Below are 57,671 nucleotides of genomic sequence, written 5' to 3' on the forward strand. Positions count from 1 at the left end.
GGAAGTTACGTCCATACGGCGGAAGAGCTTGAACACGGGGCGAAAATGGCGTGGCGCAACAGCAACCGCTGTATCGGGCGTCTGTTCTGGCAATCGCTGAACGTCATTGACCGGCGCGGTGTGAACACGAAAGAAGAGGTGCGCGACGCATTATTTGAACATATTGAAATCGCCACGAACGGCGGAAAAATTAAACCGACGATTACGATTTTCCCTCCTGAGAAGAATGGGGAGAAACAAGTGGAAATCTGGAATCACCAGCTCATTCGCTATGCGGGATATGAGACTGAAAAAGGAAGAGTCGGTGATCCGGCATCATATGAGCTGACGGCTGTCTGCGAAAAACTCGGCTGGCGCGGGAAGCGGACCGATTTTGATATTCTGCCGCTGCTTTTCCGGATGAAAGGGGACGGGCAGCCGGTCTGGTATGACCTGCCTCAGACGCTCGTGAAAGAAGTGCCGATCACCCATCCGGATATTGAAGAGTTTGCCGATTTAAATCTCAGATGGTACGGGGTTCCGATTATCGCCGATATGAGGCTTGAAATCGGCGGGCTGTCGTACAACGCGGCGCCTTTTAACGGATGGTATATGGGAACCGAAATCGGCGCAAGGAACCTTGCTGACGAAAAACGGTATGATATGCTCAAAAAAGCCGCTGCGGTCATGGGGATTTCCGCCAGCCTGAATACCGACCTATGGAAAGATCAGGTGTTGGTGGAACTGAATAAGGCAGTGCTCTATTCATACAAAAAACACGGTGTCAGCATTGTCGATCACCATACGGCGGCGAATCAATTTAAACGCTTTGAAGAACAGGAACAAGACGCGGGCAGAAAGCTGACGGGCGACTGGACCTGGCTGATTCCGCCGATCTCGCCGGCTTCCACCCACATTTTCCATAAATCATATGACAATACGATTGTGAAGCCGAATTATTATTATCAGGACAAACCTTATCAGTAACTGATGGTAAAGGTGCGGTACCCTTTCAGACGGTGTGATTCTTCGATGGTTACGCCTGTAACATTTGAGAAGGGGCTGCCTTTTCTGACTGCTTCGGCAAATTGTTTTAACGACTCTTCAGGACCTTCGGCAAGGATTTCCACCCGGCCGTCATCACGGTTTTTTACCCAGCCGGCTATCTTATGTCTGTCGGCTTCCATCTGGACGAAGTAGCGAAAACCTACGCCCTGAACCCGGCCGTCTGCAATCATATGATATTGAAGCATGGAAAAACCACCTTTTTCTTACTATGATAAAGGAAAGATATGATATTTCGCAAAGGATGTGAACGAGGTGACGCAAGACTATTCTGTCTTATCTATCAATCTCGGAAAGCCCGCAATTCATGAATTTGCCGGCAGACAAATCAATTCCGGCATCATAAAGCGGCCCGCTGATTCTCCCGTCATGCTGTATAAAACCCATTTTGACGGGGACGGGCAGGCTGATCTGAAGAATCACGGAGGCCCCGATAAAGCGGTGTGCGTGTATCCCGCCGAGCATTATTCATATTGGGAAACAACGCTCGCGAGAAAACTTCCCGCCGCTGCGTTCGGGGAGAATGTAACGGTCAAAGGACTGGCCGAACAAGACGTGTGGATCGGAGACGTCTTTCAGCTGGGGGAAGCCGTCGTTCAAGTAAGCCAGCCGCGCCAGCCCTGCGTCAAACTCGCGCTCAAATATGGCATCAAAGATATGGTGCTCCGTGTACAGCAGACGGGATTTACCGGCTTTTATTTCAGGGTGCTTGAAGAAGGATATGTCGATCCGCGCCCCGTCCTCAAGCGTCTGTCGAGAGGCAAAGAAAGCATTTCCGTCTGGTATGCGAATGAAGTGAAATATCGTGATTCCGGCAATCTGTCAGCGATTGAAGAAATACTGCGGGAAGAAGCGCTGTCAGAAAGCTGGAGGGAGTCCTTCCTTAAAAAAAGAGACAGGCTCACTAATGTATAGAAAAAAGCCGTGCTGTACTGACAGCACGGCTGATTTACGTTATGCTTGTTTTTTTGTTTCCAGCAGATTGGCAAGGAAGTACTTTTTGAAGCTTTGAAGCTTTCTTCCTTCATAGTGGGTAATTCCTTTTTTCTTTAACTCTTCTACATACCAGCCTTTACTGCCATAATGCATGTCAGAAAACTCCTTTCTCCGTTCTCCCGCTGGGGAGGTTTCTTCAGTTTTTGCCAAACTTTTGGCATTGTAACATCTATAAAAAGACGCTGAAAAGGGATAACGCAAAAACTGAGACTTTCGATTCAGAGATGTAAAGCTTTCTTACATATATATGTAAAGGGCGGTCTTTTCATGCTTAATGGCCGGTTAATTTTAACAGCACCGTTCCGAGTGTCATGATTCCGAAAACGACGCCGAAATAAATCAGCATCCCCTTCTTTTTCTTCACTCCGTAAACGGTGAGAACGATGCTTTCAATAAAGAAAATAAACCCGAAGATAATAAACCACATGTTGAAAAATGGCTCCTTTCACAGACATATGTCCAGTGTAGCACAACTCTTATAACGGAGCATAAAAAAGCCGGGCACTGTATCAGTGTCCGGCAAGTTTGACGAGAAGCTGGGCCAAATGCTGTTTTTCATTGTCATCCGCAATGTCCCACAGTTCTTGTAAGAGTTTTTCTTCCGCATTGCGGGGCTCCTCGTGTTTGGCGAGATAGTCCCCGAGGATGGCGGCGCTTTTAATGATTTTGCTGTCATCCAGACCCAGTTTTTTTCCGGCGGAAATTTTCTGATGAAGGTACGCCTTAAATTCCTCGAAATCCTCTAAAATCTGCTGTTTCGTTACGCCGTGCATGGCGTGTATTTCGTTTTCGATTTTGATTTTTTCTTTATCTTTTTTCATGCGTCTCCCTCCTTCGGGTTAGTTGTTGTATACCTGTTTGGAAGGGAGATGAAACATTACAATGCAGTTAAAATAATCGGTTTGTCTTTTGTGATCACGATGGTGTGTTCCACTTGGGCGACAAGGCTTTTATCCGGCGTTTTATACGTCCAGCCGTCTCCCGTTTCAACAATCGTTTCCGCTTTCGTGGAAATAAACGGCTCAAGCGCGATCACGGTTCCGTTTTTAAGAAGCGCGTTATCAAACGGATCGTAGTAATTCATGATGTGGTTCGGCGCTTCATGGAGGTTTCTGCCGATTCCGTGGCCCGTCAGCGTTTTAATGACGGTAAATCCGTTGGAGCGGGCTTCATGGTAGACGGCTCTGCCGATCTGGTTTTGGCGTTTGCCGGCTTTTGCCTGATCCAATCCTTTCTGAAATGCGGATGCTGCGCAGTTACAAAGCTTTTGCAGACGTTCATCGCCTTCTCCGAGTACAAATGAAATTCCCGTATCGGAATAAAAACCGCCGAACTCCGCCGAAATATCGATATTTACAAGATCTCCGGCTTTTAAGATTTTAGAGGCGCTCGGAATGCCGTGAGCGACTTCGTCATTTACGCTGATACATGTCACGCCCGGGAAATCGTATTCCTTCTCCGGAGCGGAAGCGGCTCCGTGCTCGTCAAGCACCGCCTTTCCGATCAGGTCAAGATCTTTCGTGCTCATGCCGGGCTCGGCTTTTTTCTTCATTTCTTCACGCGCCAGCGCGACGATTCTGCCGATTTTTTTAAGGCCTTCTAATTCTTGATCGTTCGTTACAATCATTGTCATTCCCGCTTTCTATTTTTAATCATCTGATTCAAGCTTACCACAACTGGTTTATAAATAGAAAACCAACAAGCCTTATGTGAATAAATGAAGGAAAATTGGTATAGATCACTAGATAACTTATGTGGTATATTTAAGAAAAAAGAAGGGGGATGGGTAAAATGCTTCAATTTTTGCAAAAACTCGGAAAATCATTTATGCTTCCGATTGCCGTTCTGCCCGCCGTTGGTATTATTTTGGCCATCGGCAGAGAGGACTTATTAAATATTCCGTTCATTTACGCGGCGGGGACCGCGGTATTTGATCATCTGCCGCTGATTTTCGCGATCGGAATCGCGATCGGGATTTCCAAAGACAGCAACGGGGCCGCCGCTCTGTCGGGAGCAATTTCTTATATCATGCTGGACGCGGCTGTAAAATCAATCAATTCGACAAATAATATGGCCGTTTTCGGAGGGATTATCGCGGGGTTAATTGCGGGATACACGTATAATCGCTTTAAGGATACGAAGCTGCCCGAATATCTCGGTTTTTTCAGCGGGCGCAGGCTCGTTCCGATTGTAACGGCGCTGATTACCATTATTTTGGCGGGGATCTTCGGATTTGTGTGGCCGCCGATTCAGTCGGTGATTACGTCTTTCGGGGAATGGATGATCGGGCTTGGCGGAATCGGCGCGGGGATTTACGGGATTTTTAACCGGCTTTTGATTCCGTTCGGTCTTCATCATGTGCTGAATAATATTTTTTGGTTCCAATTTGGCGATTTTCACGGAAAAACGGGAGATCTGGCCCGCTTCTTTGCGAAGGATCCGACGGCGGGAACTTATATGACGGGATTTTTCCCGATTATGATGTTCGGGCTTCCGGCCGCATGTCTGGCAATGATTGCCGCGGCTAAGCCAAGTAAGCGCAAAGCGACGGCCGGAATGATGATCGGTCTCGCGCTGACGGCATTTATTACCGGAATTACAGAGCCGATTGAATTTGCATTTATGTTTTTATCACCGCTTTTGTACGGGGTTCATGCTATATTAACCGGGTTCTCTTTATTTATCGTGAATGTTCTCGGAATCAGGTCAGGTTTTTCATTCTCGGCGGGGGCGATCGATTATCTCCTCAGCTACGGGATTGCCGAAAAACCGCTTTTGCTGCTCGTTGTCGGGCTTTGTTATGCGGTGATCTATTTTGTCGTCTTCTATATGCTCATCAAAACGTTAAACTTGAAAACGCCGGGACGGGAAGATGATGAGGAAGAGGAAGAAGTGCTTAGTGAAGATACGGCCGGTTCCGTCGAAGAACATGCCATGCTCAAGGGGCTCGGCGGCAGGCAAAACCTCGAAACGATTGATCACTGTGCGACCCGCCTCAGGCTGACCGTGCAGGATACGTCTCTCATTAATGAGGCGGCGCTTAAAAAAGCGGGAGCAAAAGGGGTTATCAAAACGGGGAATAAAACGGCGCAGGTCATTATCGGGCCGAACGTCGAATTTGTCGCGGAAGAGCTGAGAGAAGCCGTCCGCCGTGACGACCAGAAGCAGACTTGAAAAATCCGGATCACCTAGGTGATCCGGATTTTTTTTGAACATATATCAAGTTTCACATAATGTACAAAAAACAACGTTTTCTTCTATGTTAAGATTCATGTAGAACAAGTATGGAGATGATGTAAGGTGACATGGATTGCAGTTGTTTCAATTGTTGTCATAAGCCTGATTAAGATTGTGCTGACATGCCTTCCTACCGGAGCGGTGGAATGGATCCTCCGCAAGTTTGAAACCCATTCAAAGCTCAGTGACGCGTCCGCTGCCGTTTCCCTCGGCGGAAAACGTCTGGAAGGCGAAGACAAACGCCGGGTGATTGATGATTTTAACGAAGCCGTGTTTATCGAACGGCATTATATATACCCAGGGGATGAAGAGCGTTATCTTCATCCGCAAAACGGAGCCGATCCGCTTGTCATTAAGACGAGAAAAGGAAAAAAAGATGTGACGGTGTTTGTATACAGCTACGAAGACCATGTAGATGTCGTCAAACAGCAGAAAAAGAAAGTCGTCGCTTATTCAGTTCTTTCCGACAGCCTGCAAAAGCGCTCTATGGCCGCCGCCGGGAGCTGAACATAAAAAAGCCAGATCATTGATATGATCTGGCTTTTGTTTATTCTTTTTGATCATCTGCTGAGGAATCTTCACGCTTCGTATAATCGAATTGTGAAGGGTCCACTTTCTTAAAGCCTTTCGGCTGATAGAAACGAAGCAGATCGCCGTTGATGATCTTATCAGACATTTCAAGCTCAGTCTTGACGAGAGAGTCTTCTTTTTTGTCGACTTCTGAATCATCTAAAAGTCTTCCGGTTTTCGTATCGTAATACTTGCCGGACACTTTCGTATAGTTCGGCGAGATGAAGTCTCCGTTACGGAACGGAATGACTTCTCTGTGCTCTTTCGATAAGATATCTGAACCTGACATGAGATAATCTTTCGTATCGACGCCGAGCAGATGAAGAACGGTCGGCGCGACATCGACTTCACCGGCAAATTTATGATTGCGGCCGCCTTTCACGCCGGGAGCGTGGATAAAGAGCGGCACCCGCTGAAGCTGGGCATTGTCGTATTCATTGATCTCATCTTTGCCGAGCACTTTCGCCATCGCTTTATTATGGTTTTCGGAGATGCCGTAGTGGTCTCCGTACATCACGATAATCGACTTATCGTACAGGCCGTCTTTTTTCAGGTCATGAAAGAACTGTTCGATTGATTCATCCAGATAGTTCGCGGACTGGAAGTAATTATTAACGACTGAATCGCCAAAGTCTCCCGCCGGGAAGTCCGTGTCTTCTTTATCCATTCCGAACGGGAAGTGGTTTGACAGCGTAATGAACTTCGTATAGAACGGCTGCGGCAGGCTCTTTAAGAGCGGCATGGATTCTTTGAAATACGGTTTGTCTTTCATGCCGTAGTTTTTCGTGTTTTCTTCGCTCATGTCATAATAAGCGGAATCGAAAAACTTATCGATGCCTTCCGCTTTGTACATTTCGTTACGGTTCCAGAAAGTCTGCGTATTTCCGTGGAAAGCGGCAGACGTGTACTTTTTGCCTTTTAGGATCGCAGGAACGGACTGCAGCGTGTTTTGCGCTTTATTGACGAAAACCGAACCTTGCGAAAGCGGGTACAGAGAGTTCTCCATCATAAATTCCGCATCAGATGTTTTACCTTGTCCCGTTTGGTGGAAAAAGTTATCAAAGTAGAATGTTTGATTATCGTGCGCCAGTTTGTTTAAAAACGGCGTCACTTCCTTGCCGTTAATTTTATAATCAATGATAAAGGATTGCAGAGACTCTAATGAGACGTAGATGACGTTTTTTCCTTCGGCTTTTCCGAAGTAGACGTTGTTCGGCACGTCATAGTTGGCCTTCATATAGTTTTCCACATCCGTTACATCGCTTGAATCGGCAAGCGCGCGCTGGCTGTTTGATTTCACATTCTGCACGGCATCGTAAATCGTAAAGTTGTACGTGCCCAAGTATTTCACCAGATAGTTTCTGTCAAATGAGCGTGTCAAAAGCTCAGGACGGTCGGATTCCGCGACGGCGAGGTTGATCAGGAACACAAGCACGGCGGAAGCCAAAACGATTCTGAATGATTTCTTCGCCGGTTTTTCAGCCGGTTTTTTCATCTTAAGGGCCAAGATAATCAAAATGACGGTATCCAGGAAGTAGAAGGCGTCTGTCCATCTCATTAACGAGAACGCGCTGTCTCCGAGCTGGCCGCCGTTTGTCTTTGCCTGCATCATGACCGGGATGGTAATGAAATCATTAAAGAATCTATAATAGACGATGTTTGCAAAAAGCAAAAAAGACAATAAAAAATGAATCACAATAATGGCTGTCTGCTGTAATTTTTTCTTGAAAAGAAGCCCAAGTCCAAGAAAGAACAAGCTGGAGCTCAGCGGATTCACAAAAAGCAATATTTTCTGGATCGTGTTGTCTATGCCGAGGTTAAAGTTTAAAATATAAGCGACATATGTTTTCACCCACAATAACACGACCGCTATCAAGAAGAAGGCAAGTCCTCTTTCTTTTATAAATGTTTTCATTGTTACACTCCTTTTTTCCGATCACGGTTTACACGGAACGATAGAAAAAACGAACGTAATCAATATACCATGAAACCAGCAAATAGAAAAGGTGGAAAAGGCTCATCGGAAAAAGGGCGAAAAACGCTGTCGCAACGACGGTTGATCTGTTGAATGACAGCTTTAAAACATATAAATGGAACAAACTGGGTCCTGTGTTTCCGTATGATCACACCCGGTTCTATTGAAAAAAGAGGTGAACAGTGATGGATATTGCCCATATCGTGGCTGAAGATAAAATCAAGCGCGCCATTAAGGATGGAGAGTTCGCCGGCATCAAAGGAATGGGAAAGCCCCTGCCGAAAGACGATGCCGCACATCTTCCGGAATCGCTCAGAATGGGCTACCGCATATTAAAAAACGCCGGGATCGCCGAGGATGAGGGCGCGCTGAAGAAAGAGCTGATGACGCTCGATTATTTGATCGCCAAGTGCCGCAATGAACAGGAGCGGGATCACTTGCGGAACAAACGGACGGAAAAACAAGTCAGACTCGACAAACTGACGGAGGAGAAAGCCATGTTCTCAAAACCCGCATCTTCTCATTATAAGGAGAAAGTGTACAGACGGCTGGGCCGCCCGTAAGCCGGCTCTTTAGATTTTTTTCTGAAAAGGAATGTGCTCCATAAGGCGCGGGTAGGAAATGTGGAGCAGGCCGTTTACGCACTGCGCCTGTAACAGGTGGGGCTCAGCCGGTTCAGGAAGCTCAATCGTCTCATCGATTTCCCCGTAATACCGGTTTTGGCAGACGCCCATGTTCTTTGGAAAAAGGGGTGTGATGTTTCCTCTTATATGCAGCCGTGTTCTTGACAGCAGCCTCAATGTCAATTCTTCTTCGTAAACGCCGGGCATTTCCACAATGACGAATGTGTGCTGTTCATCCTGATAAATATCATAAGTCAGGGTGTTTTTTTGTAAGGAGAAAAAATCTTCGGGAGATTTCCGTTTCAGGACATTGGTCCAAAAGTCGCTGGGCTTGTGCTCGTTCGTAATCTCAAGCCACTTTCTCATTTTTTCGATATCCACTTCGGCAGAACCTCCCTATATTTGATTTGCGATCGGCATTGACGGGTTGGCGATCTGATCCTGATCGCTCACGTCAGGGTCAAGATGGCCCGAATTCAAACATCCGGCGGCCGGCGAAAAATCCCCTAAAGAAAAGTTCGCGCCGACAAATTTGCTGTTGGCGGTGTGGCTGTTTTGTACGGTCTGACCGATATCGACGTTTCCGTTTTGCGTTGCTCCGTTTACTTTTATATTGACGACGTTAATTTGGTAAGGCATTCATAAAAACCCCTTTAATCTATAATGGGCGGCACCGGCGTAATATTTGCGGTATCTGCGGTTCCGATGGCTGTCTGGTCGTTGACATCAGGATCATTTAACAAGTTCTCCATCATCGATTCTATAGGTGACGTATCGCCGAATGAAGAGTTCAGTCCTTGTGATTTGTTATTTGTGGTGGGACTGTTGTATGCCGCTTCCCCAATCGTAATAGATCCGTTGCCAGAAATACTGTTAATCTTCAAATAGTACAGGTTGATAACAGTGGATGGCATCTCTTCACACCTCTTTAACTTAGTTGTACAGTACTGTATGCTTTTTGTGCTCCTGTTGTGAATTCCGCCCGGACATGTTCCCGATAAAACAAGAAGTCAAGGCCCGGTTCCGGCGGGGCTTTTTTTGTTTCAGGGTCTTTCGCAGTATATTTGTGATGAAAGCGCTATAAAAATAGATTGACGACATGTATATACATCATTACAATAGAGTCATAAACATGTATATACAAGTTTGTGAGACAAAATGAAAACGGTTACGGAGGGGTTGGCATGGGTGAGTTTAACCGGGCTGCGCGGCAGATCGCTGAAGCTGTCGGCGGAATCGAAAATATTGAGGCGGCGACTCATTGTGTGACGCGTTTGCGGTTTGCATTAATAGATGAAACCAAAGTAAACCAAAAAATGCTTGATGCAATAGACATTGTCAAAGGATCTTTTGCGGTAAACGGGCAGTTTCAAGTCGTGATCGGGCAGGGGACGGTCAACAAAGTATATGCGGAATTAGTGAAGGAAACGGGGATGGGTGAAGCGTCCAAGGATGACGTGAAGAAGGCGGCAGCGCAAAACATGAATCCTTTACAGCGTGCTGTGAAAACGCTTGCGGACATCTTTATTCCGATCTTGCCGGCGATCGTCACGGCCGGGCTTTTAATGGGTCTGAACAATATCTTAACGGCGGAAGGCATTTTCTACAGCGCCAAATCGATTGTCCAAGTGTATCCGCAATGGGCGGATCTCGCCAATATGATTAATCTGATCGCGGGGACGGCTTTCGCTTTTCTGCCGGCTTTAATCGGCTGGTCGGCAGTGAAGCGGTTCGGAGGAAGCCCGCTTTTAGGCATCGTGCTCGGGCTGATGCTGGTGCATCCTGATCTGTTAAACGCATGGGGCTACGGGGCTGCCGAGCAGAGCGGCGATATTCCGGTGTGGAACCTGTTCGGCCTTGAGGTGCAGAAAGTTGGGTATCAAGGTCAGGTGCTCCCGATTCTGCTGGCGTCTTATTTACTTGCCAGGCTTGAGCTCTTTTTGACGAAACGGACGCCGGAGGGTATTCAGCTGTTGGTCGTCGCGCCGGTGACGCTTTTGGTCATCGGTTTTCTATCCTTTGTCATCATCGGTCCGATTACCTTTGCGATCGGTAACGCGCTGACGGCGGGATTGATTGCCGTTTTCGGCCAATTCTCCGCCATCGGAGGCCTGCTGTACGGAGGGCTGTATTCGGCGCTTGTGATCACGGGGATGCACCATACGTTTCTCGCGGTCGATCTTCAATTAATCGGATCAAAGCTCGGCGGCACATTTTTATGGCCGATGCTCGCATTGTCAAATATCGCTCAAGGATCGGCGGCTTTGGCCATGATGCTGATCACAAAAGATAAAAAACAGCGGGGGCTTTCACTGACGGCCGGCATTTCCGCATATTTGGGCATTACCGAACCGGCGATTTTCGGCGTGAATCTGCGTTACAAATTTCCGTTTGTGATCGCCATGATCAGTTCGGGAATCGCGGGGATGTTCATCTCCGTCAAAGGCGTTCTCGCAAGCTCGGTCGGAGTCGGCGGCGTGCCGGGGATCTTCTCCATTATGAGTCGGTACTGGGGTCCGTTTGCGATCGGAATGCTGATCGTGCTGATTCTCCCGTTTGCGGGAACATACGGGTATGCGCGGCTGAAACGGCAAAAATAGAAAACCTGCGGGGCGCCTTCTATCAGGCTGTCCCTTTTCCCTTTCAATTCAAAACATTACAGGCGGTGAAGAAAAATGAAAACAGACAGCACACCATGGTGGAAAAAGGCAGCGGTATATCAAATTTATCCGAAGAGCTTTAATGATACGACGGGAAACGGGATCGGTGATCTGAACGGTATTATCGAGAAGCTTGATTATTTGCAGAAGCTTTTGATTGATGTCATTTGGCTTACGCCGATTTACGATTCGCCGCAGAATGACAACGGTTATGACATTCGCGATTACTGCACCATTTATGAAGAATACGGAACGATGGAGGATTTTGAACGCCTTCTCGATGAAGCGCACAAAAGAGGAATCAAGGTCGTCATGGATCTTGTCGTAAACCATACATCAGTCGAGCATCGGTGGTTCAAAGAAGCGGTCTCGTCACCCGACAGTCCGTATCGGGATTTTTACATTTGGAAAGACGGAAAGGAAGACGGCCGGGCGCCGAACAACTGGGAATCAAAATTCGGCGGTTCCGCTTGGGAGCTCGACCCGGCGTCAGGCCAGCACTATCTGCATTTATTTGATGTGTCGCAGGCCGATTTGAACTGGGAAAATGAAAAGATGAGAAAAAAGGTCTACGACATGATGCATTTTTGGTTCCGGAAAGGGATCGACGGCTTCCGGCTGGATGTGATCAACCTCATTTCTAAAGACCAATCGTTTCCTGATGCCGAGGATGGGCGTGACGGCCGCCCTTATTATACGGACGGGCCGCGCGTGCACGAATTTCTCCATGAGATGAACCGGGAAGTGTTTTCGAAATATGACAGTATGACGGTCGGGGAAATGTCCTCGACAACGGCTGACCACTGCATCCGGTACACAAACCCTGAGAATAAAGAACTCGATATGACCTTTAACTTTCATCATTTAAAAGTGGATTATCCGAATGGTGAAAAATGGGCGCTCGCTCCGTTTGATTTTCTGAAGCTGAAACGGATTTTAGCGTTTTGGCAGACGGAGATGCAAAAAGGCGGAGGCTGGAACGCATTATTCTGGTGCAACCATGACCAGCCGCGGGCCGTATCCAGATACGGAGACGACGGCGTTTACCGGACGAAATCAGCCAAAATGCTGGCGGCGGCCATTCATATGATGCAGGGCACGCCTTACATTTATCAAGGTGAGGAGATCGGCATGGGCAATCCGAAGTTCGATGACATCGGCTCATACCGCGATGTCGAATCATTGAACATGTACAAAAAGATGAAGGAAGAGGGCGTGCCCGAAAAAGACATTATTGCCATTTTAAAAGAGAAATCAAGAGACAATGCAAGAACCCCCATTCAGTGGAACAGCGGGCCGCACGGCGGTTTCACGACGGGCACGCCTTGGATTCCGTCGGCGGATGATTATCGGGACATTAACGCGGAAGCGGCTTTGCGGGACCCGGATTCAATTTTCTATCATTATCAGAAGCTCATCAAGCTCAGAAAGGAATATGACATCGTGACTGAAGGAACGTTTGAGCTGCTTGCTGAAGACGATCCGGCGGTTCTGGCGTACGTCAGACACGGCAAGGATGAAAAACTGCTGTGCATCAACAACTTCTACGGGAAAGAAGCGGACTTTACGGTTCCGCTTAAAGACACGGACGGCTGGCGGTTTACGGTGCTGCTGACGAATGATGAACCGAGGGAAGGGCGGCCGGAACGATTGACGCTCCGTCCGTATGAATCGATCGTTTATCATCTGACAAAAGCGTGATACACTAATCTGGGTGGTCAAATGAAAGTGAATAAATACATCATAATCTATAAAGATATGGTGCGGCAGATCGAAAGCGGCCAGCGGAAGGCTGAAGACGTTCTTCCGTCTGAAAATGATTTGTGCGATCAATACGGCACATCACGAGAAACCGTCCGCAAAGCGCTCAATATGCTGGCGCAAAACGGCTACATCCAGAAAATCAAAGGCAAAGGCTCCGTCATATTAGACAGAGAAAAAATGCGTTTTCCCGTCTCAGGCCTGATCAGCTTCAAAGAGCTTTCGGAAACGCTCGGAAAAGAGACGAGAACGACGGTTCACCGTCTCGGGCTGATCCTGCCTCCCTCAGAAGCCGCAAAAGAGCTTGGTACAGAAGCGGATGAAAAGGTGTGGGAAGTCGTCAGATCAAGACGGATTGACGGAGAACATATTATTTTGGACAAGGATTACTTTGTGAAAAAACACGTGCCTCTATTGACGAAGGCGATTTGTGAAGATTCGATCTATGAGTATCTCGAAGGAGAGCTCGGCTTGTCCATCAGCTACGCGCAAAAGGAAATTGTCGTGGAGCCGGCGGGGGAAGAGGACCGGAAGTATTTGGATCTCGGCGGATTCAGCCATATGGCGGTCGTGAAAAACCGCGTCTTTTTGGAGGATACCAGCCTCTTTCAGTACACGGAAAGCCGGCACAGGCTCGATAAATTCCGTTTCGTCGACTTTGCGAGAAGAGAAAAATAAAAACGGACTGCCGCGGCAGCCCGTTTTTTTGTCAGTATCAAAATGAATACTATCCAACAAAAATGTGCGTACTGGTACTTTCAAAAATAATGGCTACAATAGTACATAACGATTGAAAAGGAGAGATCACCAATGTCAGATAAAAAACAGCAGATCATCGAAGCGTATCAATTCAGACACGCCACAAAGGAATTTGATCCTGAGAAAAAAATTTCAGAAAGCGATTTTGAATTCATTTTAGAAACGGGAAGATTATCCCCAAGCTCACTCGGTTTGGAGCCTTGGAAATTTGTCGTCGTTCAAAATCCGGAGTTTCGTGAAAAACTCCGCGAGTTCACATGGGGCGCGCAAAAGCAGCTGCCGACCGCAAGCCATTTCGTACTTCTGCTTGCCCGGACGGCAAAGGATATCCGTTTTGACGCCGACTATGTCAAAAACCACCTGCGGGAAGTCAAAAAAATGCCGGAAGATATGTATGAAGGCTATATCAGCAAAACGGAAGACTTCCAGAAAAATGATTTCAATCTGCTTGAATCAGATCGCGCACTGTTTGACTGGGCATCCAAACAGACTTACATCGCCCTCGGCAATATGATGACAGCCGCTGCGCAGATCGGAATCGACTCCTGCCCTGTAGAAGGCTTCAACTACAAAGAAATTCACCGGATTCTTGAAGAAGAAGGGCTTCTGGAAAACGGAAGTTTCGACATCTCTGTTATGGCCGCATTCGGCTACCGTGTCAGAGACCCGCGCCCGAAAACAAGATCTGCCTCAAAAGACGTTGTAAAGTGGGTATAAGATAAAAAAAGGCTGCCGGGCGTGTCCCGGCAGCTTTTAACGTTTATTTGGTTTTGCTAAAAAACAGGCGGTGATCCAGGACGTAACGGGAATGATGATGCCGATCCCGATTCCGGCACAAAGAATGGTGACGGCTTCCGCACTGAACACTTTTGAGTTCACTATTTTTTCAGCTGAGTATGATAAGTCTTTAAACCAGATAATTAAAGCCAAATAGCTGCCGAAAAAAGCAAAGAATAACGTATTCGTATTCGTTCCTAAAATATCTCTCCCGATGCTTAATCCGAATGCGTACAGATCTTTTCTGCTTATGGACGGATTATGACTGTAAATTTCCCGCATGGGTGAAGTAATGGAAATCGCGACATCGGTAATCGCCCCTATCGTGCCCATGATGATCATGGCTGCGGTAACCTTCACAAAATCCACCCCGACAAACAGTGTGAATATGCCGATATCACCCAATTCTTCTTCACCGAATCCCTGAATCGAAGTATGTTTTGTTACAGACATAATAAAAAACAGCAGCAATGCAATCGTCAGCATTGCAGAAATAAAGGCGGTTACGGTTTTGACGTTTCCCCCGTTAATATAAAAAAGTGTAATGCTGCAAATCGCGGCTGAAGAGAGCAATGTTAAAACAATCGGATTGATATGCGGGTCTGTCATGAAAATGATGGTGAGAAAGAGAACGCCGAAATTTAAGAATAACGCAATAAAAGACCTCGCTCCTTTTTTTCCGCCGATGATGACCATCAATAGAAATAAAATCGCCGCGAGAATTACGATGACATTCATGAGCTTGCCTTCTTTCGTTTAATAAAAAAGATAGAAGCATACAGACTGGCGGGTATGGCTAATACGATTCCGATCCCTCCGGCCAATGCTCTGGCTATTTCCAAGGAAATGTTCATAGAAAGAGTGAATCCTATCGGGGAATCATTTTTCAAATACAAAAGCATCATCGGAATAGAGCCGCTTATATAAGCAAAAAACAGAATATTGGTCATCGCCCCCATGATGTCTTTTCCGATCTCCATCCCTGAACGTCTGAGAGCTTGTAATGAGATACCCTTGTTTTCTTCATATAATCCGAAGACAGATGACGTCATGGTAATGGCTACATCCATGACCGCTCCCAGTGATCCGATAAATACCCCGGCCATAAACACCGTGTGATAAGGGCGGGTTAAATACTGCATTTCCTCATATCTGAGGCCTTTCTCTCCGGTTGCCAGCATCACCAGATACGTAATCAGCAGGGAAACGAAAGTGCCTGCGAGCGTCGCGGCAATGGCGGCGTATGTTTTCGCGTGAAAACCGCTGACAAGCAGCAATGATATAACAGTAAAGATGAGAATACAGATACCGCAGATGAAAATTAACCCTATATTAGGATGCTTCCTGTACAAATCTAATGCAAACGACAGTAAAACGGCGTTAAACATCAGGCTGACGATCGAAAAGAAGCCTTGTTTTTTGCCGACGATAAGCAAGGTGAAGATGAAAACCCAAGCGATCAGCAAAAGCTGTTTATCCCGTTTTTTATCTATAATGCTTCCCGATATATCCTTGTTTGATGGTTTCCCTTTATCAATAGAAACGAATACTTCATCGCCAATCGAATATTTCTGATCATTCGCTCCGGATGATGAATACTGATTGGACAAATGAATGAGCTGTCCTTTCTGACTGCCGTTTTCAAGTCTGGCAGTGATCGTCTGACTGAAAATCTTATCTTTGTTTTTATGCATGTCCTGTACGTCAGACTGATGTTCCAATGTTGTTTTCGTCACTTTGGCAATCGGCCGCTCATAAAAAGAAGCGTTGTGAGTGACGAAAATGAGCGAGCTGATAAAACAGAGCGCTGTTATCACGTAAAACAGCTTTTTCTTGTAAGACATGCGGTTTCGTTTGTTTCCTGTTATCTTCAAAAAAAGTCCTCCAAACAGGCGGCGCCGTGAGAAAGAGAGGCCCTGCCGTGAAGTGTTAAACGATGCGGATGCAGTCTTTCGCGAATAACGGTCATATTTTATCATTCGGCCGTACGGCTGTCGACTCAGAAGGGGACCGAGAGAAAAAGCTCCCCTGATTTCAGATCAGGAGAGCTCTTGGGATGAACCGCCCGATAAAAAGCGGTCTTTTATGCTTCGTTCACTTTTTTTGCTTTTCTTCTTTGATGCAGATACAGTGCCGTTCCGAGCGCGCTGATGAGAAACCCGGCAAGAAGGATGGAATACATCGTCGTGGCCGTATCAGGAAGCAGGCCGCCCGGCGATACTCCGTCCTGTGCAGGGCCGGATGACGGTTTTTGTCCGCTTGGCTGCTTTCCGGAGCCGTGGTCTCCGCTTGTCGGCGGCGCGCTCTTCGTGTTTGCGTTTAATATGGTGTATTCACTGAAATGATTTGTATAGCCCGTGACGAGATCGTGTGAAACCGAACCGTTGTCTGTTTTTGTATAGACGTTCTTTTTCCGGTCTACATGGTAAATGCCGGGCTGTTCCGCCTTTTTCATATTCTCAATGCGCAGGGTGAGCTTTACCGGCGCTTTGAATGTTTTGATGTCTTTGTTTTTCTGCTTCATTGTAAAGTCGTATACATTTGAAAGCGCCCCGCTAACTTTTCCTTTCGGCGTCACGCCGAATCGTGTATCAGCTGAAGCAGCGTTTGCCATCGGCATTTTCATGCTGAACTTGTCATGCAGGATCGTAAGGGAAGAATCCGATGTTCTGTCCTTTAACAGGCCGATTTGTTTTTTGGTCACGCTGAGATCAATCGGCTTTTTGGCGCCGTCATTCTTATCGTAATACACGATCGGCGTGTTGGCGTTTTTGGCATAGACGGCAAATGCGCTGTCATCTTCAAGTGTCCAGGAGCCGTTTTTTTGTTTCGTCGGCAGGTACACTTCCTGCGCGCGGCCGTCAACTTTCGGTTCAACCGCTTTTCCCGCTTTTTCAAGCTGCTCGGTGAAGACCTCATAGTCGACAAAGCCAAGGTCTTCTTTATGGGACGCTTCGTTAAAGACGGAATATCCGTCTCCGCCTTCACCGACAAAGTTACTGGTGGCGACTCTGTATGTCTTCTTATCAGAAATCGGCTTTACGCTGCCGTCATCCTGTACGGCCGCAGCTTGAAGAACGCGGTGTCCCGGCTTTTTATTCAGTGTAAACGTGTATGTTAAACCGGCAACTTGAGGGAAGGCGCCGCCTTGAGCCTCAATTCCGCTTAACCCTTGTTCCAAGGCTTGTTTGATCTGTTTGCCGGTTAAATCCGCGACGTAAAGCGTGTTGCCGAACGGCATTACATTCAGCACATCGCCGAGTGTGATGTCTCCTTTATCAATGCCCGCGCGGATGCCGCCCCCGTTTGTGATCGCGATTTGGGCGCCGGCCGCTTCCTTCGCTTTTTGCAGCATGCCGTCCGCGATGAAGTTTCCGAGATTGGTTTCTTTGGAGCGGACATGCTCACGCTGGCCGTCAAGTGCGACCTTCGTTGAGCCGACTTTTTCATTTTTGACTGAGACGAGCTCTTTTTTAAACGGATCAAGCTCTTTTTTCAGATCCGGGTCTTCTTTCGTCTGCTCGTTCACCGGAATCGCCTGAAGAGAGGATTGTTCCGGCAGGACGATGCCGTTTTTGTCAAATGCGACATCGACACGGCCTAAATATTCGCCGTATTCTTTTGCCTGGGCGACGATGGTCGGCTCTTCGTTTTTAACAATTTCCATTTTATCTACAAGCGTATGCGTATGTCCGCCGACGATTAAGTCGATGCCTTTTACTTTTTTGGCAAGATCGAGATCACGCTGATGCCCGATATGGGTCAGGGCGATAATTTTATTGACATGTTCCTTGTTCTGTATTTCTTTTACCGTATTTTGTGCGGATTGGAAGGCATCATGAAAGACAATGCTTTTTCCCGGGCTTGATGTGACGGACGTATCTTCTGTCGTTAAGCCGAATACGGCGACTTTTTCTCCGTTCACATCAAGCAGAATGTATGGATAGATGCCTGCTTTTTTCTTTTTCCCTGCCGTAAATGTGTCTGCTTTTTTCATGAATGGTCTGAGTTTTGACTCTTTGGACACATCGACATTTGAGCTGACGAGAGGGAAGTCAGGCGCTTGAAAATTGTATTTTCCGGACGGGTCAGCCGCGCTCCCGTTACCGCTCAGGAAGCTGGCGAGAGCACCCGGGCCTTTATCAAACTCATGATTTCCGAAGGTCATGGCGTCGTAGCCCATGCTGTTCATCAATTTTAAATCAGCCAGCCCCTGCCACTTTGTGAAATAGAGATCGCCCGAGAAAACGTCTCCCGCATCCAGTAAAATGCTGCGGTCGGTTTCGCTTCTGATTTCTTTGATTTTCGTCATCCGCCTCGCCGCGTTATCAAGGTGGGCGTGCGTGTCGTTTGTATGCATAACGGTGAGTTTCCATGCATCATCTTTCGGCGGATCTGTGCCCGGTTCATCATCTTTGAATTGGAGCTTGTACTGTCCGTAGCCCGCGTTTTGTGATTCACCGATATAGGCGACGTCATCTGCGCGGTCGGCAAACGGCTTTGCGGCCAAGGAAGATTCAAATGTCAGGTTTGTCCCTTTGACCGGAAGGATGGACCAGTTATGATCAGCCTGCGGATTAATCGTTTTCTGCTGGATGATGTAATCCATTAAGACCTGCCTGTTCTCATCGGCAGAAGAGTATACGATTTTATCATTGCTTAAGTGAGGGAATCCTCCGCCGCCTGAAGCGCGGTAATTATTTGTGACGATCAGAAATTCCTGCTTGGCGCTGACGGGCTTTCCTTGATAAGAAAGGTTGACGATCCGGCTTGCATCGGGATGAATGACTGTTCCGTTTTCGTTGTATTTCGCCGGTTTTGTGACATCGACCTGATAGGTGACACCGTCAATGACATCAAAATTGTATGAGCGGTAGGCGTCATTTAAAAGCGCTTGGCTGCCGCCTTTAGCCTGATCGATCTGATTAAATTGCCCCGCGGACATTTCGAGCCAGTCCTTTACTTCGCTTCCGTTCAGCTTGACGATCTGAACCGTGTTGTCATACAGGTACAAATCGCCGATATTTTTGATGGCGAGGTCGCCAGCGGAAATGTTTGTATAGTAGTTTGAGCCGTTCCGCCCGCCGGCTTTAAACGGGGCGCCCGCCGAGAGGATAGGCAGATCTTTGTATGCCGTATCCTTCATCTTATTTTCGGCGTACCATTTTTGCGCATCTGTTACGATTTGAATGGACGGATCATCTTTGACTTGGGCGAAGAAACTGTTGATATCGGCTTTTGTCTGGCCGACGGGTTCTCTGATGTATTTTAAAGTGCCTTCGTGCGCTTTTTTGACGGTATTGACGACGGTTTCGTTTTCCGACGTCACATTGCCGGCAATCGGCTCGATGCTGCCTTTTGCATCTTCCACATGCCACGCGCTGTCTGTTTTTTCAAGCCGGAGGTCGATGACGCCCGCATATTTGCCCCAGCTGCTTGACATAACAACGGGGATGCCGTTAATCGTGCCTTTATCGACGTCGAATTGATCAGCGCCTTTGTATTCGGCATCAGGGAAAAGCCCGTGCTGATGGCCGGATACGATCGCGTCAATTCCGCCGACTTTCGTTGCCAGGTCAAAAACGGCGTTTTCCGCTCCGGAAGACTGTGCTTTTTTTTCGATGCCGCTGTGGGCGAGGGCGATGACGATATCGGCTCCTTCAGCTTTCATTTTCGGAACGGTTTTCTTTGCGGATTCCACAATGTCTTCGACCTGAACGCGGCCTTCGAGATTTTTCTTATCCCACGTCATGATTTGGGGAGGAACAAAGCCGATGTAGCCGACTTTTATCTGATGCTTGCCGCCGTTTTCATCCGTGACGGTTTTGTCTTTTATGACATAAGGCGTATAACGGTTTTCGCCGCTTAATGTTTTCACATTGGCGTTGACGATCGGATAATCAGCGCCTTTGATTGTCCCGTCCAGGAATTCAAGCCCGTAATTAAATTCATGATTGCCGAGTGTTCCTGCGTCATAATGCAGACTGTTCATCACTTCAATGATCGGATGGGTCTTTGCGCCTGAAATGATATCATTTTTCTCATATTTTACGGCGTATTCTCCGAGGGGATTCCCCTGAATCAGGTCCCCGTTATCGACAAGCAGCGTATTCGGGTTTTCGCGCCTGTGCTTCTCAATAAGCTGAGCCGTTCTGGCCAGCCCGAATTCCGTTGTCGGTTTGTCGCTGTAGTAATCGTAGTCCATCATGTTAGCGTGAACGTCAGTTGTGGCTAAAATGCTGAGATTCACACTGGAGGATTTGTTTTCTTCTGCTTTAATGGGTGATGTTGGGAGGATTAGACTAAGTATCATAACTAGGGGCAGCAGAATACGGAGTGTCATATTGACGCTGCATCGTCTTTTCTGTATTCTCACCTGTTCTCCACCTTTCAACAAATTTTGTCATGCAGTACCATTGTAAGAATATTTTGTGAAAGTTCATATAGATTTCATGATGATTCTTGTAAAAAGATGAAAAATGAGGATAATGACCTATGTAAAACGGATGAGCGGCAAACGCGTTACCTATGTTTGATGTTAGTGTGGCTGGGGTACATAGATTTATGTAGACTTCATCAAGCAGGAGGTAGTAACTATGGGTAAAAAAATTGCAGTTGTATTAACGGATTATTTTGAGGATGTCGAGTATACTGAACCTGCGAAAGCTTTTAAAGATGCGGGTCATGAATTAACCGTAATTGAACAGGAAAAAGGAAAAACAGTCAAAGGCAAACAAGGGGAAGCGGAAGTGAAAGTGGACGCGTCCATCGATGATGTGAATCCGAAAGACTTTGACGCATTGCTGATCCCGGGCGGATTCTCGCCTGACATGCTGCGTGCGGATGACCGTTTCGTCCAATTTGCCAAAGCGTTTATGGATGATAAAAAACCGGTGTTCGCCATTTGCCACGGACCTCAGCTTCTTATCAACGCGAAAGCATTGAACGGGCGCAAAGCGACAGGGTTTACTTCAATCCGAATCGACATGGAAAACGCGGGCGCGAATGTTGTGGATGAAGAAGTCGTCGTCTGCCAGAACCAGCTGGTCACAAGCCGCACACCGGATGACATTCCGGCATTCAACCGCGAATCATTAAAACTGCTTGCGTAATATAAAAGCGGAGCGCCGTATCAGGCGTTCCGCTTTTTTTGTGAAGATTCCCGGATGACCAGCTCAGGCGCCAGAATAATGCGTTGTTTTTTGTGCTGGGAATTGGTGATTTTATGATGCAGCAATTGAGCCGCTTCTTTTCCCGACTGCCGCGGAAAGGAAGAAACGGTTGTAAGCGGGGGATAAGAAATTTCAGCTTCCGGCACGTTATCAAAGCCGACAATGTCAATATCTTCGCCTGGAACGAGCCCGGCTTTTCTGATCCCTTGCATGACGCCGAACGCGACCAAATCACTGAAGCAGAAAATCGCGGTCGGGCGCTCAGACCGGCGGAGGAGCTCCGTCACGGCTTCACAGCCTGCTTCGCGGGTCGGCGCGCTGTCAATGACATAGTCATTTTTTACTTCCAGATCCGCTTCACGGAGCGCTTTTTTAAACCCTTTCATACGCTTCGTCCATGTTGATGAGTGCTTCACGCCGCCCAGAAACGCAATCTCCTGATGGCCTTTCTCAATGAAATGACGCACTGCCTTATAGGTGCCTTCCTCATAATCGGCTCCGACAAAATCACAGTCGGCATCGGCAATCTCCCTGACGGCGAGCACGACCGGAATGTCAAGCTGCTCAAGGCGGGAAAGGGTTTCCTCAGCCGTACCTGAAACCGGACACAAAATCAATCCGCCGACCCTGTGCTCCAGCATGGTCGAGATCAGCTGCTCCTGCTTGGCGACGGAATCAAATGTCGTGCCTAACAGCACCGTTAATCCGACTTCCTCAAGCGTATTCTGAACGCCGATCAGAAACTCTGAGAAAAACGTATTGGAAATGTCAGTGATAATCAATCCTACTGTTGTAGACGTCTGTGATCGTAAATTCGCGGCAACCCGATCATATACGTACCCCAGTTCCCGCATGGATTGCAGCACTTTCTCACGGGTCGCTTCGGAAATTCGCGGATTATTGCGGACGATTAATGAAGCGGTGGATGTTGAGACGCCGGCATGCTCAGCGACCTGCTGCAATGTCACCCGGCGTTTTTTTTGCTGTTTCATACGTCGCATTCCTCACTTGGTTTTTATTCGTTACATCCATTATAAGCGTTTTGGCGGCTGAGAAGAAAGAGAGAGGGGGAGAAAATGATAAAGCGCCGGAAGACGGATTGTCCTTCGGCGCTTCTGTCACAATAGGTTATTCAAACATTTGCTCTTTAATATACTGAACCGGCATTTCACGGCCTGTCCAATATTCAAAGGCCATGGCGCCCTGCCAAAGCATCATGCCGAGGCCGTTAATGGTTTGGCAGCCGGCCGCTTGAGCTTGTTCAAGCAATTTCGACGTAACGGGGTTGTAAACGACGTCTGTCACTATCAAATCAGGACGGAGCATGGATGTATCTTCAATGACGCTCAAGCCTTCAAGCGGTTTCATGCCGACACCCGTTCCGTTTGTGAAAATATCGCTTGAAGCGATTTCAGCACGCAGCGCATCTTGATCTTCGAGGGGGAAGACTTTCGCTTTGCAAGAAGATCCCTTCATTTCTTCATTGATGATGCGGACGTTTTCTTCCGCTTTTTCGAAAAACGCGTCATTGCGGGCGAAAATAGAGATTTCTCCGAGGCCTTCCAATGCGGATTGAATCGCTATCGGAGTGGCGGCCCCGCCGGAACCGACCAGCGTCATTTTTTTGCCTGTGATATCGATGCCGTGTTCTTTTAAGTTGCGGACGTATCCCATACCGTCAGTGGAGTGTCCGATCAGCCTGCCGTTTTCATTAACGACTGTATTCACCGCGCCGGTGAATTTCGCTGAATCCGCGAGTTCATCGAGGTAAGGGAGAATGTTCATCTTGTTCGGCATCGAGACATTGAAGCCTCTGACGTTTAAGGCGCGCATTCCCGTTACCACATCTTCCAGCTGTTCATTGCCGACTTCAAACGCGAGGTAAGCGTAGTTCAATCCTAATTTTTTAAACGCCAGGTTGTGCATCGCCGGAGATAAAGAGTGTCCGATCGGTGTCGCGAATAATCCGATAAGCTGAGTTTTTCCGTTAATCCGTCCTAATTCTTTCTTCATGATGTATTCCTCCGTTAGTCCATTCATTTGTTTTTCATCCCGCTTTGAGGGCAGAAAAACGCTGATTACATATGTTTATTTAAAATGCTGAGTACGCTGCGCAATTCTTCAACGGGAATCTGTCCGGGCGCTGATGCTTCTTTGCCCGCGCCGAACGTGCACGCTGAGCCGAAGACTTCGCCGGCCAGGCGGCTGATCAGGCCTGTCCCCGCCATTGACATTGTGATGATCGGCCGGTCTGCGTATTGTGTTTTCATCGTGTGAGTGGCATCCAATAAGACGAAAACATCTTCAGTGCTTTGCGGCATTACCGCGATTTTCGGAATGTGCGCGCCGTACGCCTGCATGTTCCGCAGCCGGGAAATGATTTCTTCTTTTTTCGGTGTCTGATGAAAATCATGATTGGACATGACGACATATACGCCGTTGTCTTCAGCGGTTTTCACAATTGATTTGACTTCCGCTTCTCCCGTAAACAACTCAACGTCTGCAAGGTCAATGTGTTTTGTTTCGATGGCGGTTTTAAGCAATTCAATGTAAAAGCGGTCATCAATAACTTTATTTCCGCCTTCTTTATGAGTTCTGAATGTGAAAAGCAGCGGTGTTGCGCCTGCGGCTTTCCGCAGCTTTTCAAGCATGCCTATTACGGCGTCCAGGCTGTCAACATGCTCATATACATCCGCCCGCCACTCAATGATATCCGGGCGAAGCCTGTTGACGGCTTCAATTTCTTCGAGCAGTTCTTTCTCTCCGGCCGCCATCAGCGGCACAATGATCTTCGGAAGCCCTTCGCCGATGACCGTGTTTCTGATCGTGATAGATTGCATGATAAATCCTCTCCCTTAAAAAATAGTCAGGCTTTCATCACTTGCTTAAAGCGGATTCCGATAAACAATGCGAGAAGGGCGCTGACGGCCGCAATTCCGATATCAAGCAGAAAAACAGGCGTCAGGCCGGCCGCTTTGGATATCGCTCCCGTTACAAGCGGAATGACAATAAAAGATAAGCTTGATGCTATATTAACAAAAGATGTGATCGTACCTTTATTTTTAGGGAATAAAACAGCCATAACCGTCATCGCCAATTGCAGAATGCCCGCAGTTGAAAGTCCGATGACAAAGGAGCTGATGACTGATACGGCCGGCTGATGAATGAAAATCAGAGCAAGCAGCGCGATTGCCGCGATCACAGGGTACAGCACCATTACCGTAATCGGCTGAATCACTCTGTTTAACAGCACGGCCAGCAATAATACGGACACAAGCGCACCGATGCTGTAATAGCTCAACAATTTGACGGCTTGCACCTCAGGCATGCCCAAAACGGTTTGCCCGAACTTAGGAAGCCATACTTGAACGAGCATAAACAGCGCCGTAGATGAAAAGCCTAACAGAATGATCGCAAGGCCTTCGCGCCATATCGACGGCTGTGATGTGAACGCGTCATCAGACGGAGAGGCTTTCGTCCGGCCGCCGTCTTCTTTTTGCTTATGATTCGGAAACGGAACTTTCAACAGGAAAAAGCCGTTCAGAAAGAAAATAATGCCTGGTACGAAAAACGTCCAGCCGTAAAACAAATGCCTGTCCGCAATAAACGCGATAAAAAACGGAAGCACCGTCGCGCCGATGGATACAAACGCTTTGATTAACACGGTTGCAGAGCTTGCGTTTTTCGGAAATCCTTCAATAAGCGCCGGATATGTCCCGGAATCCAAAAAGGAATTGGCGATCCCGGCGAAAATGGCGAAGATAAACGCGGCCGTGTAGTTTGTCGAAAGCGGAATTCCGATTAGGAAAATCAGATACAGAAAGGCGCCCGACACGATAAACGGCCGTCTCCCGAATGTATCCGAAAGCTTCCCGGCAAACAGAAGCGAAATCAGCTTCCCGATCCCGATGGCGGAGACCAAATAGCTGACCCCGGCTGCGGATGTATGAAGCTGTTTTGATAATGCCTCCATATTGGATGCGATAATAATATTGATCATGCCCAGCAGGAAATAGTTAATATAAAGACCCGCTGCCATTTTGGTGTATATGTTTTTCATGATGACATCCCCTAATGCGGTTAATAAAGAATTAAATTATTTTTTAAATTGATAAAAGCGCAGCACCATTCCCCTTTATTGAACCACTGCCTTTCTTTGAAAACTGTTTGATAAAACGGTTGCAGAGACAAACTTGAATAACGCTGATATCACAGTGAGTATATCGTTCTACTAAATAAAAAAAGATAAGGCGGCCCGCTCATTTAGTATATCGTTCTACCAAGTTCACAGTTACTATACTCCTTCTTTTTATATGTGTCAAACCGATGAACTTTCATTTTTTACTTTTTTAAATCAAAAAAAGACCCGCCGTTTTTCGGCAGGTCGGACATGGGTTTATTTTCTGAGAGAGGCGAGCTCCTCAGCAATGGCCTGCATTTCACTCGGGCTGAATGATGCTTTTTTCATGACCATTTGATGAAGGTATGTAAGATCTTCTATTTTTTCATCACTGAAATCTTCCGCTCTGATGACACCGACATTGAGCATGTTGAGCTTTTGCGAAATGTCTTCAATCATTTTGTTTAACGTTTCTGTTTGTTGGCTCGGCAAATTCATGCATCCTTTCATGACCGTTTTCGTACCCTTTATTCTAACAGAATTCATTTAGAATAAAAGCTTATTTCCACAGCCGCAGAAAAGTTGCTAAGATGATGATAAGGTTTTTGATCCTCAAAATGCGGGGAAAGAATAGGGAGGTTATCGATATGATACATGTGCTGTTTGTCTGTCTGGGAAATATTTGCCGGTCGCCTATGGCAGAGGCGGTATTTTCTGATATGGTGAAGAAAAACGGGCTGAACGGGCAGATTAACATTGATTCAGCGGGAATCGGCGCCTGGCATGCGGGAAATCCGCCGCATGAAGGGACAAAGGAGATCCTAAAGAAGAAAGGGATCAGCTCAAGCGGCATCACGGCGAGGCAGGTCCGTGAGTCTGATCTGACCGATTTTGATTACGTCATCGCGATGGATGCAGAAAATATCGGACATCTGCGCAGCATGGCCGGTTATAAAAAAGCGGCGCCGCGTATTGCAAGGCTGCTTGATTATGTACCGGAGTCGGACCTTGCGGACGTGCCCGATCCGTATTATACCGGGAATTTCAGCGAGGTGTACGCTTTGGTCGAATCCGGGTGCCGTCATTTGCTGGAGACAATAAAGAAAGACCATCATTTATAAGGGGGATTGACCGATGAAGCATACACGCATCATGACAAAAGCGATTCTGATCGGCGCTGCCGCCGGCGGAGCACTGTCCTTATTACATAAGCCGACGAGAGAGGGATGTTTCCGGAACATGGACGCGTGCAGGCGCCGTGCGGCATTTTACCGAAAACATCCTGAAGCCCTGAAACAGCAGGCTTCTGCAAAACTGGATCAAGTGAAAATCATCGCCAATAGCGTATCGGAAGATCTGAGTTTTTTAAATGGGCAGATCACCAAGCTGAAGCAGACGACGCCGCAGGTCATTGACCTGTTAAAAGAAACGAAGGAGCATTTTTCGAAAAACGATCATTGAGGTGGGATGTCATGGGTTTTATAAAAGAGCTGTTTGCAAGGTTTTCACTGCATGAAGGACAAAGTAAATCGGCGGAGCTGGCGTATTTTTTCCTGCTGTCATTGTTTCCGTTAATGATTTTCATGCTGACGCTCACCGCCTATCTTCCCATATCGGCAGAAGACGTGCTCGGGGCGGTCGATCAATACGCGCCCGACAGCGCCATGTCCATGGTGAAATCCATAACGGAGCAAACGCTGAACAAGCGCAGCGGCGGGCTTTTGTCATTCGGGATTATCGCCGTCATCTGGTCGGCTTCGAATGGCATGAACGCGATTGTCAGAGCATTTAACCATGCCTACGAAGTCGAGGAAAACCGCTCATTTATCATCATTCGCCTGACCTCAATTTTTTTAACCATCGCGATGGTGGTTACGATTTTAATCGCACTGCTTCTGCCGGTGTTCGGCAGAGAAATCGGAATGCTGGCCGCAGATTTCATCGGCGCCTCCGGCCTGTTTTTGCAGGTGTGGTCGGTTGTCCGCTGGGGTATCAGTCCGCTTATCCTGTTAATCGTGTTTACCGCGCTTTACATTTTCGCGCCGAATAAAAGGCTTTCCCTCCGTTTTGTCCTGCCGGGAGCCGTATTTGCGGCAGCCGGCTGGATTATCGTCAGTATGCTGTTCTCATTTTACGTCGGCACCTTTGCCAACTACAGCGCCACATACGGGAGCATCGGGGGAATTATCGTCCTTATGATCTGGTTTTATCTTACGGGAACACTGCTGATTTTAGGAGGAGAAATCAACGCGCTTTTACATAAACGTAAAAAGCTTCCTGATGAAAATCCGTACCGCGGGAGCAAGCTATAGAGGAACGGATGACGTTCAAGCTGAAAAACGGAGGGAATCGGCTATGACCAAGCATACGAAAAAAGGCGGAAGCCATAATAAACAAAACTCAAAAAACGGCCCGAAGAATAAAACAAGCGGAAGCGCTAACGGGCAGAACGGATACCACTAGAAAGAAGCCGCCTGACTTAGATCAGGCGGCTTTTTTTATGAGGCCGGAAAAGAATGGGATTCGGATGCGGGACTGTGCTTTGTTTTCCCGAAGACGAGCGCAAGCCAAATACAGACCAGAATCACCGTAATAAAGTAAAACAAATTGGCGCTTTCAAACCGCTGCATATACCAGCCGCCCGCCACCGGGCCGATCATGCTGCCGAGGCTGAAGGAAATGCCGCAAAGCAGATTGCCCGCCGGCAGCAGATGGGACGGCAGCAGGTCGCTCATATAGCTGATGCCGAGGGAAAACATACTGCCGACCGCCATTCCCGCCGTGAAAAAGCAGCAGCCGATGACAGAAGGCGACGGAAACAGTCCGGCCGTCAAAAAGCAAAGGGCACCCGTTAATAAGATGACGAGCAGGACACGTTTTCTCCCGAATCGATCGCTTAATAAACCGAGAGGGAACTGGAATACAATACTTCCGATGGCAAAAGCGGGCAATATCAGCGCGACGGCATCGACGGATATGCCTAAACGAAGGGCGTACACGGGAAAGCTTCCGTTCAGCGCCGTTTCTAAAAAACCGTACCCGAAAGCCGGGAGAAAAGCGACCCAGCCGAAAAGAAGGGCGCGGTAAAACCGTTTTGCGCTATTGTCCCCGGATGTTTCATCCGGACCTTGCGCCGGGTACTCATTACGTAAGACAAACACAAACAGCCAGGCGGCAAGACTGATACAGCCGGATACGATAAACGGAAGGGACGGACTTGTTTTCACAAGAGGGACCATGAACGGGCCGACAGCGAATCCAAGCCCGAAGGACAGTCCGTACAGTGAAATGTTTCTTCCTCTGTTTCGGGGCGTTGACTTTGACGTCACCCACGTTTGGGTTGAAAAATGCAGCATATGATCTCCGATTCCGATAAAGAGCCGAAGAAAAAACCATAACCATATGGATTGAAGCCAAATAAAACTGAATAAGCTGATGATAACAAGAAATCCGCCCATGACCATCAGAGGTTTGAATCCGAGCTTTCTCAGCGGCGCTTCCATAAACGGCGACGCCAGAAGCACGCCGATATAAAGGCCGGTTGCGTGAAGTCCGTTTATAGCGGCTGATTCCCCGTTCGTTTCAAAAATGACGGAGATCACCGGCAGAAGCATGCCTTGGGAAAATCCGGAGATGGAAACAAGCAGAACCAAAATAAAGAAGTACAGTCGTGACATCGCGTATTTCTCCTTCTTCAGTCTCTTTCTTGATCGTACACGGATTTGTCGCGTCCGGCAACCTGAAAATGCCAATTCGGGCTGCCGCGGAAGTGTAATTGAGGGAGTTTTTGAGAAGGATATAAAAAGACTCATTCGAAAAAAGGAGCCAGGCAGATATGAATCGGATTTTTTTCTTTACGGCTGCGGCGGGAGTGCCGCTTTCAGTCATCGGCGGCCTGATGCACTGGCCGTCAGCGGTTTTGTTTATTATTTATTGCTTGACGATTATTGCGCTTGCAAGTTATATGGGGAGAGCGACTGAATCTCTTGCCATTATCGCGGGACCGCGGATCGGCGGTCTGCTGAATGCCACGTTCGGCAATGCGGTAGAGCTGATTATATCGCTTTTCGCCTTAAAAGAAGGGCTTACGGGCATCGTGCTTGCTTCACTGACCGGTTCGGTGCTCGGCAATCTTCTGCTCGTCGCGGGATTGTCGTTTTTTATCGGCGGTTTGAAATACAAGCGGCAGGAATTCAATATTCATGATGCCCGGCATAATTCCGGCCTGCTGATTTTTGCCATTATCGTTGCTTTTGTCATTCCCGAAGTGTTTTCCATGGATATGGGGGAAAAAAACAAGCTTGATTTGAGTGTCGGCATCAGCATCATCATGATCCTTTTGTACGTAGCGGCTCTTTATTTCAAACTCGTCACCCACCGCGGTGTTTATCAGCCGAACCAGCCGGAGGCAAAGGAAGAAGAGGAGCAGCCTGAATGGTCGGGGAAAAGAGCGACAGCCGTCTTATTTATTTCAACCGTTATCGTCGCCTACATATCTGAAAACCTTGTCCATACGTTTCATGCGGTGGCTGAACAGTTCGGCTGGAGCGAGCTGTTTATCGGAGTGATTATCGTCGCAATCGTCGGAAATGCCGCAGAGCATGCGTCGGCGATTATTATGGCGTACAAAGACAAGATGGATGTCGCCGTTGAAATCGCGGTAGGCTCGACTTTGCAGATCGCCATGTTTGTGGCTCCGGTTCTTGTGATCTGTTCCATCTTTTTTCCGGTCAATATGCCGCTTGTATTCACATTGCCCGAGCTTGTCGCGATGATCTCATCCGTCCTTTTGATGACGATGATTTCAAATGACGGTGATTCGAACTGGTTTGAGGGGGCTACGCTCCTTGCCGCTTATGTCATCATGGCGATCGGTTTTTTCCTGCTTTAACCTGTAAAAAATGCGGATAACAACGTTTGCGGAGGAAAAGACTAAAGGAAAATGCTATAGAAAGAGTGATATGATGAGAAAGCTGTTTCATGCCACACTGATTCTGCTGTTATCCTTTAGTTTTTTCGCAACGCCGTCTGCCGATGCAAAAAAACCGTTTAAAGTTCCCAACTCTGTCGTAAGCATTTCAAAGGAAAATACGTATCCGAATGCTTCACAGGATCAGCCGATGCTTCAGCCGAGCAAACTGGCAAAGGAATTGTTAGATACATCCGAGATCAACATCGAAAATCCGCATCTGATAAAGATGCTGAATGAATCCTCGGTTTCCGGTTCACCGCTTGCCATCGGATACCGGGCGACAATATTTCTCGGGAAATGGGCGCTCGGCTATCAATCGAACGAAACGGTCGCTAACTGGGAATATAAAAAAATCAATACGAACAGAGCGGATAACCGGGGCGGGCAGCAAACCGCGGTTATCTCATACGCCCAAGAACAGCAATACAAAATCAAAGGCGGGCTCACAGCGAAGGTGCCGAACGCAGAAGACGTAAAAAGCATGATGATGCAAAAAGCGATGAAGAAAACAAAACTGCCGCTCGCGTTTGAAACGGTTATCGGCGCAGGCACAAAACGTGATCAAACCTACAAAATTTCTCCGCAGCGGCTCGGCTACCTGCACGCCTACGCTCCGGCCGTTAATGAAAAAGGAAAAGTAACATACGGTGAAGTGTATTTGGTGCTGAAAGGCAGCAAGCGGAAACTTGTCGTCAAAAATGTGACTTCGCAAGGAATCGGGGCTTGGATTCCGGTGCAGGATCACGTCACATTCGGTTTTCAAATGACAGCGCAGCCGAGATAAATAAAAAAAGCTGATTCCGGTTCGGGAATCAGCTTTTTTGTGTGTGATACATTTCCTCAAGCAATTGCACATTGTTGTTGTACAGCTCCCGGGCAAGAACGCGTCTCACCGCAAGGCTCGCCGAGAAGTATTCTGTGTCTTGAACCATGCCTTTGACAGTAAATTCTATGCCTCTTGTCAATTTGTTCAGGCTCATGATTCCATGCACTTGAAACGGCTCCGTCGCATTGAGAAATTCATCCCGCTTCAGTGAATCGCGAAGCTCATCATTGAGCATGTCACAGGCTTTTTCTAAGACGGCATAGACCCGCTCGGGATCTTCCTTGTAACTGATCACGACGGATTCGGTAATCCGCATAAAATCAATGTTATAGTTTTGAAGCTGTCTGACCTCACCGTTTGAAATGGTAAGCAGCTTGCCGGTCCACTCACGGATCTGAAGGGAACGGAGTCCTATTTCTTCGACTGTGCCGTTGAACAGGTTGTTAATCGTCACGTAATCGCCTTTATGAAGCTGGCGTTCGTATATTAAAAAGACACCGGCCAAAATGTCCTTGATTAACGACTGGGCGCCGAAACCGATGACGATACCGGCAACCCCCGCCCCGGCTAAAATTCTGCCGAAATCATGAACAAATAACGAAATGACGTAAAAGATAAAACCGATCGTCGCCGTATACTGGGTGATGGACCGGACGAGGCTTTCAATCGTTTTCCCTTTCCGTTCCTCTAAGAAATCCGTGCGTTTAAATAACATCTGGACAAAGCGGTTGATCAGAAAAACACCGGCGTAAAGCACGAGAGCGACGATGATGATCTCAACCACTTTGCTTTTCAAAATGTCCGTAATTGTTGTTTCCATCTTCTGTTAACCTCTGGCTTTTCGTAATGAAAAATCCGTGTCCTGATAATAACTGTTTTTGACAAGGACGTTCGGGCCGAGGCACCGGACGTTTGTGCAGCGGCAGTTCAGCTCTTTGCTCAGCTTCGTCTGTCTCCACTTGTCATATGCTTCAGGAAGGCTGTCTGTTTTAATATTGCCGAGCGGCGGTGTATCGCCGAAATCCGTGACAATGATATTTCCGTCAAAAATGTTGACATTCAGGCGGGAGCGGCCGTCAGGGTCGTTTCGCACCGTAACGTTTTTCGCTTCCCGCAGGCGGAGGAGGAGCTTCTGGTCTTCTTCATCAGGGCTGCATGCGTAAAACGGGAGCGTACCGAACAGCATCCATGTCTCTTCATCGCGAATGTCGAGCAGATGATGAATGGCCTGTCTCATGTCCTTCAGGCTGAGTGATTCAAGCGCGCTGGCGAAATCACTCGGATACATTGGATGGACTTCGTGCCGCTGGCATTTCATTTCTTCCGTAATCTGCCGGTGAATATGTTCAATATGCGGCAGCGTCCGTTTGTTCAGCATCGTTTCCGCTGAAACCATTACGCCTGCTTCGACAAGCGTGCGGCTGTTTTCAATCATTTTGTCAAAATAGCGCGCCCGCTGTTCAAATGTCGGTTTCTTCTCCATCATCGCAAATCCGATGTCGGCAAAGTCCTCGACCGTTCCCCAGTTGTGAGAAATGTGAAGAACGTCCAAATAAGGAATAATCCGTTCGTAGCGCCCGATATCAAGCGTCAGGTTTGAATTGATCTGTGTACGGACGCCGCGTTCATGCGCATATTTTAAAAGCGGGACGACGTATTCCTTTACCGATTTCAGCGAAAGCATCGGTTCGCCGCCCGTAATGCTGATAGAGCGTAACAGAGGAATTTCATCAAGCCGCTTTAATAAAAGGTCGATCGGCAGCCCATTCGGGTCTTTCGGCTGGAGCGTGTACCCGACGGCGCAGTGCTCGCATCTCATATTGCACAAAGTCGTCGTTGTGAATTCAACGTTCGTCAGTTTCATATCTCCATACTGGTCGACATCCATGTACGCTTCCCAAGGATCGTACTCCGGTGTGATCGGACGCAGTGCTGTGTTTTGTGTCATGACTATCTAACTCCTTTATAAATGGGGCATACTAACGTCTGCCAACTGTTAATTTTAGACCTGATCTGCCAAGATCGCAAGTAGCGGAACCATTGAAAAACGGCAAAAAATACGCTACCATTATAAAAAATGAATGGAGTGGAAGTATGGGGAATGCAGTAAACAGCAAAGATCAGCAGCTCGATTACCTGAAGAACAGACTCGATATGTTTATGAATGTCATTGATTCATTAGACCCTGAATCAACGGATGTTGAAGATATAGACCGGCTCATCGGCATGCTTGATGATCTGGAAGCAAAATACGAACGCTTTAAAAAGGATTGGGAATAAACCCCGGCGGATGCCGGGGTTTTTCTTTTTCCATAATGCGGCTGTATAAAAGGGCAGGGCCTACTGCAAAATAAGGAAAAATGCAGAAGGAGTGCTGGTCATGAAATGGTTTTGTTCAATTTGCTGCATGGCCGTTTTACTTGCAGGAGGCATCAACAGCACAGAAGCCGTGCCGAATGAACGGATAAACTGGGGCTTTAAACGCAGCGTCAATCATCAGCCGCCGGATGCCGGCAGACAGCTGGACAATCTGGTCAAAAAATATGATGCCTTTTATTTGGGCAATACGAAAGAAAAGACCATCTATTTAACGTTTGATAACGGGTATGAAAATGGGTACACCCCGAAAGTGCTTGATGTGTTAAAAAAACATCACGTCACGGGCACTTTTTTTGTCACGGGTCATTTTGTGAAAGAGCAGCCTGATTTGATTAAACGGATGTCAAAGGAAGGCCATATCATCGGCAATCATTCTTTTCATCATCCTGATCTGACGACAAAAACGGGCGATCAGATTCAAGACGAACTCGATTCCGTCACGGAAGCTGTGTACAACATTACCGGAAAGCGGGACAACCTGTATCTCCGTCCGCCGCGCGGCGTATTCAGCGAATATGTCCTCAAAGAAACGAAGCGCCTCGGCTACCAAACCGTTTTCTGGTCCGTCGCATTTGTCGACTGGAAGGTTAACGAGCAAAAAGGGAAACAATATGCCTATGATCACATGATAAAGCAGGCGCATCCCGGCGCGATCTACCTTCTTCACACCGTTTCAAAGGACAATTCAGAAGCTCTGGACGATGCCATTACCGATTTGAAAAAAGAAGGCTACACGTTTAAAAGCATAGATGACCTGATGTTTGAGAAAGAAATGAAGCTGCCGCGCCTGTAGAAAACACCTCTCCTGGTAATGGAGAGGTGTTATTTTGTTATTTTAAGCTTTTAATCAGTGCGGCCCAATCCAGATCCCCGAAGCCTTGTGCGATCCCGCTTTCAAAATGGCTCTTGGCCAGTTCGGCAAGAGGGAGTTTTGCGGAAACCTGTTCTGCGGCGGCGAGCGCCAGATTGGTATCCTTCAGCCCTAAAGACATTTTGAAACCGGCCGGCTCAAATTTCTCCTCAGCCATCATGGTTCCGTAATTTTGATAGACGGGAGAGCCAAAGAGCGCGCCGGCGATTTCTAAAAATTGTTTTTGCTCTAACCCGTACTTCTTCATCATTAAGAATGATTCAGATAACGCCTCCAGCATAGAAACGAGCAAGAAATTGATGCTGATTTTCGCGGCATTGGCGGTCTTTGTTTCTTCACCAGTGTCAAATACTTGCTGACTCAGGATGTTAAGCAGCGGTTCGGCCTTTTTCTTCGCTTCCGCCGGTCCGGCTGTGATGATGCGAAGCTCGGCCTTCTCGGCGGCATCGGGGCGGCCGAGGACGGGAGCGGCGATAAAGGACTGCCCTCTGCTCGAATGTGCGGCGGAAAGCTGTTCTGACAGCGCCGTACTGATCGTGCTCATTGAAATATGAATGCCGTTTTCAGATAACCCGGCAATAATGCCGCAAGCTCCGAACGTCACGTCTGTTACGGCTTCATCGTCTGACAGCATGGATAGCACGATATCTGCATGTTCAGCTGCCTGGCGGGGCGTTTCGGCATATTCAGCCCCTTTATCCAGCAGGTCAGCCGCTTTTTCTTTCGTCCGGTTATATACAGTCAGGCTGTATCCGGCTTTCATGATATTTTCGGCGATGGGGCGGCCCATATTGCCGAGTCCGACGATGGCGATCTTCATTTGACAGTCCCTCCAATGAAAAGTTTTCCACCATTATACATGCAAAATGGTTAATCTGCTGTGTACACGATTGCCACTTTCAGTTCAGGTTCTGAAGACCACCCGGAGTCTGATGCGGCTTTCCCCTTATAAAATCCGGTAAATCGGGTTTTGATGATTGTTTTTGAACGGGGCTTTACAGTAAACGTTTTTGATTTGAATGTGACGTCCTTTATGTTTTCTGATAAATCCGGCGTGACAGAAATGGTTTGTTCCCCTTTTCCGTAATGATTGATATAAAGCGTGCAGCTCATGCCCGCTCTTTTTCGCTCAACCAGATAACTGCATTCGCTGCGGTGCTTCAAATATTCGACAGCCTCTTTTTCGGGGGCGAACTGTTTTAAGGAAAAAGCGGCATATTCGGTGGCAGGACTGATACCGGAAGCGGCCCCTATACTGAGAAAGATCAGAAACAGCCCCGCCGCGGGAAGCGTCCGCCTGAACGCGGCGGCACACCAGATTAACGCCGCAAGGTAAAGCACGACCCCGGGAATGACGGAGATATGGGCTCCATCTTCCGACCAAGAGGAAAAGCCGAGTAACTCAAAGATGTAATCAGACACCGTACGGCCGTTATACAGCGGGGCAATGGACATGACACTGAAAGCCAGGAGGACAGAAGAAATGATTTTGTGAGAAAAGATGGTAACGGCGCACACCTCTTTACGTTTTTTTCCAGACTATCATGTTTTCTCAAAAAAAAGAACAGCCGGCAGCCGTTCTTACTTGAAAATATTAAACCAGCCTTTGCGGGCGAACCAAAACAGCATGGCGGCCACAAGGACGGCCATTACGCCCAAAACGATAAAATACCCGTATTTCCAATGAAGTTCAGGCATGTTATCGAAATTCATGCCGTAAACCCCCGCGATGAACGTCAGCGGGATAAAAATGGTCGAGACGATGGTTAATGTCATCATAATGGCGTTCATCCGGTTTGAATTCAGCGTCACATAGCTGTCCCGCAAATCTGACGTCATATCACGGTTTGACTCGATCAGCTCAGCCAGTTTTAACAGGTGGTCATAAATATCGCTGAAATATGCCTTCGTTTCACGGCTTTCTTTTACATGGTCAAGGCTCAAAATCCGGTACATTAAATCGCGCATCGGAATGATCGTCCGCCTCAGGTTCAAAAGATCAGTCCGCAATTCAAACACTTCGTTCATTAAAGTGCCATAAGATTTATGGGTTCTGCTGTCTTCAATTTCATTCAGCCGGTCTTCAATTTTGTACAGCACGGGGAAATATTCATCGACAAGCTGATCCATAATCATATAAGTGATGTGCCCGGGCCCTTTTTTGGCTAATCCCGGAGAAGCGAAAAAACGTTCTCTCACCTTTGAGACGCCGGGCGATTCGTGCAAATGGAAGCTGACGATGAAACGGTCGGACTGAAAAATGTCCACCTCTTCCATTTCCAGTGTGTCCGGGTTCAAGGCGTGGAGCACATAAAAACGGTAGCCGTCATAATGGTCGATTTTCGGCCGCTGCATGTGCTGAAAGCAATCCTCGATCGCAAGCGGATGAAAATGAAAATAATCCCGCAGCAGCTCGGTTTCATGCATCTCAGCGCCGAAAAAATCAATCCAGTACCATGCGATGTCCGGTTGTTCTGTACGTGATAGGGGGATATTATCTAATATCTCATTATGTGTTGTGATTGCGGTTATATGTATCATAAACAACCCTCCGCCTGCCATTATATCATGCGGCGTTATGAAGAAAAGTATACGAATTGCCGCCCGGCCGCTTCATGATATACTTGGACAAAAAGGGGTGGAGCATATGTGGAAGGAAATGGTTTCGGTCACACCGCCGTATCATTTTGATAAAGTCCTTGAAAGGCTGTCGCTCGATCCGCTGAATGCGGTCGATCTTAAAGCAAGGTCAATCAAAGTGCCGCTCAGAACACGGGACGGCAAACTGTCCGTCATCACGGTTCAAGGGGAAGGCACCGCCGCAGACCCGGTTTTTCTCGTCAGCGGAGAAACGGACCGCAAAGAGATGATTGAACGGATCAAACACATTTTTCAGTGGGAGCAGCCGCTTCAGCCTGTACTTGATCATTTCTCAAAAACAAATCTGTCGGCGCTTTTTGAGGAGCATGCGGGAACCCCGCTCGTCTTGGAATATGACGTCTACAACTGTCTCATGAAATGCATCATCCACCAGCAGCTCAACCTTTCCTTCGCTTTTACTTTAACGGAACGGTTCGTCCATGCCTTCGGTGAACAAATAGACGGCGTCTGGTGCTATCCCGAGCCGAAAACGATCGCGGCGCTTGATTATCAGGACTTGCGGGAGCTCCAGTTCAGCATGAGAAAAGCGGAATATGCGATTGACATTTCACGGATGATTGCAGACGGAGCGCTCAATCTGGCGGAACTTTCTCATTTATCGGATGAAGACATTATGAAAAAGCTGATCGCCATCAGAGGCATCGGCCCGTGGACCGTCCAAAACGTCCTCATGTTCGGCCTCGGCCGTCCGAACCTGTTTCCTTTGGCGGACATCGGCCTGCAAAACGCCGTCAAACGCCGCTTCGCCCTAGAGGATAAACCGTCAAAAGACGTGATGCTCCAGGTAAGCAGCGAATGGGCGCCGTATTTAAGCTATGCGTCCTTGTACTTGTGGAGAAGTATTGAATGAAAAACCGCTTTGATCATTTTTTGGAAACTTCCAGTGAAAAACATGAAGGAACCGCCGGCTGCATGTTATACTGAAAAGATGTGATATTTCAAATCAGCCGTTTTCCCATGAGAAAGGCTTTATATAGAAACGGAGAGAAAAAAACGTGAATCAACATCAAAAAAAGGCGCCTGCCGAATTGAAAATCGGACAGACATTTCCGCTGACCATCAAACGTCTCGGCATTAACGGAGAGGGCGTCGGCTATTTTAAGAAAAAAGTTGTCTTCGTACCCGGCGCTCTGCCAGGTGAAGAAGTCGTTGCCGAAGCGACAAATGTGCAGCCGAAATTTTCAGAAGCACGCGTCAAAAAAATCCGCAAGCCGTCTGAACACCGCGTCACGCCGCCATGCCCGGTCTACGACCAGTGCGGCGGCTGTCAGCTTCAGCATCTGGCATACACCCAGCAGCTTCGCGAAAAACGCGACATCGTCATTCAGTCTCTGGAACGTCATACGAGATTCAATGTCGAAGAAATGAACATTAAAGATACGATCGGAATGGACAACCCTTGGAATTACCGGAACAAAAGCCAGTTCCAAGTCGGACGCTCGCAAAGCGGCAGCATCATTGCCGGCTTATACGGACTTGATTCCCATAAAATCGTCCCGATTAAGGAATGCATTGTCCAGCATCCGGCGACAAACAAAACAACGGGTATCGTCCGCCGTATTTTGGAAAAACACAACGTATCCGTTTATAACGAACGGACCAAAAAAGGCGATGTCCGCACCATCGTGACGAGAGTCGGATTTGAAACAGGCGAAGTGCAGGTCGTGCTTGTCACCGCGAAAGAGACACTGCCGAATAAAGACGAGATCGTCAAAGCCATTCAGAACCGTCTGCCGGAAGTGAAATCGATTATTCAAAACGTCAATGGCGCGCGCACATCCGTCATTTTCGGTGACAAAACAAAAGCGCTGGCCGGAAGCCATGCCATTCAAGAAGTGCTCGGTGACGTGTCATTTGAACTGAGCGCCCGCGCCTTCTTCCAGCTCAACCCTGAGCAGACGGTCAAACTGTATGACGAAGTGAAACAAGCGGCTCAGCTGACAGGAAAAGAAAAAGTCGTAGACGCGTATTGCGGCGTCGGTACGATCGGCATGTGGGTTTCAAGCGGCGTAAAAGAGATCCGCGGCATGGACGTCATTAAAGAATCAATTGATGATGCGAAGAAAAACGCCAAAAAACACGGCATCAAAAACGCGGCATATGTCACAGGAACAGCCGAACACTGGCTCCCGAAATGGACGAAAGAAGGCTTCCGCCCTGACGTGGTCATCGTCGACCCGCCGCGAACGGGCTGTGACAGAACATTTTTAGATACCATCAAAAAAGTAAAACCGAAACGCTTCGTCTACGTATCCTGCAATCCTTCCACACTGGCGAAAGACTTGCAGACGCTGTCGAAGGACTATCGCGTCGAATATATTCAGCCTGTTGATATGTTTCCGCAGACGGCTCATGTGGAAGCTGTGGCGAAGCTTGTTTTGAAATCGTCTAACTAAAATAAACAATTCGTAATCAGACCTGGATTTCGGTATAAACATTTCCGATTTCCGGGTTTTTTTATGCGCAGCCTTTGCCCTGGCTGTCTTTTCGATTCTTTTTTCCTCCTTTTAATAGTAATTCTAAAATATAAGATTTTTGGAAATTCTTCAACGATTTTTGTGTTAACTTCAACTATAATTGAATTGTAGTCTGTTTAATATAGGAGGAAGGGATATATTGGTCAAAAAATCATTTATTGTAATTGAAAAACCAAAAGGAAACATAACAAAACTACCTTATTCACCTATAAAAGAATCTCTGTTACTAAACTTAAAAACTAGGAATGAAAAGGGAGAAATAGAATTAAGGTGTGAGTGTTCTGATAAGATAGTGCTTAAAGTTTCCAATGCAAAATCACCGTATTTATATAATTCTACCAGACAATTTAAACATTCCAAGGATTGTTGCCGACATCCTCAATTTGTGGGTTCAAGCCCATATGAAAAGGCCTGGAGCTACGATGAGGAAGAGGGATTACATATTGTTAGAATTAAAGAATTACATCTTTCTCAGCTAGGGGATAATAACGAAAGAAACAGTAATGTGAGAAATAATGTGATTTATCATGAAGGAACGGGATCTAATAAAAATGTATCAACGATTTTTGGCTTAGCCACAAGAATAAATATGATGGCGTGGGAAAGTATGGTGTTAGGAAAAAAACATAGAGTTCCTAATGATAAATATGAGTTAGCTAAACATGTTTATGGTATATCGGCTCGAATTAGGTTATCGAGAAAAAGAAAAACTTTAAACGAGATGTTTTATAAACAAGTAGGCATATGGAATGTAAAAGTAAAAAAAGATATCTATTTTGTTTACATGTATGTAAATAGTGTAATACCGCTTGGAGAAGATACTCTATTTGATAATACAAAAAAAGATATTCTGTATTGTGAAGATGCTTTTGGGCGAACTAATCGCTTCTATGTTGAAAAGGAGGAATATGAACACAAGAAAAAAATAGAACCGCATAGCCCTGAATATGTGGTAGCAGGTTTTGTGTATAAAGAAGACAAGTATCATAAATGTATGACTCTAAAAAATTACTGTTTAATACCGATATCTGGTAGAGGTTTATATTGTGAAAGTTCTCATGAAAAAAATATATATGATCGGTTATGTGAAGATAATCTAACATTTTATAAGCCTTATTTGCCAATAGAAGGTTATGGAAGTTTTATTCCAGATGGATACGTTATCAATAAAGACAAGGATATAATATTTGAGGTGTTTGGTATTACTGGTATGTCCTCATATGATGAAAGAAAAGCAGAGAAAATTGCCTTATCTCAAACGGATTCCTTTAAGAGTATGTATAAATTTAAATATTGGGAAGTAAACTAATAGGAATGGAAGTTTTCATTTAATGAGGGATAGTTCATAGTTCCCATTAAGAAATTAATTCGTACCCAAAGTACATAAGCGAAGTTCAGGAAAGTATAAAGTTGCTTATTATAAGGGAGATTAATTGGGTTATTATAAACCAAGGAGAAGATTTGACTGTCTATAAGATCCAATTGCATGCGGGTTTTGGTAACGGAAATATAAAGCTGTAATAGATATACAATACAAACCCCATGCGATAGAAGTCTTGATTATAGCTAGACATAAATGGAGAAATATATATAGTGGATTTGTTGAAAAAAATATAGAAGGAGAGAACAACTTGAAAATATGGAACCATTATGAACTTGAGGCTTTGTTTAAAGATTCAAAGGAATTTATTCCTTTTTTAAACGAATTTATGCAAAACAATTCTCTGGAAGATACTTTAGAAATCGTTAGAGTCTCAGGCGTTTGTTTTAACATCTACAATAATAGACAAAAGATATCAAAAAAAGTCATATCTAACATTAAAGCAGTTTATAAGAGTGATATTAAGTTAATTGATAATTTTGAAGAAAAAATTAATATAATTAATTCAATTTTTAAGGATTTTTATAAATTGAGATCATCCAGGAAATTAGACCAAATTCCTCAGAAGAGAGAGGTAATAACATTTATTCTTTCTTTAGAGATTATGTTAGGTTCTCTAATTGAGTATATTAATGGGAATTCTATACATAGAATTAAAGAGGTGTATCCATACGTCATCTCATTGTTTGATGAAGGTAAACAAAAAATATTACCTGCTCAAAAAGATATAAATCGTGTATTAGGTATAGCTGATAGTATTGCAGAGTTTGCGGGGAGTTTACTGAAGTCTATGGGAGGTGGAAAAGGTAATATAGGAAAACTTGAAACTATGCGCATGAGTCACATAAGAGTCGCAAGAGAGCATATTGAACTATTTGATTTGTGGTCGTCTCTTTTGAACATTGAACAAAAATGGCGTTTTATCGGTACAGATTTTGATATAGATAATAAGAAAATTCACATCCAGCCCAAGAATGAAGATTTTTTACATGCACAAGAAATCTCAAAAGTGAGATTTAAGGATCAAAGAAGTAAATGGTATACGGATTTTAATTTAGCCGATAAAACAGAATTGGAACGTAAAATTGATCAAAATGCAAAGAAATTACCTCCAGCTCATTATCTTTGCGAGAATGAAGCATATTATTGTATTGCGATAGGAGAATTTCTACACACTCATGATCTAAATATAAGGCTTTTAGGTGTGTCACTCGCAGAATGGATTAGAGCTTACGTTGTAATTCAAATTGAGGCTGAAAATTATTTAAAGGAAAGATTCGAGTCAAAAGTAGTTAAACCATTAAACTTAAATAATTGGACTATTATGAAAACTGAAACTTGCTGGATAAACTTATTTGTTTCAAAGGGAGTAACTCAAGCCAGTGCTCTTAAAATCATCAATAACTTCAAATTTAATCAAGATGCAAAAGATTTGTTAGATTGTCCTTTTGTCGTTCATAATGACAGTTTGATTATTATTCCTTCTGTGGCATCACATATAGATCCTTCAATGTCATTGATATCTCTGTTAAATAAGAAGAAAGTGGATATTTCTTTTAAGGGTACTGGATTAGAAGAATACATATTAAATAAACTAAACAAGCTAGATATTGGTGCGAAAAGACTAAAGAGAATTGTTAATGGTGAAACATATGAATGTGATGTAGTTTTTACTATTGACAATGATTTGTTCTTTGTAGAATTAAAAGCCTTTGGTCAACCACTAACTATTAGGGAATATTATAATTTCTTAATAAAGATAATACAAAGGGAAACGGAAAAGATAAATAAAAGCCATAAAGAAAGAAGTGCTGTCGAGCAACTAAATCGTATTGTTGATTATTACGTGGAGAATATAAACATTGTAAGAGAAGAATTGAAACTAGAAGAAGAATGGCATCCTAAAAATATTTATAAAGTTATTGTAACGACAGCAATGCTTGGTGAAAGTATGTATTATAATGATTGCTATATTGCTGATACTTCAGCTTTTGTTCGGTTTTTAGATAGGAATCCTCCGGGTTTTTCAATAGGAAATAGATCTTTAAAACCGTATCACGAAGATTTTGAAGGAAATATAACATCTGAAAAGCTAATTAATATGTTGAAAAATCCTCCACAAATAGAGTTGGGAAATATAAGAGTCAAAAAGAATTATAGAAACCTTGCGATAAATGATTTAACTGTTCAATACCCATATTATAATGATCAATTAGGTGATTTTATCGAATACGATAAAGAATTATTGCAAAGATTAGGTTTAGAGAAGGATGAAATTAAAAAGATTAAAAAAATTGCAGAATAAAAAAATTAAGCTCCACTCATTGAATGCAAGCTTAAATTTATGCCTACAGCTAAACTTAGAGATAAATGGTGGGTCTATTTTTAAGATGTAATTACTATTAAAGATATATGTTAGGCAAGCTAAGCGTTGATAGATAAATAGGGAATTTTTTTATAATGTGGATTTTTGGAGGAGATGATAATGGATTTGAAAATCAAATTACCATAGGAATTCTTCATTAAGGGAAAGGCTAATCATACAATTAATTTTGAAATTCCTTTGCCTGAACATATAAAATGGGCTAAAAGATCAAAAATTTAGATCAATGAAAGGTGTTTATGTAACAGATTTAAAAAACCAAACTCGTAATTGTATATATGTGGGGGAAGGTAGCATGCGTAATAGATTAAGTAGACATAAGTATACATTAAAGAGTCTTCTTAGTAATAATGAGCATTGTCGATCTTCGGTCTTTTTCTTGCGCGGCCCTCTCCAGATTTTCATTTTAAAAAATGAAACATAAGAGGACAGGCGATCACGTTGATTAGAGCAAAAGCAAGTAATATGAATGATTTGTTTCAACCTAATACCATTTATGTGTGTTAATGAAATGTTCAAAATTTACTATCGTTTGATAAGAAGTGCTGACACATGCTATAAGTGTAAAAGAAGCATGGTCAGTTTTTAATTTTGGGATAAAGGTTTGGCTGTATCCCATCATGAAAGGATTTGGATTTGTTATGACAGATAATTTCTGGCGTGAATTACCGCGGCCATTTTTTGTACTGGCACCAATGGAAGATGTGACGGATGTCGTTTTTCGCCATGTTGTGAGTGAAGCAGGCAGACCTGATGTGTTTTTCACAGAGTTTACAAACTCAGAAAGCTATTGTCACCCGGATGGGAAGGATAGTGTGCGCGGCCGTTTGACTTTCACGGAGGATGAACAGCCGATGGTTGCCCACATATGGGGAGATAAGCCTGAAAACTTTCGCCAAATGAGTATTGGGATGGCGGAATTAGGGTTTAAGGGCTTGGATATCAATATGGGCTGTCCTGTACCTAATGTGGCGGGGAATGGAAAGGGAAGCGGCCTGATTTGCCGTCCTGAAGTTGCAGCCGAATTAATACAGGCGGCGAAAGCAGGGGGTCTGCCGGTAAGTGTGAAGACCAGACTCGGCTACACGGATATAGACGAATGGCGCGGCTGGCTGACACACATACTGAAACAAGACATTGCGAATCTTTCCATTCATCTGCGTACAAGAGCGGAAATGAGTAAAGTAGATGCGCATTGGGAGCTCATCCCGGAAATCAAGAAACTTCGTGACGAGATCGCGCCAGATACCCTTTTGACGATCAATGGGGATATTCCTGACCGGGAAACCGGCTTGAAACTCGCTGAACAATACGGTGTTGACGGGATTATGATTGGACGAGGCATTTTTACTAATCCATTCGCCTTTGAAAAGGAGCCGAGAGAGCATAGCAGTAAGGAATTGCTTGATCTTTTGAGATTGCATCTGGATCTTCATGATGAATATTCAAAAGCAGAAGCTCGAGCATATAAACCGCTCCCCCGCTTTTTCAAGATATATCTCCGCGGATTCCGGGGAGCAAGTGAATTAAGAAATCAATGCATGAATACAAAGTCAACAGATGAAGTGCGTGCATTGCTCGATGACTTTGAGAGAAAGTATCTTGATGGGATGGAGCAAGAGTGACATAAACAACTCTTCATCCGGCCCGGAGTTCGGTTTGAATTCCGGGTCTTTTTGTGTGCAGCTTTTACCCAGACATATCCGTCATGCAGAAATAAACGAATAATGGTACATTGATAGGAGATACATCATAAAGGGGGAGAGAAAAATGAAACGACTGTGCATCATCCCCTGCGGCAAGAAAAAAATTTGGGATGTCCATTCAGATACAGGTCCGGTAAGGGCGGAAGACGCTTATCTCAGCCCGTTTCATCAGGCGTGCGAGCAATATGCGAAAGCATTTTTCGATGAGTGGGTGATTTTGTCGGCGAAGCACGGATTCCTTCGTCCGGATGATATTGTTCCAGGAAATTACGATGTCACTTTTGGAACCGGTCATCCGGAGATCATGGCAGCGGACGAGCTGCGCCGTCAATTTCATGAAAAAGGCTTTTCCGACATCGACGAGCTTGTCATGCTTGGCGGGAAAAAATACCGAAGCGTCCTAAACGCCGTCATCGGAGAGCATCAGCATATCACCTGGCCTTTGTCATCGTATAAAGGCATTGGCTACATGCTTCAAGCGCTGAATCGGGCTGTTGAAGAAAAGCATGAACTTGCAGCACGCGGATATGAAAAAAAGAGTGTAACCACTCAAACGCCGCGATAGACTGTATGCAGAAGAATGAAGCAGTTAAAAGATTTCCGAGGAAATAAATACGTCGATCATTGTCAAAGACAGGGTGATGCCCGGTCTTTTTTGTATGCCTTAAAACGAGACAAAGGGAACAGATCGAGACAAAATGAGACACCTGTCTCAAACTGTCTCCATTGTAAAAATAAAAACATTCATTTTACGGGCTTCAAAGGCTGGCATGCTTCTTGCATTTATAAGTGTGAACCCTAAATAGAAGGAGGCGCACAAAATGGAATTGTTAAAACGAGAAGGCTTGTCATTAACTGAGGAGAAAGCGCTGTGGATGTACCAAAAGATGCTGGAAATCAGGGGCTTTGAAGACAAAGTGCATGAACTGTTCGCGCAAGGAGTGCTTCCCGGATTCGTCCATTTGTATGCCGGTGAAGAAGCGGTAGCTGCAGGCGTGTGCGCTCATTTAGATGATGGCGACAGCATTACAAGCACGCACAGGGGACATGGCCATTGTATCGCCAAAGGCTGTGATCTGGACGGCATGATGGCGGAAATATTCGGAAAAGCGACCGGACTGTGTAAAGGAAAAGGCGGTTCTATGCACATTGCGGATCTTGATAAAGGCATGTTAGGCGCAAATGGAATCGTCGGGGGCGGCTTTACGCTCGCATGCGGATCAGCGCTCACGGCTAAATATAAACAAACTAAAAATGTAAGCGTTTGCTTCTTTGGAGACGGAGCCAATAACCAAGGGACCTTCCATGAAGGGCTGAACTTAGCGGCAGTATGGAACCTTCCTGTCGTGTTCATCGCCGAAAACAACGGCTACGGCGAAGCCACGACATTTGAGTACGCGTCAGCCTGTGATTCAATCGCCGATCGGGCGGCTGCCTACAACATGCCGGGGGTCACGGTGGACGGAAAAGATATTTTAGCGGTTTATCAGGCAGCCGGGGAAGCGATAGAAAGAGCAAGAAACGGCGGAGGCCCGTCTTTGATTGAATGTATGACTTACAGAAACTACGGACATTTCGAAGGAGATGCCCAAACTTATAAAACAAAGGATGAAAAGACTGAGCATCTTGAAGAAAAGGATGCCATTCAAGGCTTTAAAAACTATCTTCTAAAAGAAACAGATGCAAATAAACTGTCAGACATCGAGCAGCGTGTCAGCGAATCGATTGAAAAAGCCGTCTCGTTCAGCGAAAAGAGTCCATATCCGAAAGAGTCAGAGCTGTTGACAGACGTCTACGTGTCATATGAAAAAGGGGGAATGTGAGATGGCGAGAGTCATAAGCATGTCGGACGCGATCAATGAAGCAATGAAGCTTGCGATGAGAAAAGACGACAATGTGCTTGTAATCGGTGAGGATGTCGCCGGGGGAGCGGCGGTCGATCATTTGCAGGATGATGAAGCATGGGGCGGTGTACTCGGGGTCACAAAGGGGCTCGTACAGGAATTCGGGCGCAGCCGAGTGCTGGATACACCGATTTCTGAGGCGGGCTACATGGGTGCGGCCATGGCTGCGGCATCCACGGGGCTGAGACCGATTGCGGAACTGATGTTTAACGATTTTATCGGAACGTGCTTTGACCAAGTGATCAACCAAGGGGCGAAATTCCGCTATATGTTCGGCGGTAAAGCGCAAGTGCCGATCACCGTCCGCACCACATACGGAGCCGGGTTCCGGGCAGCCGCTCAGCATTCGCAGGCGCTGTATGGCCTGTTCACCAGCATCCCGGGTCTGAAGACGGTTGTGCCGTCCAATCCATATGACGCCAAAGGTTTGCTGCTTTCGGCAATAGAAGACAATGATCCGGTATTCTTTTTTGAAGACAAAACGTCCTACAACATGAAGGGCGAGGTGCCGGAAGATTATTATACAATTCCGCTCGGAAAAGCGGATATCAAACGCGAAGGCAGCGACATCACGCTGTTTGCGGTCGGCAAGCAGGTTAATACCGCGCTTGAAGCGGCTGCACAGCTTTCTGAGAAAGGCATCGATGCCGAGGTGCTTGATCCCCGGAGTCTGTCTCCTTTAGATGAGGAAGCGATTTTCACATCGTTAGAAAAAACAAACCGGCTGATCATCATTGACGAAGCCAATCCGCGCTGCAGCATCGCCACGGATATTGCTGCGATTGTCGCCGATAAGGGCTTTGATTTGCTTGATGCGCCGATTAAGCGAATTACAGCGCCGCATACACCGGTGCCGTTTTCGCCGGTGCTTGAAGATCAATATTTGCCGACACCAGACCAAATTGTCAGCGTCACGCTTGAATTGCTTGGCGAGCCGGCAATGAATTAAAGGAGGGATATAGAATGGCTGTAAAAGTAGTAATGCCGAAGCTGGGAATGGCGATGAAGCAAGGTGAAGTATCCGTCTGGAATAAAAAAGTCGGCGACCCGGTTGAAAAGGGAGAAAGCATCGCCAGCATTAACTCGGAAAAAATAGAAATGGAAATAGAAGCGCCTGAAAGCGGCACGCTTCTTCACATTAAAGTCAAAGAGGGAGAAGGAGTCCCGCCGGGAACGCCCATCTGTTATATCGGGGAAAACGGCGAAGAAGTGCGGGAGAAGGAGGCGCCGGCTCCTGAAAATGCAGGGAAACCGCAATCTGAACCTGAACATATTCCCGCTCCCAAAGCCGTGCAAAAGCGTAAACACCGCGTGAAAATATCTCCCGTTGCCAGAAAAATGGCGGAGAAAGCCGGGGTGAAAGTTGATACGCTGAACGGGACGGGGCCCGGAGGCAGGATCGTAAAAGCTGACGTCATCAAGGCCATGAAGATGGAATCTGAACCGCAGTCTTCGGTTCAGACGGCACAGCCGGAGGGAAAACCGGCTTCAGCGATGAGAAAAGTGATTGCAGACCGAATGCACAAAAGCCTGCAAAACAGCGCCCAGCTGACGCTGACGATGAAAGCGGACATTACGGAGCTTGTAAAATGGCAGCAGCAGCTCGCCGACAGCGCGAAAAAGCGGAGCGGTGTTAAACTGACGGTCACACATTTCGTATCCCGGGCCGCGGTGCTTGCGCTGAAACAGCATCCTGAGCTGAACAGCTCTTATCAAGAGGAGCGGATCATCACCTATCCATATGTCCACCTCGGGATGGCGGTTTCTCTTGAAAACGGTCTCGTCGTGCCGGTGATCCGGGATGCGGAAAAGCTTTCATTCCTTGAGCTTGCGGATCACATCAGTACATCGGCACGCCGGGCGCGGGAAGGCAATGCTTCCGGAGATGATCTGCACGGATCGACATTTTCTATTACAAATCTCGGGGGTTACGGAATTGAGCATTTCACCCCGATTCTTAATCCGCCTGAAGCCGGTATTCTCGGAGTGGGCGCAAGCTATGAAACGCCTGCGTTTAAAGGAGATGAGCTTGTCAAAAGCATCATGCTGCCGCTAAGTCTTACCTTTGATCACAGAGTATGTGACGGCGCACCGGCTGCGGACTTCCTGAAAACGGTCAAAGCGCTGCTTGAAGAGCCGGGCGGATTGATTTTATAGAGAGGGTGAAGAGATTGACACTAGCCATTATCGGCGGAGGGCCTGCCGGATATGCAGCTGCCGTGACTGCCGCGCGGAGGGGAGAAGAAGTCGTTCTGATCGACAAAGGGCCGCTCGGAGGCACTTGTCTCAATGAGGGGTGCATCCCGACAAAGTCGCTTTTGGAAAGCGCGAATGTGCTCGATAAAATCAGGCATGCAGATACATTCGGCATCGAACTGCCGCAAAACATTACACTCAATTGGGCCCGCATGCAGGGGCGCAAACGGCAAATCGTCAGCCAGCTCGTGCAGGGAATTCAATACTTAATGAAAGCAAATCAGATTAAAGTCATCAGCGGGACAGCTTCATTTCTCACAGAGCAGACATTGCTTGTTGAAGGAGAAGGAGGCGCAAAAGACATTCTGGAAGCGGATCGGATATTGATTGCATCCGGATCTGAACCGGCGGAGCTGCCGTTTGCCCCATTTGACGGCGATTGGGTGATCGACAGCAAAGACGCGCTTTCTTTACAGAAAATTCCTTCTTCCCTGCTTATTGTCGGGGGAGGTGTGATCGGCTGTGAATTTGCCTCTTTATTCAGCCGGTTTAAAACGAAAGTGACGGTGATTGAATCGGCTGACCGGCTGCTCCCGGCAGAAGACGGGGAAATCGCCGCCGTTTTTGAAGACTCTTTAAGAGACAGCGGGGCTGATATTCAGACAAAAGCCGTCCTTCAACGGATTGACAAAGAAAGGAAAACCGCCGTGTGGACAAAAGACGGCAAAGAAATTGAGGCGCAGGCTGATCACGTTTTGGTTGCAATCGGGAGAAAACCGCGTTTGCATGGCTTGAATCTGGAGCAGGCCGGCATCCGGTATTCTCCGCGCGGCATTGAAGTCAATGACCATATGCAGACCAATGTGCCTCATATATATGCATGCGGCGATGCGGCCGGAGGCATGCAGCTCGCGCATGCCGCCATTCATGAAGGAATCACAGCCGCCGCGCATGCCTCGGGAAAGGACAGCAAAGTCAATATGCGGGCGGTGCCCCGCTGTATTTATACATCGCCGGAAATGGCCGCTGTCGGGCTGACGGAAACACAGGCGAGAGAGACATACGGAGATGTGAAAATCGGAGAATGCTCATTTTCTGCTAACGGAAAAGCGTTAATTAAGCATCAGCACGGCGGCAAAATGAAAATCATTGCCGAACCGGAATTCGGAGAAATCGTCGGCGTGTCAATGATCGGGCCGGACGTGACGGAATTGATCGGTCAGGCGGTCATGATGATGAACGGTGAAATGACGGCGGATATGTCGGAGCACTTTATCGCGGCGCATCCGACTCTGTCAGAAACGCTTCAGGAAGCCCTGCTGAATGTCACCGGACTTGCGGTGCATTCCGTATAACCGGAATACCCTTTCTCAGATGAGAAGGGGTATTTTTCGTTGAAAGCGCTTTATTTTTCCCCTACAATATATGAAAAGATGGTCTGAACAGGGGGGAGCGAATACAATGAATGTCATTCGGAATGATTTTAAAACCTGGAAGCGCTTTGTGAAAGAAGGTGTGCTTGATGAATCCCGTATTCAGAAGCGGGTGGCCGCCTCATGGCAGCGCTGCAAAAAAGCCGACGTCAACCCTTATCTCGAAAAGGGGCCGAATGTGATGCCGGCAGATCATTTAGAAAGGCAGGCCGAAAAGCATGCGTTATTTTTAGCGGCCTCAATGCCTCATGCAGAAAGAATGAAAACGGCGATGCGGGAAATGGAAATGATGGTTCTCCTGATTGATTCAGACGGCGTTGTCCATTCAGTTGACGGCCACCCGCGCGCCATTCATGAAGCGAACCGCATCAATTTCTTAAAAGGCGCCCGCTGGACGGAAACGGCCGTCGGCACGAATGCGATCGGGACGGCTCTTTATACAAATGAGCCGGTCATGATACACGGCTCTGAACATTATTCGCTCGCTTCTCATCAATGGAGCTGTTCCGCCGCGCCGATCCGTTATGAAGACGGGCGGCTGGCGGGTGTCATTGATATTTCCTGCCCCGCCGCCCGCGCTCAGCCTTTTATGCTCGGAATTGCCTCCTCCATCGCTTATACGGCGGAACGGGAGCTTGCCCTAAAGATCAAAATGACAGAACTTGACATGATCAGCAAATTCGCCGGGCTGACCCGGTCACACGATCCGATCGTGCTTTGCAATGAAATGAGCAGGGTTATCGCCGCAAGCCGTCCCGTTCAGCATTTTACCGGACATATGCTGCGCGAGCTTGAGGAACAGGGCTATCACATCAAGCAGGCGAAGCGGGAGGAGAACGGCTGCACATGCGTTTATTTATCCAAACGAGAAGAAAAGCCGTCTTTTATATTTCATGGTGCGGCAGGCAAAAGCCCGTCATCCCGACATATGCTTCAGCAGCTGGAGCTTGTCGCCCGAACGGACGCAACCGTTTGTCTTACGGGAGAAACCGGGACGGGAAAGGAGGTTGCCGCCCGGGCGATTCATAACAACAGCTCCAGGAAAAACGGCCCGTTTATCGCCGTCAATTGCGGAGCGGTCCCCGAAAAGTTGATTGAAAGCGAACTGTTCGGCTACTCGGAAGGCGCCTTCACCGGGGCCAAACGGAAAGGACATAACGGCGCTTTGCAAAAAGCCGATAAAGGCACGCTTTTCCTCGATGAAATCGGAGAAATATCACACTCCATGCAGGTCGCTCTGTTACGGGTGCTGCAGGAACGGAAAGTCACCCCGGTCGGCGGGACAAAAGAGATTCCCGTTGACATCAGAATCATCACTGCCACCCACACTGATCTGAGACAGCTTGTCGAATGCAAAAAGCTGAGAGAAGATTTATTTTACCGGCTTCACGTCTGTCCGATCCATCTCCCTCCATTAAGAGAACGCACCGAAGACATTCCCGGACTCTTCCTTGAATTTCAGCGAAATCGCGGCTGGCGCGGGGAGCTTCCTGATGACTTTTTAGACCTATTAAAGAGCCGGAAATGGCCGGGGAACATCAGGGAATTGTTTAATGTATTTGAACGTCTTTCCGTCATGTTCCCGGACGGACGGCTGTCAGAACGCCCCGTTGCAGCCCTGCTTGAAGCGTCAGGTCTTAAAGAGGCGGCCGAGTCTTATGAACAGGAAGAAGCGTCCCCTGTCTCCATCCGGGAGCACATTCAGAAAAACATCATCGTAAACGCGCTTGAATCGGCGAAGGGGAATGTCGCGCTGGCCGCCAAAATGGCCGGAATCCCGCGGAGCACGTTTTACAAACGCCTCAAAAAATTCAAACTCACCGCCGGACAATTGTAAGAAACAAGCATACTTCTCTTGGCTGCCGGACACGTTATGTGTGAGGCCTAAAGGAGGTTTGAGACGTGAATACACAGCGTGCGAAAGACATTTCAGAATCCGCCGCCATGGCGTATGTGACGTACGAAGGAGTCCCGATTTATATTCAGCATGTCAACGAGGACAAGGAAACAGCCAGAATTTTCCCGATCGGAAATCCGCAATTTGAGCAGGAAGTGCTGCTTTCTGATTTACAAGAGCATTTTTGAGAATGGGTCTGCTGATGACAGCAGGCCTTTTTCGTACCTGTGGGAACTTTCCCGCTTTTTGAGAAAAATAACTAAAAATGATTAAATGATCTAACTCCTCCAAACCCGGTACAGATCGGACCTTCTCATGATATAAATAAAATGTAAACGTTATCAGAGGAGGGCTTCACATGACAGACAAATCATTCTCAATCGTTATTGCAGGCGGCGGCAGCACATTTACCCCCGGAATTGTATTAATGCTTTTGAATCACCTGGAAGAGTTTCCGATCAGAAAGCTGAAACTTTATGACAATGATAAAGAAAGGCAGGAGCGGATTGCGGGTGCGTGTGAGGTATTCATAAAAGAAAAAGCGCCGGACATTGAATTTTTGGCGACTGATGACCCAGAGACGGCTTTTACGGATGTTGACTTCGTTATGGCGCATATCCGCGTCGGAAAATATGCGATGCGCGCGCTTGATGAACAAATCCCGCTGAAGTACGGCGTGGTCGGTCAGGAAACATGCGGGCCGGGCGGAATCGCATACGGCATGCGCTCTATCGGCGGTGTACTGGAGATTCTTGATTATATGGAAACGTACTCACCTGACGCATGGATGCTGAATTACTCCAATCCGGCGGCGATTGTGGCCGAAGCTACACGGCGCCTCAGACCGAATTCAAAAATATTGAACATCTGCGACATGCCGGTCGGAATTGAGGATCGCATGGCGAACATCCTCGGATTATCTTCACGGAAAGAAATGAACGTCCGTTACTACGGCTTGAACCATTTTGGCTGGTGGACGTCCATCACAGACCGGCATGGCAATGATTTAATGCCGAAGCTGAAAGAGCATGTCCGTGAATACGGCTACGTTCCGAAGACGGAGGCCGAACAGACTGAAGCAAGCTGGAATGACACATTCAAAAAAGCGCGCGACGTACAGGCGGCTGATCCGGATACGCTCCCGAACACATATCTGCAATATTACTTATTCCCGGATGATATGGTGAAAAAATCAAACCCGAACCATACGAGAGCCAATGAAGTTATGGAAGGGCGCGAAGCTTTCATTTTCAGCCAATGCGATATGATTACGCGCGAACAATCATCGGAGAACAGTGAAATTAAAATTGATGATCATGCTTCCTATATCGTCGACCTTGCCCGGGCCATCGCTTACAACACCGGGGAGAGAATGCTGTTAATCGTTGAAAATAACGGCGCGATCGCAAACTTTGATCCATCAGCTATGGTTGAGATTCCTTGTCTCGTAGGCTCAAACGGACCGGAACCGCTCTCAGTCGGGAATATACCGCAATTTCAAAAAGGCCTGATGGAACAGCAGGTGTCTGTCGAAAAACTGACGGCTGAAGCGTGGGAAGAGCGGTCATTTCAAAAGCTGTGGCAGGCGCTGATCCTGTCAAAAACAGTGCCGAATGCCCGTGTGGCAAGACTGATTCTTGAAGATCTGATGGAGGCTAATAAGGACTACTGGCCTGAGCTTGATGTGAGTCCGTCTCCTATTTCCTGATGACAATCTTCCCCGTTTTCTTTATCTGTTATTCTATATAATAGAAAGAAAACGGGGGGATTTTTGGGATGAGTCTTGAAGAACTGGTTAATCAGCATTACGCGAAATTAAATGACAACGATTTTTATATTTTAAAATATATATTGAATCATAAACATACGTGCTACCATCTCGGTATCAATGACATGGCGAAAGCCTGCAATGTCTCTCGGTCTTCCATCCTGCGGCTCGCCCAAAAGCTGGGCTTCAGCGGCTACAGTGAATTCCGGGTTTTTCTGAAATGGGAGGATCAGCCTGAAGAGGGCGAGAATATGACGTTTGAAAAGCTGCTGGATGATATTGAAGCCAATGTAAAATATGTGAAGTCAAAAGATATGACGGAGATGTGCCGGCTGATAGATGAAGCAAAACGGATTTTCGTTTACGGATCGGGCACGGCTCAGAGGGTGTGCGCCCGTGAGCTGCAGCGGATGTTTGTATCCCGGCGGAAGTATCTGATTTTAATTCAGGACATCACAGAGTTTGATATCATGTGTGATGATTTTAAGGTTGATGACGTATTCATCATTATTTCTTTATCAGGCGAAACACCCGAATTAATTCCGCAGGTAAGGACCCTGTCCGCAAAGGGAGTTCCGTTTATTTCAATCACCAATCTGAAAAACAACGTACTGGCGCAAACGACGCCGTATAATCTTTATGCGACCAGCAAGCCGGTGACGTTAAGCGATAAAACGGAAATCGTCGCATTTGCCCCGTTTTTTCTGGTGGGCGAAGCGTTATTCCGTGCATATGTTGATTATAAAGAGCTTGAAAATTTTGATAAATAGCAGGAGGTCACGTGAAATGATGCAAAAAGTCCAGCGCTTCGGCAGCGCGATGTTTGTGCCTGTTTTGTTATTTGCATTTTCCGGTATTATTGTCGGTCTGAGTACGCTGTTTAAAAATAAAACGCTGATGGGGCCGCTGGCTGATCCTGACGGGCTTTGGTATCAATGCTGGTATGTCATTGAACAAGGCGGCTGGACCGTCTTTAATCAAATGCCGCTCCTGTTTGCGATCGGCATCCCTGTCGCCTTAGCGAAAAAAGCGCAGGCGCGGGCTTGTTTGGAAGCGCTTACAGTTTATCTGACATTCAATTACTTTATCAATGCGATTCTGACGGTTTGGGGCGGGGCTTTTCACGTCGATATGAATCAGGAAGCCGGCGGAACGAGCGGGCTGACGATGATCGCCGGGATCAAAACGCTTGATACGAATATTATCGGCGCCATCTTTATTTCATCTATTGTCGTGTATTTGCACAATCGTTATTTTGATAAAAAACTGCCGGATTTCCTGGGGATTTTTCAAGGATCATCATACATCGTTATCATTTCTTTCTTCATTATGATACCGATTTCACTTGCGGTGGCATACGTATGGCCGATGGTTCAGTCCGGAATCGGCTCGCTGCAAAGTTTTCTCGTTTCTTCCGGGGCGATCGGCGTGTGGATTTACACATTCCTGGAGCGGATTTTAATTCCGACCGGCCTGCATCATTTTATTTACTCGCCGTTTATTTACGGTCCGGCTGTGGCTGAAGGCGGTATCGTCACCTATTGGGCCCAGCATCTCGGGGAATACTCTCAAAGCGTCAAACCGCTGAAAGAATTGTTCCCGCAGGGGGGCTTCGCGCTTCACGGAAACTCGAAAATCTTCGGCATTCCGGGAATCGCGCTCGCTTTTTACGCCACGGCTTCAAAGGAAAAGAAAAAAATTGTCGCCGGCCTATTGATCCCGGTCACCTTGACGTCCATTGTCGCGGGAATTACAGAGCCGATTGAATTTACATTCCTTTTTATCTCGCCGTTTTTATTTGCGGTTCATGCTTTGCTTGCCGCTTCCATGGCAACCGTCATGTATATGGCCGGCGTCGTCGGAAATATGGGAGGCGGTTTGATCGAAGCTGCGACCTTGAACTGGATCCCGCTGGCGTCAAGCCACGGCTTGACGTATGTATACCAGATCATCATCGGGTTGTGTTTTACCGCTGTTTACTTTTTCGTCTTCCGTTTCCTCATTCTCAAATTCAACATCGCCACACCGGGCAGAGAAAAAGAGGAAGGACAGGAAACAAAGCTCTATTCGAAAAAGGAGTACAGAGAACGGAAGCAGGCTTCAAAAGAAACAGCGGCGGCAGACGAAACACAGCGGGATACAGCCGCTTTGTATATTGAAGCGCTGGGCGGAAAGGACAATATTACGGAAGTCACCAACTGCGCCACCCGTCTCCGCGTCACTGTCGCTGATGAATCAAAGGTCAAAAGTGACGCCGATTTCAGAGAGCTGGGAGCCCACGGGGTCGTCAGAAAAGGCAGGGCGCTTCAGGTCATTGTCGGATTAGGCGTTCCGCAAATGCGGGAGCGTGTCGAGAAAATATTGAACGGTTAAAATACTGCAGCAGCAGACTATGTGCAGAGCGCTTGTTAATCCGGCGCTCTTTTTATGTTTTGAAGAAATGTATGAATTTGTCATACCTTTGCCACCTGTACATGCAGGAGTGAAAACGAAAGACTTCTGTGGTGTTCGGTGTTTTAAACAGCAATTCAAAAATAGGAGGTAAGGCAATGACAAACTATACGACTTTCTTAGGACTTTACAAACCCGATAAGACGGAGGGGATTGAGGTTGAAAGCATTGCTCAAAATTTTGAAGCGATTGACAGCAAAATCGGTGCTGCGCTTAGCAATGGCACGTCAACTTATGAAAATTTAAACGAAAGACTTAAAATGTATGAAAACAGATTTGAACATGTGACAGAGCGGAACGTTATGGATTTTGGAGCTAAAGGTGACGGCGTAACGGATGATACGCAGGCATTTCATGATGCCATGGCCGACGGAGGTTATGTCGTAACAGTTCCCGCGGGTGTATTCAGAACATCGGGATTGTTTGTTCCGTCAAATACAATGCTTGTCGGAGCAGGCAAGAAAAGAACGGTTATTAAATTATTAGACGAAACACCGGTCGGCCATTCTGTTCTGACCAACAGTGATTATACGAACGGTAATGAAAATATTTATGTCGGCCATCTCACTTTGGATTGGAATAAGGATACTCGTCCTTCCGGCTGGAAGATTCCGAAAGGCCCCACTTCAAGCTGTTTGCTTTTTGCGAATGTTGACTATTCTTTTGTTGAGC

56 protein-coding genes (2 of these 56 running past the window's edge) are annotated in these 57,671 nt (G+C 46.7%); 33 read left to right on the plus strand and 23 right to left on the minus strand.

Translation table 11 applies throughout. The annotated features are described in order from the left end of the window. On the plus strand, window positions 1–966 hold the 3' portion of the coding sequence (gene nosA / locus OQ477_RS19200; RefSeq protein ID WP_012117063.1) for a nitric oxide synthase. 126 nt of this gene lie to the left of the window's left edge; 966 of the gene's 1,092 nt are visible here — the last part of the coding sequence; the start codon falls outside the window, past its left edge; its stop codon occupies window positions 964–966. On the opposite strand, the gene OQ477_RS19205 is transcribed toward nosA, so the two are convergent. Beyond that, window positions 960–1,232 carry an acylphosphatase gene (locus OQ477_RS19205; protein ID WP_151295649.1) on the minus strand — a complete coding sequence of 91 codons (273 nt, stop codon included), beginning with the start codon at window positions 1,230–1,232 and terminating at the stop codon, window positions 960–962. The two genes, nosA and OQ477_RS19205, sit on opposite strands and share 7 nt — an antisense overlap. Window positions 1,233–1,299: 67 nt before the next feature. Between OQ477_RS19205 and OQ477_RS19210 the strand changes: the two genes are divergently transcribed. After that, the gene (locus OQ477_RS19210) at window positions 1,300–1,959 is read left to right on the plus strand and encodes an MOSC domain-containing protein (RefSeq protein WP_017419099.1); all 660 of its coding nucleotides are present in this window, start codon (window positions 1,300–1,302) and stop codon (window positions 1,957–1,959) included. 39 nt (window positions 1,960–1,998) lie between these two features. On the opposite strand, the gene OQ477_RS19215 is transcribed toward OQ477_RS19210, so the two are convergent. The 4 genes from OQ477_RS19215 to map form a co-directional block, all read right to left on the minus strand. Then, complete coding sequence (locus OQ477_RS19215; RefSeq protein ID WP_003155609.1) at window positions 1,999–2,133, minus strand: YflJ family protein; 135 nt, start codon at window positions 2,131–2,133, stop codon at window positions 1,999–2,001. A 178-nt stretch (window positions 2,134–2,311) separates the two neighbouring features. After that, window positions 2,312–2,467 (minus strand): hypothetical protein, encoded by a 156-nt coding sequence (locus tag OQ477_RS19220; RefSeq protein WP_265973509.1) that lies wholly within the window; start codon window positions 2,465–2,467, stop codon window positions 2,312–2,314. A gap of 82 nt (window positions 2,468–2,549) precedes the next feature. Next, entirely contained in the window at window positions 2,550–2,861 is a 312-nt protein-coding gene (locus OQ477_RS19225; protein ID WP_003155607.1) for a DUF3243 domain-containing protein, read from the minus strand. Window positions 2,862–2,917: 56 nt separating this feature from the next. Next, on the minus strand, window positions 2,918–3,667 hold the full coding sequence (map, locus tag OQ477_RS19230) for a type I methionyl aminopeptidase (protein ID WP_014417181.1): 750 nt from the start codon (window positions 3,665–3,667) through the stop codon (window positions 2,918–2,920). 164 nt (window positions 3,668–3,831) lie between these two features. Here map and nagE point away from each other — a divergent pair, with 164 nt between their 5' ends. Together nagE and OQ477_RS19240 are read left to right on the plus strand one after the other, a co-directional pair. Next, window positions 3,832–5,214, plus strand: a complete 1,383-nt coding sequence (gene nagE / locus OQ477_RS19235) for an N-acetylglucosamine-specific PTS transporter subunit IIBC (RefSeq protein ID WP_015239387.1) — start codon at window positions 3,832–3,834, stop codon at window positions 5,212–5,214. 126 nt (window positions 5,215–5,340) lie between these two features. Further along, entirely contained in the window at window positions 5,341–5,784 is a 444-nt protein-coding gene (locus tag OQ477_RS19240) for a YfmQ family protein (RefSeq protein WP_007408492.1), read from the plus strand. Between the two features lie 40 nt (window positions 5,785–5,824). On the opposite strand, the gene OQ477_RS19245 is transcribed toward OQ477_RS19240, so the two are convergent. Then, window positions 5,825–7,762 (minus strand): LTA synthase family protein, encoded by a 1,938-nt coding sequence (locus OQ477_RS19245; RefSeq protein ID WP_265973510.1) that lies wholly within the window; start codon window positions 7,760–7,762, stop codon window positions 5,825–5,827. Window positions 7,763–8,007: 245 nt separating this feature from the next. On the opposite strand from OQ477_RS19245, the gene OQ477_RS19250 reads away from it, so the two are divergent. After that, window positions 8,008–8,385, plus strand: coding sequence for a DUF1992 domain-containing protein (locus OQ477_RS19250; RefSeq protein ID WP_007610033.1), 378 nt, complete (start codon window positions 8,008–8,010; stop codon window positions 8,383–8,385). 9 nt (window positions 8,386–8,394) lie between these two features. On the opposite strand, the gene OQ477_RS19255 is transcribed toward OQ477_RS19250, so the two are convergent. The 3 genes from OQ477_RS19255 to OQ477_RS19265 are packed head-to-tail and all read right to left on the minus strand — an operon-like array spanning window position 8,395 to window position 9,359. After that, window positions 8,395–8,826 (minus strand): Hsp20/alpha crystallin family protein, encoded by a 432-nt coding sequence (locus OQ477_RS19255; RefSeq protein ID WP_003155596.1) that lies wholly within the window; start codon window positions 8,824–8,826, stop codon window positions 8,395–8,397. A gap of 15 nt (window positions 8,827–8,841) precedes the next feature. Beyond that, window positions 8,842–9,084: a spore germination protein gene (locus OQ477_RS19260; RefSeq protein ID WP_003155595.1), complete on the minus strand. Its 243-nt coding sequence runs from the start codon at window positions 9,082–9,084 to the stop codon at window positions 8,842–8,844. A 14-nt stretch (window positions 9,085–9,098) separates the two neighbouring features. Next, window positions 9,099–9,359 carry a spore germination protein gene (locus OQ477_RS19265; RefSeq protein WP_007408496.1) on the minus strand — a complete coding sequence of 87 codons (261 nt, stop codon included), beginning with the start codon at window positions 9,357–9,359 and terminating at the stop codon, window positions 9,099–9,101. A 270-nt stretch (window positions 9,360–9,629) separates the two neighbouring features. Between OQ477_RS19265 and treP the strand changes: the two genes are divergently transcribed. From treP to OQ477_RS19285, 4 genes are all read left to right on the plus strand, one after another. Beyond that, window positions 9,630–11,045 (plus strand): PTS system trehalose-specific EIIBC component, encoded by a 1,416-nt coding sequence (treP, locus tag OQ477_RS19270; RefSeq protein ID WP_032872301.1) that lies wholly within the window; start codon window positions 9,630–9,632, stop codon window positions 11,043–11,045. 75 nt (window positions 11,046–11,120) lie between these two features. Continuing rightward, window positions 11,121–12,806 (plus strand): alpha,alpha-phosphotrehalase, encoded by a 1,686-nt coding sequence (gene treC / locus OQ477_RS19275; RefSeq protein WP_130571746.1) that lies wholly within the window; start codon window positions 11,121–11,123, stop codon window positions 12,804–12,806. Window positions 12,807–12,827: 21 nt separating this feature from the next. Beyond that, on the plus strand, window positions 12,828–13,544 hold the full coding sequence (gene treR / locus OQ477_RS19280; RefSeq protein WP_265973511.1) for a trehalose operon repressor: 717 nt from the start codon (window positions 12,828–12,830) through the stop codon (window positions 13,542–13,544). A 132-nt stretch (window positions 13,545–13,676) separates the two neighbouring features. Continuing rightward, on the plus strand, window positions 13,677–14,342 hold the full coding sequence (locus OQ477_RS19285; RefSeq protein ID WP_265973512.1) for an NAD(P)H-dependent oxidoreductase: 666 nt from the start codon (window positions 13,677–13,679) through the stop codon (window positions 14,340–14,342). Window positions 14,343–14,378: 36 nt separating this feature from the next. Here OQ477_RS19285 and OQ477_RS19290 read toward each other — a convergent pair whose 3' ends face one another. The 3 genes from OQ477_RS19290 to OQ477_RS19300 form a co-directional block, all read right to left on the minus strand. Beyond that, window positions 14,379–15,140 carry a YibE/F family protein gene (locus OQ477_RS19290; RefSeq protein WP_265973513.1) on the minus strand — a complete coding sequence of 254 codons (762 nt, stop codon included), beginning with the start codon at window positions 15,138–15,140 and terminating at the stop codon, window positions 14,379–14,381. Beyond that, complete coding sequence (locus tag OQ477_RS19295; RefSeq protein WP_032872307.1) at window positions 15,137–16,276, minus strand: YibE/F family protein; 1,140 nt, start codon at window positions 16,274–16,276, stop codon at window positions 15,137–15,139. The genes OQ477_RS19290 and OQ477_RS19295 overlap by 4 nt, the downstream gene beginning before the upstream one ends. A 209-nt stretch (window positions 16,277–16,485) precedes the next feature. Next, window positions 16,486–20,778, minus strand: a complete 4,293-nt coding sequence (locus tag OQ477_RS19300) for a multifunctional 2',3'-cyclic-nucleotide 2'-phosphodiesterase/3'-nucleotidase/5'-nucleotidase (RefSeq protein WP_265973514.1) — start codon at window positions 20,776–20,778, stop codon at window positions 16,486–16,488. Window positions 20,779–20,998: 220 nt separating this feature from the next. Here OQ477_RS19300 and OQ477_RS19305 point away from each other — a divergent pair, with 220 nt between their 5' ends. After that, window positions 20,999–21,514: a type 1 glutamine amidotransferase domain-containing protein gene (locus OQ477_RS19305; protein ID WP_265973515.1), complete on the plus strand. Its 516-nt coding sequence runs from the start codon at window positions 20,999–21,001 to the stop codon at window positions 21,512–21,514. Window positions 21,515–21,534: 20 nt separating this feature from the next. On the opposite strand, the gene OQ477_RS19310 is transcribed toward OQ477_RS19305, so the two are convergent. The 5 genes from OQ477_RS19310 to OQ477_RS19330 all read right to left on the minus strand — a co-directional run bounded on the left by OQ477_RS19310 (window position 21,535) and on the right by OQ477_RS19330 (window position 26,186). Further along, complete coding sequence (locus OQ477_RS19310) at window positions 21,535–22,566, minus strand: LacI family DNA-binding transcriptional regulator (RefSeq protein WP_007408503.1); 1,032 nt, start codon at window positions 22,564–22,566, stop codon at window positions 21,535–21,537. A gap of 136 nt (window positions 22,567–22,702) precedes the next feature. Continuing rightward, entirely contained in the window at window positions 22,703–23,587 is an 885-nt protein-coding gene (locus OQ477_RS19315; RefSeq protein WP_265973516.1) for a shikimate dehydrogenase, read from the minus strand. Between the two features lie 65 nt (window positions 23,588–23,652). Further along, a complete protein-coding gene (gene aroD, locus OQ477_RS19320; RefSeq protein ID WP_080130738.1) occupies window positions 23,653–24,414 on the minus strand; it encodes a type I 3-dehydroquinate dehydratase in 762 nt (253 codons plus the stop codon). A gap of 26 nt (window positions 24,415–24,440) precedes the next feature. Further along, window positions 24,441–25,634 (minus strand): MFS transporter, encoded by a 1,194-nt coding sequence (locus tag OQ477_RS19325; RefSeq protein ID WP_265973517.1) that lies wholly within the window; start codon window positions 25,632–25,634, stop codon window positions 24,441–24,443. 336 nt (window positions 25,635–25,970) lie between these two features. Next, entirely contained in the window at window positions 25,971–26,186 is a 216-nt protein-coding gene (locus OQ477_RS19330) for a DUF1128 domain-containing protein (protein ID WP_003155571.1), read from the minus strand. A gap of 155 nt (window positions 26,187–26,341) precedes the next feature. Between OQ477_RS19330 and OQ477_RS19335 the strand changes: the two genes are divergently transcribed. Genes OQ477_RS19335 through OQ477_RS19345 form a run of 3 tightly spaced genes read left to right on the plus strand, consistent with a single transcriptional unit; the run spans window position 26,342 to window position 28,006 of the window. Next, window positions 26,342–26,815, plus strand: coding sequence for a low molecular weight protein-tyrosine-phosphatase (locus OQ477_RS19335; RefSeq protein ID WP_044802008.1), 474 nt, complete (start codon window positions 26,342–26,344; stop codon window positions 26,813–26,815). A 13-nt stretch (window positions 26,816–26,828) separates the two neighbouring features. Continuing rightward, the gene (locus tag OQ477_RS19340) at window positions 26,829–27,155 is read left to right on the plus strand and encodes a hypothetical protein (protein ID WP_265973518.1); all 327 of its coding nucleotides are present in this window, start codon (window positions 26,829–26,831) and stop codon (window positions 27,153–27,155) included. Between the two features lie 11 nt (window positions 27,156–27,166). Beyond that, on the plus strand, window positions 27,167–28,006 hold the full coding sequence (locus OQ477_RS19345; RefSeq protein ID WP_032872320.1) for a YihY family inner membrane protein: 840 nt from the start codon (window positions 27,167–27,169) through the stop codon (window positions 28,004–28,006). Between the two features lie 186 nt (window positions 28,007–28,192). Here the strand turns inward: OQ477_RS19345 and OQ477_RS19350 are convergent, their stop codons facing one another. Continuing rightward, window positions 28,193–29,371 carry an MFS transporter gene (locus OQ477_RS19350; protein ID WP_029326001.1) on the minus strand — a complete coding sequence of 393 codons (1,179 nt, stop codon included), beginning with the start codon at window positions 29,369–29,371 and terminating at the stop codon, window positions 28,193–28,195. 158 nt (window positions 29,372–29,529) lie between these two features. On the opposite strand from OQ477_RS19350, the gene cax reads away from it, so the two are divergent. After that, entirely contained in the window at window positions 29,530–30,585 is a 1,056-nt protein-coding gene (gene cax / locus OQ477_RS19355) for a calcium/proton exchanger (protein ID WP_265973519.1), read from the plus strand. Window positions 30,586–30,655: 70 nt separating this feature from the next. Continuing rightward, entirely contained in the window at window positions 30,656–31,450 is a 795-nt protein-coding gene (locus OQ477_RS19360) for a YfkD famly protein (RefSeq protein WP_087920754.1), read from the plus strand. A gap of 28 nt (window positions 31,451–31,478) precedes the next feature. Here the strand turns inward: OQ477_RS19360 and OQ477_RS19365 are convergent, their stop codons facing one another. Both OQ477_RS19365 and yfkAB read right to left on the minus strand, forming a co-directional pair. Further along, complete coding sequence (locus OQ477_RS19365) at window positions 31,479–32,312, minus strand: mechanosensitive ion channel family protein (protein ID WP_015239400.1); 834 nt, start codon at window positions 32,310–32,312, stop codon at window positions 31,479–31,481. Window positions 32,313–32,318: 6 nt separating this feature from the next. Next, entirely contained in the window at window positions 32,319–33,440 is a 1,122-nt protein-coding gene (gene yfkAB, locus OQ477_RS19370) for a radical SAM/CxCxxxxC motif protein YfkAB (RefSeq protein ID WP_265973520.1), read from the minus strand. Between the two features lie 146 nt (window positions 33,441–33,586). Between yfkAB and OQ477_RS19375 the strand changes: the two genes are divergently transcribed. Together OQ477_RS19375 and pdaA are read left to right on the plus strand one after the other, a co-directional pair. Next, window positions 33,587–33,772, plus strand: coding sequence for an SE1561 family protein (locus OQ477_RS19375; RefSeq protein WP_003155558.1), 186 nt, complete (start codon window positions 33,587–33,589; stop codon window positions 33,770–33,772). A 100-nt stretch (window positions 33,773–33,872) separates the two neighbouring features. Beyond that, window positions 33,873–34,664: a delta-lactam-biosynthetic de-N-acetylase gene (gene pdaA / locus OQ477_RS19380; RefSeq protein ID WP_265973521.1), complete on the plus strand. Its 792-nt coding sequence runs from the start codon at window positions 33,873–33,875 to the stop codon at window positions 34,662–34,664. 37 nt (window positions 34,665–34,701) lie between these two features. Here pdaA and OQ477_RS19385 read toward each other — a convergent pair whose 3' ends face one another. The 3 genes from OQ477_RS19385 to corA form a co-directional block, all read right to left on the minus strand. Beyond that, the gene (locus OQ477_RS19385; protein ID WP_265973522.1) at window positions 34,702–35,562 is read right to left on the minus strand and encodes an NAD(P)-dependent oxidoreductase; all 861 of its coding nucleotides are present in this window, start codon (window positions 35,560–35,562) and stop codon (window positions 34,702–34,704) included. A gap of 50 nt (window positions 35,563–35,612) precedes the next feature. Further along, a complete protein-coding gene (locus tag OQ477_RS19390; protein ID WP_265973523.1) occupies window positions 35,613–36,260 on the minus strand; it encodes a hypothetical protein in 648 nt (215 codons plus the stop codon). 63 nt (window positions 36,261–36,323) lie between these two features. Further along, complete coding sequence (gene corA / locus OQ477_RS19395; RefSeq protein ID WP_007408518.1) at window positions 36,324–37,283, minus strand: magnesium/cobalt transporter CorA; 960 nt, start codon at window positions 37,281–37,283, stop codon at window positions 36,324–36,326. Window positions 37,284–37,389: 106 nt separating this feature from the next. Here corA and OQ477_RS19400 point away from each other — a divergent pair, with 106 nt between their 5' ends. The 16 genes from OQ477_RS19400 to OQ477_RS19475 form a co-directional block, all read left to right on the plus strand. Continuing rightward, window positions 37,390–38,253, plus strand: coding sequence for a DNA-3-methyladenine glycosylase family protein (locus tag OQ477_RS19400; RefSeq protein WP_045206994.1), 864 nt, complete (start codon window positions 37,390–37,392; stop codon window positions 38,251–38,253). A 145-nt stretch (window positions 38,254–38,398) separates the two neighbouring features. Next, the gene (rlmD, locus tag OQ477_RS19405; RefSeq protein WP_265973524.1) at window positions 38,399–39,799 is read left to right on the plus strand and encodes a 23S rRNA (uracil(1939)-C(5))-methyltransferase RlmD; all 1,401 of its coding nucleotides are present in this window, start codon (window positions 38,399–38,401) and stop codon (window positions 39,797–39,799) included. A gap of 220 nt (window positions 39,800–40,019) precedes the next feature. After that, the gene (locus OQ477_RS19410; protein ID WP_052941788.1) at window positions 40,020–41,189 is read left to right on the plus strand and encodes a hypothetical protein; all 1,170 of its coding nucleotides are present in this window, start codon (window positions 40,020–40,022) and stop codon (window positions 41,187–41,189) included. Between the two features lie 322 nt (window positions 41,190–41,511). Continuing rightward, a complete protein-coding gene (locus OQ477_RS19415; protein ID WP_265973525.1) occupies window positions 41,512–43,566 on the plus strand; it encodes a hypothetical protein in 2,055 nt (684 codons plus the stop codon). Window positions 43,567–44,285: 719 nt separating this feature from the next. Beyond that, window positions 44,286–45,269: a tRNA dihydrouridine synthase gene (locus OQ477_RS19420; RefSeq protein ID WP_007408522.1), complete on the plus strand. Its 984-nt coding sequence runs from the start codon at window positions 44,286–44,288 to the stop codon at window positions 45,267–45,269. Between the two features lie 145 nt (window positions 45,270–45,414). Then, window positions 45,415–45,915, plus strand: a complete 501-nt coding sequence (locus OQ477_RS19425) for a DUF6884 domain-containing protein (protein WP_265973526.1) — start codon at window positions 45,415–45,417, stop codon at window positions 45,913–45,915. A gap of 256 nt (window positions 45,916–46,171) precedes the next feature. Further along, a complete protein-coding gene (gene acoA / locus OQ477_RS19430; RefSeq protein WP_003155540.1) occupies window positions 46,172–47,173 on the plus strand; it encodes an acetoin:2,6-dichlorophenolindophenol oxidoreductase subunit alpha in 1,002 nt (333 codons plus the stop codon). 1 nt (window position 47,174) lies between these two features. Next, window positions 47,175–48,203: an acetoin:2,6-dichlorophenolindophenol oxidoreductase subunit beta gene (gene acoB, locus OQ477_RS19435; RefSeq protein ID WP_007408525.1), complete on the plus strand. Its 1,029-nt coding sequence runs from the start codon at window positions 47,175–47,177 to the stop codon at window positions 48,201–48,203. A gap of 14 nt (window positions 48,204–48,217) precedes the next feature. Continuing rightward, on the plus strand, window positions 48,218–49,411 hold the full coding sequence (locus OQ477_RS19440) for a dihydrolipoamide acetyltransferase family protein (protein ID WP_265973527.1): 1,194 nt from the start codon (window positions 48,218–48,220) through the stop codon (window positions 49,409–49,411). 14 nt (window positions 49,412–49,425) lie between these two features. Next, entirely contained in the window at window positions 49,426–50,805 is a 1,380-nt protein-coding gene (gene lpdA / locus OQ477_RS19445) for a dihydrolipoyl dehydrogenase (RefSeq protein WP_265973528.1), read from the plus strand. A gap of 106 nt (window positions 50,806–50,911) precedes the next feature. Then, window positions 50,912–52,720, plus strand: a complete 1,809-nt coding sequence (locus OQ477_RS19450) for a sigma-54-dependent Fis family transcriptional regulator (protein WP_265973529.1) — start codon at window positions 50,912–50,914, stop codon at window positions 52,718–52,720. 65 nt (window positions 52,721–52,785) lie between these two features. Continuing rightward, window positions 52,786–52,968 (plus strand): H-type small acid-soluble spore protein, encoded by a 183-nt coding sequence (locus OQ477_RS19455; protein WP_003155535.1) that lies wholly within the window; start codon window positions 52,786–52,788, stop codon window positions 52,966–52,968. 170 nt (window positions 52,969–53,138) lie between these two features. Next, window positions 53,139–54,488, plus strand: coding sequence for a maltose-6'-phosphate glucosidase (gene glvA / locus OQ477_RS19460; RefSeq protein ID WP_007610111.1), 1,350 nt, complete (start codon window positions 53,139–53,141; stop codon window positions 54,486–54,488). Window positions 54,489–54,556: 68 nt separating this feature from the next. After that, complete coding sequence (locus tag OQ477_RS19465; RefSeq protein ID WP_007408530.1) at window positions 54,557–55,318, plus strand: MurR/RpiR family transcriptional regulator; 762 nt, start codon at window positions 54,557–54,559, stop codon at window positions 55,316–55,318. A 16-nt stretch (window positions 55,319–55,334) separates the two neighbouring features. Further along, on the plus strand, window positions 55,335–56,921 hold the full coding sequence (locus OQ477_RS19470; RefSeq protein WP_029325994.1) for an alpha-glucoside-specific PTS transporter subunit IIBC: 1,587 nt from the start codon (window positions 55,335–55,337) through the stop codon (window positions 56,919–56,921). Between the two features lie 176 nt (window positions 56,922–57,097). Continuing rightward, window positions 57,098–57,671 carry the start of a peptidase G2 autoproteolytic cleavage domain-containing protein gene (locus OQ477_RS19475; RefSeq protein ID WP_265973530.1) on the plus strand. 1,754 nt of this gene lie beyond the right edge of the window, so 574 of the gene's 2,328 nt are visible here — the first part of the coding sequence; it begins with the start codon at window positions 57,098–57,100; the stop codon falls past the right edge of the window.

It is taken from the genome of Bacillus sp. ChL18, from assembly GCF_026241425.1.
GTDB lineage: Bacteria > Bacillota > Bacilli > Bacillales > Bacillaceae > Bacillus > Bacillus velezensis.

Coding starts and splice junctions, on each gene's coding strand:
- OQ477_RS19245 (WP_265973510.1), bottom strand. CDS start 7,762: ATGAAAACATTTATAAAAGAAAGAGGACTTGCCTTCTTCTTGATAGCG.
- OQ477_RS19225 (WP_003155607.1), bottom strand. CDS start 2,861: ATGAAAAAAGATAAAGAAAAAATCAAAATCGAAAACGAAATACACGCC.
- OQ477_RS19450 (WP_265973529.1), top strand. CDS start 50,912: ATGAATGTCATTCGGAATGATTTTAAAACCTGGAAGCGCTTTGTGAAA.
- OQ477_RS19305 (WP_265973515.1), top strand. CDS start 20,999: ATGGGTAAAAAAATTGCAGTTGTATTAACGGATTATTTTGAGGATGTC.
- cax (WP_265973519.1), top strand. CDS start 29,530: ATGAATCGGATTTTTTTCTTTACGGCTGCGGCGGGAGTGCCGCTTTCA.
- OQ477_RS19360 (WP_087920754.1), top strand. CDS start 30,656: ATGATGAGAAAGCTGTTTCATGCCACACTGATTCTGCTGTTATCCTTT.
- treP (WP_032872301.1), top strand. CDS start 9,630: ATGGGTGAGTTTAACCGGGCTGCGCGGCAGATCGCTGAAGCTGTCGGC.
- OQ477_RS19340 (WP_265973518.1), top strand. CDS start 26,829: ATGAAGCATACACGCATCATGACAAAAGCGATTCTGATCGGCGCTGCC.
- OQ477_RS19315 (WP_265973516.1), bottom strand. CDS start 23,587: ATGAAGAAAGAATTAGGACGGATTAACGGAAAAACTCAGCTTATCGGA.
- OQ477_RS19375 (WP_003155558.1), top strand. CDS start 33,587: ATGGGGAATGCAGTAAACAGCAAAGATCAGCAGCTCGATTACCTGAAG.
- map (WP_014417181.1), bottom strand. CDS start 3,667: ATGATTGTAACGAACGATCAAGAATTAGAAGGCCTTAAAAAAATCGGC.
- OQ477_RS19325 (WP_265973517.1), bottom strand. CDS start 25,634: ATGAAAAACATATACACCAAAATGGCAGCGGGTCTTTATATTAACTAT.
- acoB (WP_007408525.1), top strand. CDS start 47,175: ATGGCGAGAGTCATAAGCATGTCGGACGCGATCAATGAAGCAATGAAG.
- OQ477_RS19345 (WP_032872320.1), top strand. CDS start 27,167: ATGGGTTTTATAAAAGAGCTGTTTGCAAGGTTTTCACTGCATGAAGGA.
- OQ477_RS19420 (WP_007408522.1), top strand. CDS start 44,286: ATGACAGATAATTTCTGGCGTGAATTACCGCGGCCATTTTTTGTACTG.
- OQ477_RS19220 (WP_265973509.1), bottom strand. CDS start 2,467: ATGTGGTTTATTATCTTCGGGTTTATTTTCTTTATTGAAAGCATCGTT.
- acoA (WP_003155540.1), top strand. CDS start 46,172: ATGGAATTGTTAAAACGAGAAGGCTTGTCATTAACTGAGGAGAAAGCG.
- OQ477_RS19425 (WP_265973526.1), top strand. CDS start 45,415: ATGAAACGACTGTGCATCATCCCCTGCGGCAAGAAAAAAATTTGGGAT.
- OQ477_RS19250 (WP_007610033.1), top strand. CDS start 8,008: ATGGATATTGCCCATATCGTGGCTGAAGATAAAATCAAGCGCGCCATT.
- OQ477_RS19285 (WP_265973512.1), top strand. CDS start 13,677: ATGTCAGATAAAAAACAGCAGATCATCGAAGCGTATCAATTCAGACAC.
- OQ477_RS19470 (WP_029325994.1), top strand. CDS start 55,335: ATGATGCAAAAAGTCCAGCGCTTCGGCAGCGCGATGTTTGTGCCTGTT.
- corA (WP_007408518.1), bottom strand. CDS start 37,283: ATGATACATATAACCGCAATCACAACACATAATGAGATATTAGATAAT.
- yfkAB (WP_265973520.1), bottom strand. CDS start 33,440: ATGACACAAAACACAGCACTGCGTCCGATCACACCGGAGTACGATCCT.
- nagE (WP_015239387.1), top strand. CDS start 3,832: ATGCTTCAATTTTTGCAAAAACTCGGAAAATCATTTATGCTTCCGATT.
- OQ477_RS19265 (WP_007408496.1), bottom strand. CDS start 9,359: ATGCCATCCACTGTTATCAACCTGTACTATTTGAAGATTAACAGTATT.
- OQ477_RS19365 (WP_015239400.1), bottom strand. CDS start 32,312: ATGGAAACAACAATTACGGACATTTTGAAAAGCAAAGTGGTTGAGATC.
- aroD (WP_080130738.1), bottom strand. CDS start 24,414: ATGCAATCTATCACGATCAGAAACACGGTCATCGGCGAAGGGCTTCCG.
- OQ477_RS19350 (WP_029326001.1), bottom strand. CDS start 29,371: ATGTCACGACTGTACTTCTTTATTTTGGTTCTGCTTGTTTCCATCTCC.
- OQ477_RS19260 (WP_003155595.1), bottom strand. CDS start 9,084: ATGCCTTACCAAATTAACGTCGTCAATATAAAAGTAAACGGAGCAACG.
- OQ477_RS19290 (WP_265973513.1), bottom strand. CDS start 15,140: ATGAATGTCATCGTAATTCTCGCGGCGATTTTATTTCTATTGATGGTC.
- pdaA (WP_265973521.1), top strand. CDS start 33,873: ATGAAATGGTTTTGTTCAATTTGCTGCATGGCCGTTTTACTTGCAGGA.
- OQ477_RS19310 (WP_007408503.1), bottom strand. CDS start 22,566: ATGAAACAGCAAAAAAAACGCCGGGTGACATTGCAGCAGGTCGCTGAG.
- OQ477_RS19205 (WP_151295649.1), bottom strand. CDS start 1,232: ATGCTTCAATATCATATGATTGCAGACGGCCGGGTTCAGGGCGTAGGT.
- glvA (WP_007610111.1), top strand. CDS start 53,139: ATGACAGACAAATCATTCTCAATCGTTATTGCAGGCGGCGGCAGCACA.
- OQ477_RS19385 (WP_265973522.1), bottom strand. CDS start 35,562: ATGAAGATCGCCATCGTCGGACTCGGCAATATGGGCCGCCCCATCGCC.
- treC (WP_130571746.1), top strand. CDS start 11,121: ATGAAAACAGACAGCACACCATGGTGGAAAAAGGCAGCGGTATATCAA.
- treR (WP_265973511.1), top strand. CDS start 12,828: ATGAAAGTGAATAAATACATCATAATCTATAAAGATATGGTGCGGCAG.
- OQ477_RS19215 (WP_003155609.1), bottom strand. CDS start 2,133: ATGCATTATGGCAGTAAAGGCTGGTATGTAGAAGAGTTAAAGAAAAAA.
- OQ477_RS19440 (WP_265973527.1), top strand. CDS start 48,218: ATGGCTGTAAAAGTAGTAATGCCGAAGCTGGGAATGGCGATGAAGCAA.
- OQ477_RS19335 (WP_044802008.1), top strand. CDS start 26,342: ATGATACATGTGCTGTTTGTCTGTCTGGGAAATATTTGCCGGTCGCCT.
- OQ477_RS19400 (WP_045206994.1), top strand. CDS start 37,390: ATGTGGAAGGAAATGGTTTCGGTCACACCGCCGTATCATTTTGATAAA.
- OQ477_RS19465 (WP_007408530.1), top strand. CDS start 54,557: ATGAGTCTTGAAGAACTGGTTAATCAGCATTACGCGAAATTAAATGAC.